Raw genomic sequence first — 57,671 nt, forward strand, 5'->3', positions numbered from 1 at the left:
CCCTTGGCACGTCGGTTCTGGGGCAAAGTACCGTTGCGCTATACGCTGAGCTACCTGAAGTTTCTGCGTCGCGGCCGGGTGCAGCATCTGTTGCACCAACTGAAGTATAAGGGGCAACAGGAAGTTGGCCAAGTATTGGGTCAGTGGTACGGGGCCGAGCTAGCTGCTCAGGGCTTCGCCGCCGAATTTGACCTTATTGTACCCGTGCCTCTGCACCCCCGCAAGCTAGCCCAGCGCGGCTACAACCAAGCCGACAGCTTTGCCGAAGGATTGGCCTCTGCCCTGTCGGCGCCCTGGAGTGCGCATGCATTGCGCCGTACAGCTCACACTAAGTCGCAGACCCAGAAAAACAGAGTAGAGCGCTGGCAAAACGTAGCGAACGTTTTTGAAGTAACTGAATCCTCAGCCATTGCAGGAAAGCGCATTCTGGTAGTGGACGACGTGCTTACCACCGGTGCCACCCTAGAAGCTTGTGCTGCTGTGCTGTTGGCAGCCGGTGCGCAGGAGGTGAGCATTGCGACCATTGCCAGCGCAGAACTAGCTTGACTTTAGTAAATAAGAATAATCTACAAATTATTGATTATCAACAATTTGTAGATTGATATAAGTAAACAAAAAGCCCTTGCAAACTGCAAGGGCTTTTTGTTTGATAGGTTAAAAAGTAAGCTTACTTGTTCGAGCCAGCGTTGATCATAGCGCAACGGAAACCGATGGTAGCGGTAGCCGAATCTTCAGCCATGAAGCGACGTGTGCCAGGCGAGAGCCAGTAAGCTACGTCGCGCCACGAACCGCCTTTGTACACGCGCACGTGGTCGTCGATGAGCGACTGGTAGCCTTTCTTGTCGTACTTCTCAGCAGGGTCGAGGAAGCCGTTCCGACGGAAGGGGTTCAGGTCTTCCACGTCTTCGAACGACAGCGGACGGTAAATGTCCTGTACCCATTCGTTTACGTTGCCAGCCATGTTGTAGAGGCCGTAATCGTTCGGAGGGTAGTTGTAGATGTACTCCGTGATCATGGCGCCGTCGTTCAGGCTACCGGCGATACCGGCGTAGTCACCACGGCCACGCTTGAAGTTGGCCAGGAAGCTACCCATGTTCTTGCCGTATGGGTTACGAACCTGACGACCATCCCAAGGATAGATGCGCTTGTTTTCTTGGTTTTCGTTGCCGGTTTCCTGCGTTCCGATCAAAGCTTGCGCGGCGTATTCCCATTCAGCCTCAGTAGGCAGACGGTAGTTAGGCAGCGTGTTGCCGTTCTCAATCGAAATTTTGGGTTTGCCGTCGCCGGTGTCAGCGCCTTCGGCTGCATCAGCAGTTGCCTTCTTTTTGCGCTTAAACAAGCCGCCGCCACCGCCGCTTGAGCCGCTACCTTCGTCAACACCAGCAAGGTGCTCGTTGACTTTGGCCGTGCGCCACGTGCAGTAGTCGTTGGCCTGCAACCAGCTTACGCCCACCACTGGGAAGTAGCGGAAGCCTGGGTAACGCAGGTAGTAATCCACGTAAGGGTCGTTGAACGACAACTCGCGCGCCCACACTGCCGTGTCGGGCAGCGCCGACTGATAGAATTCCTCCGACGAGTCTTTGCGTACGAAGTGCAGGTATTCGAGCCAGTGAATGTTGGCCACCTCAGCTTCGTCCATATAGAACGAGGCGATGGTCACAGTGCGCTCCACGTTGTCGCGCGTCATGGCCACATCTTCCTCGGCTGAACCCAGCACGGTACGACCGCCTTCAATAAATACCAATCCGGGTCCTTCAGGGATGCCCTTATAATCGGCCACCTTCATGCCCTCTTCGGTGTTGTACTCGATGCCCGTTGTCGAGCTGTACTTACCGGGTTTCGTAGCGGTAGGCGGACCACCCTTACAAGAAGCCAGTGCACAGGCTCCAACAATGGTGTAACGCAGGTACTTGGAGAAATTCATGATTGAGTTGAAACTACCTGTGATTAAAGGTTTTAGAGAAGGCAATTTGGATGCAATAATACAAAAAGTTAGAAGGCCGGACAAGGAATCGCCGGGTAATTCCGACGTTTTAATCGGCGCCATGCTGCTTCGAGTGCATCGAACTGCCGGATGGATAGTGAAAGTTCATGCGCTCCTCCCAAATCTGCACTGAATTGACTCAGACTCACATCATAACTGTATCCCAAGCGAAAAGCCCCTACGTTGACCCCGGCAATTGCCGTCAGAATTTGCTGCGGATGCAGCGAACCTGGTAGGGGTACTCCCCGGTACACGGCCCCCAAGGTAATGGGGGTCACAGTACCGTATAATCCAACTTCTGCCCGCTGCGAACCGCCCTGATAAGTATAATTGAGGGTAGGTGTAAGGCTGATTTCGCGAAGCTCTTTGTTAACGGTGGTCTGCGCGAAATAGTATTTGTAGCCCGCATTAATATTCAGACGCAGAGGTAGTTTGCTCTGTGTCATGAAGCCCAAGTCAGGTTGGTTGAGATGATGCGCGGCCACCCCCAACCACGCCTGCTTGGTATACAGGATAACGCCTGTACCAATGCTGAAATAGTTAACCGGCTTATAATCAAGTGGTTCTGCAGAAGGTCCGGTGATTGTTCCGTCGTCGGAAAGCTGGTCGCCGAACACAAGATTGCCGTAGCTGATGCGTTGGTGTCCGTAGCTGGCTTTCACGCCGCCGCTTAGGCTTAGGTCTTCCGTCAGGCGGGTGTGGTAAGCGTAGACGCCACCGATTTCGTAGCGCGTGTAGCCAATGGAGCCCGTGCGGTCGAGGTTCATCAGCAGGCCTACCGCGCTGCGCTGGTCGCGAAACCGGTAATCGGCGGCCAGCTGGCTCGTCTGGAATGTGCCCGCCAACGTTGGGAACTGGTTGCGGTAGCTAAAGGTGATGCTGTAATCATCAAGCAAGCCCGCAAACGCCGGGTTGGTGTGCAGCCGCGTAGCGTAAGGCTGCGCATAATAAAGGTCTTGGGCGTGCACAGCTCCCGGTTGAAAACCCGCCACAGCAACGGCAAACCCAATACCAAACAGCTTTTGACGTTTCTGTGACCTGAAAGTAGACGAAACCAATCGGACCAATCCTGATATGCGCATATGCAACCCCTCTAGCGTTTGTCGGCTCCTACTTTGACGCGCCGTAGCACAAACGTGGGAACTAAAATGCCAATTTCCTTCATCTTTACCAGTAGTGCCGAGGCAATTAGTGGCGTTCGAAATTTGCTATGTCCCTAATGTAAGTGCAAAAGTAGCTACAACGCGGCCTTACTTTTGCCAACTCAGAGTGTGTAGTACACTTTTTGGCGGCCTTCACTCCTGCTGTTCTTATCTCGCTGATCTTCCCTAAGTTTTCCTGCATATGCGCAAGTTGTTTTTAGGAATATTGATTTTTCTAGTGGTGTTGGTGGCTGCTGTCGCCTTGGCCCCTGTCCTGTTTAAAGACAAGCTCAAACAGGCCCTCGACAAGCAATTGGCCCAGCGTGTACGGGCCAAAGTTGAGTACGACCCCGACAAAGTCAGCTTAAGCTTGTTCCGCACGTTTCCGGATCTGGCTCTGAGCATCGACGGCTTGCGCGTGATCGGCCAGGATTCGTTTGCCCGCGATACGCTGGCTTACCTGCCCACGTTCCGGGCCGGCCTGGATTTGATGAGCGTAGTGCGTGGCGATCAAATCAAGATCAAAACCATCGAGCTTGATCAGCCCAATATCAACCTGAAAGTATTGAAGAGCGGGCGCGCCAACTGGGACGTGTTTATTTCCGACTCGGCCGCGGCCAAAGCCGGACAGGATACGACGCAGGTAAACGTAGCCATTAAAGGGTGGGAGATCAACAACGGCAAGCTGCGCTACGAAGACCGCAGCATTCCGTTCGCGATGAGCGCCACCAACGTGAACCACACCGGCTCCGGCGACTTCGAGCGCAACGTGTTCGATATGGTATCAAAAACGACAGCCGACAGCTTCACCATGAACTACGCCGGCGTCGATTACCTGTCGAAAGCCAAGCTCGATGCCGACGTGACGATGGCCATGGACTTGGGCAAGATGCTGTTTATGTTTAAGGATAACAACGTCAAGGTCAACAACTTCCCGGCGAGCTTTGCCGGGACTATTGCCATGCCAGCCAAGGACATTGACTTCGATCTGAAGTTTAAGGCGCTGGAAACCGACTTTAAAAACATCCTGAGCGTGGTACCGGGCATGTTTACGGAGCAGTTCAAAAACATCCAGACCGAGGGCCGCATGGCATTCGATGGCTACCTGAAAGGCACTTACAACGATCTGAAAATGCCCGGCTATGGCGTGAACCTGCAAGTGAAAAACGGCATGTTTAAGTACCCCGATCTGCCGCAAGCCGCCCGCAACATCAACGTGGATATGGCCGTGGATAACCCGTCGGGCTTCACCAACAACGTGAAAGTTAACGTGAAGCAATTTCACCTGGATCTTGGCAAGAACCCCGTCGATGGCAACGTAATCGTGGACGGACTGGAGCCGATGAAAGTCGACGGGCGCGTGAAAGCCAACGTCGATCTGGCCGAAATGATGAAGGTGTACCCGGTGCAGGACCTGATTTTGCGCGGACAGCTTTTCGTGGATGGCACGGCGAAGGGCGTTTACTCTAAAACGCAAATGCCAGTGGTACAAGCCGTTATGCGTATGACCAACGGCTACGTGAAATCGAAGCAGTTTCCGGCGCCAATCGAGAATCTGGCGTTTAACGGTACTGTCGTCAACACTACGGGGCAGCCCAACGACACGCGCATCAACATTCCGCAGTTTCGGATGCTGCTCGACGGCGAACCACTGGAAGGCCGCGTGGCGGCGCAAAACATCGACAAGCCCATTTTCGATGCCGACGTGAAAGGCGTAGTCGACCTGACCAAGCTTACCAAAATCTTCCCGCTGGAAGGCATGACCGTAACGGGCCGCCTCAATGGCAACGTGGCTGCCAAAGGCAAAATGGCTGATATTGAGGCCGGTAGATACCAGAGCGTGGTGGCTTCAGGCACCGTAAATGCGCAAAACATCACCTACAAAAGCACCGATCTGCCGCAGGGTATGCGCGTGACGCGGGCCACGGCCACGTTCAATAATGACCAGATTGTGCTCAAAGACATGACTGGTTTTGTGGGCTCGTCGGATATTGCCGCCAACGGTGTGATTTCCAATTACATGGGCTATCTGTTTACGCCGGGTCAGCCGCTGCGTGGCAATCTGACCGTGAACAGCAACCGCTTCAACGTGAACGAGTGGATGGTGGACGAGGTGAGCTCAACGCCTACCGCTGGGGCCAAAGCTGCCACCAAAGCGCCCGCCACCGCTACTAAAGCCGATGGCGTATTGCAGATCCCGAAATACTTCGACCTGACGCTGAACAGCAACGCAGACCAAGTAGTGTACGACAACCTCAAGCTCTCCGACGTGAAAGGCACAGTAGTAGTACGCGACGAAACAGTTAAGCTTAACGGGCTGACATTTAACACGTTGGGTGGGTCGTTTGCTACAACAGGTAGCTACAGCAGCAAGGATCTGCAACACCCCAAGTTCGACTTTGGCCTGAACGTCAAGAACTTGAACTTCCAGAATGCTTTTAATGCGTTCAATTCCATCAAAACGTTGGTGCCGCTGGCTTCGCAGGTGGAAGGTATCTTCTCGACTAACTTCAACGTGAGCGGCGAAATGGGGCCCGACATGATGCCCAACTACAGCACGCTTACAGGCAAAGGCGTCTTTGATATTGTGCGGGCCGCAGTGCTTAACTCGCCCGTAATGAACAACATAAGCTCGCTGACGCAGTTTGACGAGCTGAAGAAATTTGCGGTGGAAAACAAGGACGTGGCCGCTGAGATCCTCAACGGCAACTTCATCGTGAAGCCGTTTGACGTAAACATTGGTCAAATAAAAATGACGGTGGGCGGCTCGAACAACGTGAACGGCAACCTCGAATATGTGACGGCCCTGAATGTGCCCACCGGCAAGCTTGGCAACCAACTCAACAACCAACTCACGCGCCTGACAGGCGTGCAAAACCTGCAAGGCACCGACCGCGTGACGCTGGGTCTGAACATCGGCGGAACCGTTTCGAACCCGCAAGTGAAGCTCACGACCGGCAGCGTAAAGTCGCAGGCTAAGGACTTGGTTACCAATATTGTGCAATCGAAAGTCAATGATGCTAAGTCGCAGCTTCAGGCCCGCGCCAAAGTAGCCCAAGACAGTTTGCAGAACGATTTGCAGCGCAAGCAGCAGGAACTAGCCTCGAAAGCCCAGCAGGAAATTGAGAAGCGGCGCCTGGAAACCGAAGCCAAGCTGAAGCAGAAGGCAACGCAGGGCCTAAACAACATTCTGTTTGGCAAACCTAAGAAAGCTCCGGCCCAAACGGCACCGGTTGAGGAAACGCCAACAGCAGATAGTACGAAAACTAGATAATAGAATTATTTTTTGTTCGTTCGGGCAGCAGTTGGCTAACTTGTTGCAGGCAACGGAGCAGGTCGTGCCGTATTAGCGGACGATCTGCTCCGTTTTTTTTCATCCCTTCCCACCGTTCATTTCTTATGAAATCAGTACGCTTTATCAGTTCAATGGTCGCAGTTGGTTTGTTGGCGCTCGTTGGATGCAGCAAAGACAACGAATCGTCCGGTAGCATGTCGAAAATGGAGGTGCGCCTCATCGATGGTCCCGGCGATTACAAGGCCGTTAACCTCGATGTGCAGAGCGTGCAGGTGCACGTAAAAGATGGCGACGACGAGAAAGGCTGGGAAAACTTCGCCCTGATTAATCCGCGTTCTTACAACGTGATGGAGTACGTAAACGGCAACTCCGCCCTGCTGGCCAGCGCTGATTTTCCGGCTGGCCGTATCTCCCAGATTCGCTTGGTATTAGGGCCGAATAACACCGTTACGCTCAAAAATGGCCAAGTAAAACCCCTGACTACGCCCAGCGGCCAAACCTCGGGCTTGAAGCTGAAAATCGACGCCGACATCACGCGCGACGTGACTTACCAGCTGGTGCTCGACTTCGACGTGGCCAAGTCCATTGTGGCGCGCGGCAACGGCGAATACAACCTGAAACCCGTAATCCGGACCATTACCACGGCCATTGCGGGGGGCATCAAGGGCAAAGTTTCGCCCGTGTCACAGCCTCAGATTCTGGTGATTCGCAACGCGGCGCCCATCGATACGTTCAGCACGTCGCCCAACGCGGAAGGCGGCTTCCTGGTGCGGGGTTTGGCAGCCGGTTCGTACCGGGTAGAGTTCTGGAACAACAATGCTCTTTATTCCAACTCCACGAAGCAAGCCACGGTCACAAACGACCAAATCGCGGATCTGGGAACTGTTGAATTAAAATAAATATTTGACAATCAGTATCTTATAAACAAGCCCCGCTGCAATGTGCAGCGGGGCTTGTTTATAAAAAGTAGAACTAGCCTGCTATTTTCATAGCCCCCGACTTAGGTTGGCTATGCTTAGGTTAACTTCTGTACAAGCTGCAACAGCTCCTGCTGGGTCGAGCGGGTTTTGTCTTTGCCGTACCAGCCGTGGATTTTTTCGGCGTATTCTTCATGGGTAGCGCCTTCGGCTTTCAGGCTTAGAAACAGTGCCTGTGCTACCGCCGGTCGAGGGCCCCAATGGGTAATTTCTGCAAGGGTATCAGCTTGTAAAACAACGAGTTTGGGGATGGAGCGACTGCCGTTAGTCAGATACTGGTCCATGAGGTCCAGGTTTTCGTCGCGCAGCAAGTAGCGGGACGTCAGCTTGCCTGCCGAAGCCTGCACCACGGCCTCCAACACAGGTACAATTTGGGCCGCATCGCCGCACCAGCCTTCTGTGATTACTAGCCAGACGTAACGACCGGCCAAGTTGGCCACCGCTTCGCGCAGCTCCGGCAACAGCACGAGCGTTTTGTCGATGCGGCTCATGCGCTGCACGTTAAGCTGGGTGTAGTTCGTCAGCGCTTCCGACTGGTTAGGGCCGGTAGTGCGCTGTTGCTCCAGCAACTCGTCGATGAGCTGGCGGTAGGAAGTGTAGGGATAGCCCGCAGCCAAGCGTTCGGGAGTCAGGACGGGAGCCAGAGAAATATTCATGTGAGAATGAATCAGTTAGACAGATCCTTATAACAAACAAAAGCCCTTCTGTTTTAGAAGCAGAAGGGCTTTTTTCGAAATCAAGCGCCGAGTTTACAGGCTCACCGTTTCCTTGCCGGCGGCCGTCAGCTCGCGGCAATACGTGATAAAGTCTGTGTTGATGGGTTCCAGGTCGTGTTCACGCAGGCGCGTAGCCACTTGGCCGCGGTGGTAGTTGGCGTGCACGTGCACATGCGTCAGAATATCAGACACTTGGCTTACATACGAATCGCCAACCGAATTGCTGTACGAAATGGTGCGGTGCAGTTCGGCGTCGTCGGCGGCCTGTGCCATCTGATGCAGGCGCTCAGAGGTTTGCTCGTGCAGCTGGTGCAGTACGTCCAGGGTATGTTCCTGCCACACTTTCACGGGGCTTTGGGTACCGGTAAGGCGGGCAATCCAGATGTGCTGGGCGTTGAGCACGTGGCTGAACAGGCGCAAGCACACCGCCGGAATTTCCTGGCCCGAACGGGCTATTTCGTCGAGGCGGCCGAGCAGCGTATTGTTGGCCCACACGTTGTAGGCCGCCAATTTTTCAATGGTATTGATCATGGGAAAAGAAAAAGAGAAGAGACTACTGCCTTGGATCTTGCCAAACCAGCTTTTCTTCGGTTTTGTTCTTGTTGAAATTGGGGCAGTTGCCATCGCCCTTGCCCGTGATGCCGCCATCGGGCTGGCACATCACTTGGCCTTTGGCGTTGTAAAGCGTAGAAAACTGGTCGCAGCAGGCGGCGCTTTCGTAGTAAACTACTTGGTTGTCATAGCGATACCGAAATATCTGTGTGGGCGGGTTTTGCTTTTTCTGGGCCATCAGCTTCTGAATGCGAGCATTGAGCCATGCGGGCCGGGCTGTGGTGTCGAAGGCCGCTTCGGGGCCTCGGTTCAGATCGACGGTGTTGGTGCTGGTAGGCGCCGGCGTGGTGTTGCCGTTCACGTTACCCGAAGTGGGGGCGTCGGTAGGCGTCGTGACGTTGACGTTGCGCTGGCAGGCGGCGGTCAGCAACACAGAGGCAAAAAGTAAAGACAGGCGCATAACAAAAGGGCTTGAAGGGGCGCGAAGGTACACACTGTGGCCAGTGGTGCAGGTGGGCAGCTTACAAAAAGCAACTCCAGAGGATCAGCGATTTCTTACGCCGAGCTTCCGTAATAGTTTATCTTTCAGAACAGATGGGCTAGGCGCGGGCCAAATATGAGCGCGCCCACTACTACAGCCCCCAATGCCGCTACCAGCACGGCGCCGGCTGCCACGTCTTTGGCCTTGCCGGCCAACGGGTGATACTCCGGTGATACCAAGTCAGTTAGGGCTTCGATAGCCGTATTGGCCAGCTCGGCACTCCAGACGGTGCCCACGGCCAGCGCGACCAAGGCCCACTCGGTGCTGCTGATCGTAAAATAAAATCCCAGCCCGATTACCACCACGGTGGCGGCGGCATGAAACTGCAAATGCACTTCCGAGCGCAGCGCGGCCGTCACCCCGCGAAACGCGTGGCCAAAGCTAGCGGCGCGGCGCCGAAGTAGGCCTTGCCGGGCCGGGTTGGGAGTTGGGTTATCCACGGGCGTCAAATTCACGAAATACCGTTTGCCGCAGGTTTTCCCATTCGGGGCGTAAGATGCTGAAATACACCGAGTCGCGGCGTACGCCGCCCTGCGTAAACATATGGCTGCGCAACGTGCCTTCTTCCGTTGCGCCCATCCGGCGCATGGCCTCCCGCGATTGCCAGTTGCGGGCATCCGTTTTGAGTTCGACACGCTCGCAGCCGAGTTCGCCAAAGGCGTATTTGAGCAGTAAGTGCTTGGCTGCCCGGTTGATACCCGTGCGCTGAAACTCCTTGCCCACCCACGTCCAGCCGATTTCAAGACGCTTTTCTGGGATCGCGAAACTCCCGTAGCTGGTGCTACCCGCCAACCGGCCCGTCTCTAAATCAATGATGGCGAAGGGATACCGAATGTTTCGGGCTCGGTCGCGCAGGGCCTGCGACAAATACGTCACCAATCCTACCGCATCCTTGGGGTTTGGCGTGGTGGTATAGCGCCAGATTTCGTCGTCGAAAATGATGTGCTTAAGCGCTTCAAAATCACCCACTTCGAGTGGTCGAAGGCGGACGCGGGAATTTTCAAGGGTGATACAGCGGGAGCAATCCATGGGGGCGGGGGTTGGGCAGGCAAAGATGCCCCGAAAAAATAAAAGCTGCCACCTTAACCATCACGCATCAAAGCCCAAGCCGCGCAACAGCAGTTGGTAGTCGGCGGCGGGCAAATGTCCCCCGCTGGCCTGCGGATGGCCGTGCGCAAAATTGGCGGGTGGCGTAGCGCCAATGCGGGCGAAGGCCTCGCGTAAAATATTGGGAATGTGTAGGTTACTGCTAGCGGCTCGGCCCGCCACGGCCACTGCCCCGTCGGGCAGGTAGCCCAGGTTGGCACAGAGCACCACCCGGTCGGGCAGGCGCTGAATCCACTGCTGGGCAATGAGGGGGTGAATTTGGCAGGGCGAGTTGATGGTGATCACCGCCACGGGCGAAGCATCGGGGCCTTTTGGTGGAAATTTGGGCGGTAGCTTCCGGGCGACGTTGAGGGCAGCGCTCACTTCGGCGCGGTAGCCGGCAAGCTTTGGGTCTTGGGCAAGGCCCCGCGGATTGTCGTCGTGGAGCAGGTAGTGAAGGGGCAGTGCCAAGTCAAACTCACCGGCGCGGCGGGCGGCGTTGCACATGGCCACGGCTTCTTTCAACCACTTGGCTGTGTACTGCTTTTTGACTTCGGGAAGCAACGCCCAACGCGCGTGATCGCCCAAGTCGGAAATAACGCCAATGGCCGCAACCCATTGTAAATCAGTTGTATCTGTTTCGGCGGCTATTAGCTCGTACGCCAGCCACGCCGAACAAGGCACTGGGTCGAGGCCGTAGCCGGTGAGCACCGTGCTGCCCGCCGGCGGATAGCCTTCCGGAATGTGGTGATCGACGTAGAGCACGGGAATGCCATCGGCTTCGAGCGTGCCGCTTTTGTGGACGCCTAAGTCGGTAACGATCAGTGCATCAGGCTGAAACGCGAGCAGTTTCTCCCGCACACCAGGCGTGAGAAACGCATTCTCCCCTTTGCCCGATGGCACTACTACGACTTCCCAATCGGACCCGATCTTTTGCAGTCCGCGCCCAAATACGGCTCCGGCGCCCAAGCCATCGGCATCGAAATGGCAGTACACCACCACGCGCCCACGGGCCGGAATCTGGTTGAGAAACTGACGAAAAGGCGCGACGAACTGCGGGAAGGCTGGAGCCATACACAAAAGGGCAGCCGGCCTAAGCGCCAACTGCCCTTTTGTTCGTAAAGCACAACGAGAAGGTTATACCGAAAAGCTACTTGATCTCGCCGACCATGTCCTCCGGCTTCAGCCATTCGTTGAACTGCTCCTCGGTCAGGTAGCCGAGTTTCAGTGCGGTTTCTTTCAGCGTACTGCCCTCACGGTGAGCCGTTTGGGCAATTTCGGCGGCTTTGTAGTAGCCGATGTGCGGGTTCAGGGCCGTGACCAGCATCAGCGACGAGTTGACGTGCTTGTCGATGTTGGCTTTGATGGGCTCGATTCCTTCCGCACAGCGGTCGTTGAACGACACGCACACGTCGCCTATCAGGCGAGCCGAGTGCAAAAAGTTATAGATCATCAGGGGCTTGAACACGTTCAGCTCGAAGTGACCCGTAGCGCCGCCAATGTTGATAGCTACGTCATTACCAAGTACTTGCGCGGCCACCATCGTCATGGCTTCGCTCTGCGTGGGGTTCACTTTGCCGGGCATGATCGAAGAGCCGGGCTCGTTGTCGGGGATGTGGATTTCGCCGATGCCCGCCCGCGGACCCGACGACAGCATCCGAATGTCGTTGCCGATTTTCATCAGGCTGACCGCTACCGTTTTCAAAGCGCCGTGGGCTTCCACAATGGCGTCGTGCGCAGCTAGTGCTTCAAACTTGTTTTCGGCAGTTACGAAAGGCAAACCCGTCAGGTCCGCGATGTGCTTGGCTACGTTTTCCGAGTAGTTCGGCGGCGTGTTGATGCCCGTGCCGACGGCCGTTCCGCCCAGCGCCAGCTCCGAAAGGTGGGCCAAGGTATTCTTGATCGCCCGCAGGCCATGGTCAAGCTGCGACACATAGCCCGAGAACTCCTGGCCCAGCGTGAGCGGCGTAGCGTCCATGAAGTGCGTGCGGCCGATCTTAACGATGTGCATGAATTCCTGCGACTTACGCTTCAGCGTATCGCGCAGCTTCTCGATGCCGGGGATGGTCACTTCCACCAGAATCTTGTAGGCGGCAATGTGCATGGCCGTCGGGAAGGTGTCGTTCGACGACTGCGATTTGTTCACGTCGTCGTTGGGGGCCAACACTTTCTTTTCGTCGGTGAGCTGGCCGCCTTGCAGCACGTGACCGCGGTAAGCTACCACCTCGTTCACGTTCATGTTCGACTGCGTGCCCGAGCCCGTTTGCCACACCACCAGCGGAAACGCTTGGTCGAGCTTGCCTTCCAGAATCTCGTCGCATACCCGACCGATGAGCTCGGCTTTTTCGGCCGGCAACACGCCCGCATCGCGGTTGGTGAGGGCCGCCGCCTTCTTCAGATAGGCGAATGCCCGGATGATCTCCTTAGGCATCTTGTTGATATCCTGCGCGATCTGAAAGTTTTCGATCGAGCGTTGGGTTTGGGCGCCCCAGTAGGCGTCGGCGGGCACCTGTACGGGGCCCATGGTGTCTTTCTCGGTGCGGAATGGCATGTAGCTGATTGAGCTAGGGTGATGAATCCGGTGTTGGTAGCGGTAAAAGTACGGAACCCGTGGCGGGGGGCAAAGTTGGCAAAAGTCGTGGGCTGGCAGCCATTCACGGCCGGGCTGCGTACAAACTTGCCCGGCCCAACAAGTCGTGATTCCGCCTCTTTTCCACTTCCAAACCCCTTTCTACGTTATGAGTACGATCAAAAAAGTAATCGAGGTGTTAGCCTCCTCCGATAAAAGCTTTGAAGATGCCTTGCAACGGGCTCTTACCGAGGCCAGTACGACCGTAAAGGGCATTAAGTCAATTTACATCAAAGACCAAAGTTGCCGCGTGCGCGACAACAAAATTGTGGAGTACCGGATCACGGCCAAAATCAGCTTCGAGGTGATGCACAAATGGGACCCCAGCGGCATCAACACCGCTCCCGAAGAGCTACAGCAGCCCACCGCCGACGACGCCCCCGCCGGAAGCATCGACGGTGGCGGCACGCCCGATTACAGCCACGTCGAAGTCAAAACCGAACCTGATCTGCCCCGCGAAGTACAGCCCGGCGGCAGCGCCACCGAACCCGAAAGCGGCGGCGGTTACAGCGGCTAGAAGTTCGTTGGTTGAACATAAGTTATTGACAGTCAATGCATTGTAAATACATCGTTTTTCTGTCACTCCCATCTGTCATCCTGAGCAATGCGAAGGACCTTATCACGTTTGCAGACGCCTGTAGTTCTGGCGTGACAAGGTCCTTCGCGTTGCTCAGGATGACAGATTTTTTATAGCTACTTACAGACCAAAGTGTTAGTCGATCCTGAACGGCACAGTTACTTTCACCGTGCGGGAGGCCCGGCGGCCGTTGGCGGTGCCGGGGAGCCAGGTAGGGCCTTCCTGCACCAGTCGAATGGCTTCTTGGTCGCATTCGGGGCTGAGGCTGTCGAGCACTTTCACGTCTTCGATGGTGCCGGCAGCCGTAACCGTAAACTTCAGCTTGACGCTGCCTTCCAGATGCTGCTCCAAGGCTTTGTCGGGATATTTTAGCTCGCGCTTCAGGTACTCGTGGTAGGCCGTGAAGCCGCCTACCGGCGCGGGCGCAACAGGTGGCGGCGCGGGCATCCGGCTATTGGGTACCGCTGTTACTACTACTTCGTTAAGCGCCTTATTGTCAGCAGATAACGCCAATGCGAAAGTGCTGTCGCGGTTGAGCTTGTGCTCTTGAGTTTCGTAGCCGATGGAGCTAACCGTGAGTTTGTCCTCACCTTTTGGCACAGCAATGGAAAAGGAACCGTCGGCCGCCGTACTGGCCCCAATGGAAGTGCCTTTCACCTGTATTGTGGCACCGGGCAAGCCCGCTCCGTTTTGCTTGTCGATAATGCGACCGCTGATGCGACGCGTATCACCCGTAAAGCCCTGAGAATTAGCAGTTGGACTACTCATCTGAGTCCGGAAAGCCGCGCTGGATTTTGCTTTCATAGGCGCCGCCGCAAGGCCCCCGATGGCAGCTGAGTCGGGGGCAGCGACCGCAACAGGTGCCTCTTTGGCCTCCATAGAGGCGCTGGCCACGGCATCGGCTAACCCCGTGGCTTCTCCGGTTGGAGTAGCTGCATCGGCCGCGTTTTTGCGCCGGCTCAAAGGCCGCGGTGCGCGTATGGGCGAGGACTGAGCAGAGCTTAGTGCTTCAAGATCAGCTTCTTGCGTTGGCTGTGCTGCGGCATATTCCGGCGCTGCTTTTTTGGTTGCCAACGGTGCGCTAGCCTTCGGCACCGCCCGGGGCCGTACGACCGCCGCCGTTTCCGCAGAACGGGAATTCATCGGCTGACGAAGGCCCAGCCACAGCAACGCGCCCGCTACTACCAGTAACGCTACCACTGCTGCCAGGCGTTGCCAAGCCCCTGCGGTGCGTTGGGGCGCTTCCTGCGCCAAACGAGCTTGCAGGCGCGTATGCAGCTGACTGATTGCGTGTTCCGTGGTTTCGGCGTCACTTACCGAAAGTCCTTCCAGTATGTCGGCGCAGCGCTCACAGTCGAGGGTGTGTGCTTCTACGCGGTGTTGCTCGGCAGGAGGCAGCGTGCCCGCCACATACTGCCGCAGCAGCGCCAGCGGCAGGTGGCCGCCGGGCTCAGCCGGGAAGGAGGAAGGGGGTTGCTGATTAGCGGGCCGCATCGGGAGAAGGATCGAGAGAGCGTTTGAGGTTGCGTTTGCCGTTTTGCAGATGGCTTTTTACCAGCCCAAGATCATAGCCGGTGGCGTCGGCGATCTCGCGGTAGCATTTCTTTTCGAGGTAAAACAATTCGAGGCAGCGGCGTTGCGGCTCCGGCAGGCTGGCCAGGGCAAGCTCCAAGGCTTGCAGGCGCTCCTCGTTGGCCACTTCGTCGTCGGAGTTATCTCCTAACAGATGCGCGACCCCCGCAGATTCCACATCGGCGGCATCCGGAAAATGAATCACTACCGGTCCGCTTTCCGGGCCGGCGCGCTGGCGTGCGCGCAACTGCATCAAGCAATGGTTGCGGGCTGTGGTATGCAGCCACGCCGGAAAATTGCTGACCTCGTGCTGCCGTAAGCTGACGACGAGTTTTTCAAATAGCTGCATGACAGCGTCTTGCGCGTCTTCGTCGGGCCGCAGGTAGCGTCTGCAAATGGCAAACACCGTCGGCATGTGCCGCTCATACAGCACTCCCAAGTCGGCTACCTCGCCCGTGCGGCGGTAGCGCGAAAGCAACTCCTCGTCGGAGAGCTCGGTGGGCGGCTGTGGGCGACGCTTAAAAAACATGCAGCCGCAGATTATGCAGATTTTCTCAAAACGACATTATGCAGCCAGTAATCCAGTTCCACTCCCTTTTTCAGATTCCGCGCATCAAGCGTCGAGGGCGCCCACAGAGCGGGGTGGTAACGGCGTTGTTTACAGGGGCAACTAAACAACCTCCGCACGCGGGCCAACCACCCCAGCGGCAGCTTTGCTGCCGCGTCCCCTCCTCGGCTGAGGAGGGGGGCGGAAAATTTCTGTGCTTGCTGTATGGAATTCGGTGCGGTGGTGCATCAGGTTACTGAACCTTCACCTCTAATGCCTGATGCCATGAAAATCCTACTCTTTCTGCTGGCTATTTGCCTCGGTAGTATCATAATGCAACCATCTGTCGCACAGATAGTTATAAACAAGTCCTCAGCGGCCACCGCTGACACCGTTACGGTACGGGGCCGAGTTACCGATGCTCAAACTAAACAAGGGCTTCCGGGCGTAACGGTGCTAGTAAAGGGCACTGCTCTTGGTGTTTCCACTGATACTAATGGCTTCTATAAGTTAGTGGTGCCAAGTATTCGGGCCGTTTTGACGTTCAACTCAGTGGGCTACGTTACGGTCGAACGAAAACTGGATGCAAAAGCGACCGGTGCGCGTGTTGTCAATGTGGCTTTGCACCCAGACACCAAGACGCTACAGGAAGTGGTAGTAACGGGCGTTTCTCCCTCGCAAGCGTTGATGGGCAGTGTGAGCGGAGTACAGAGCCAATCGGGCCACGACCGCAAGCAGAAGCGCGGGGGTGTTTCGGTTCAAATTCAGGGCATAAGCTCGATGCCGCGTGCGCCGTGGTATGGCCGCAGCGAGAGCTACGCCACCATTCAGGAAAACAGCTTCCATACAGCTCGGAAAGAGCCGCTTAGCACCTTTTCCATCGACGTAGATGCGGCCAGCTACTCGAATGTGCGCCGCTTCCTCAACGACGGCCAGCGCCCGCCCCGCGACGCGGTGCGCATCGAGGAAATGATCAACTACTTCACCTACGACTACCCACAACCGGCTGCTAATGAGCCCTTTTCGGTGACAACCGAACTGGCTACCTGCCCTTGGAACCCCAAGCACCAGCTGTTGCAAGTAGGCTTGCAAGGCAAAAAGGTAGAAACCAGCAACTTGCCAGCAGCCAACTTGGTGTTTCTGGTCGATGTGTCGGGCTCGATGAGCGGGCCTGACCGGCTGCCGCTGGTGCAATCGGCGTTGCGGCTGCTGGTGAAAGAGTTGCGGCCCCAAGATCGGGTGTCGCTGGTGGTGTATGCCGGGGCGGCCGGGGTGGTGCTGGAGCCCACGCCCGGCAACCGTCGCGCCGACATTCTCGACGCCATCGACCGCCTGCAAGCCGGTGGCTCCACGGCGGGCGGCGAGGGCTTGCGCCTGGCCTACAGTATAGCCCGCAAGCACTTCAATAAAGAAGGCAACAACCGCGTGATTCTGGCCACCGACGGCGATTTCAACGTGGGCGAGCAAAGCGACGCCGCCATGGAGCGCCTCATCACCGAGGAGCGCGAATCGGGCGTCTTCCTGACGGTGCTGGGCGTAGGCGAGGGCAATCTGCAGGACAAAAAAATGGAGTTGCTGGCCGACAAAGGCAACGGCAACTACGCCTACCTCGACAACCTCGACGAAGCCCGTCGGGTACTGGTGCGGCAGTTTGGCGGTACGCTGTTTACCATCGCCAAGGACGTGAAGCTGCAACTCGAATTCAACCCGGCCCGCGTGCAGCAATACCGCCTCATCGGCTACGAAAACCGCGCCTTGGCCGACGAAGATTTCAACAACGACCGCAAGGACGCCGGCGAGCTTGGAGCGGGCCACACCGTCACGGCGCTCTACGAAATTGTGCCCGTTGGGGCGCCGCCCGTCGTCGATCCGCTTAAGTACCAGGCCAACCCGGCGGTAGCGCCCGCGTCCGCCACGACCGACGTAATGACTGTGAAGCTGCGTTACAAGGAGCCCCAGGGCAGCACAAGTCGCTTGCTGGAACGGGCGCTGCGGGGTACAGCAACGCCCATTGTGCAAGCGTCTGAAAATCTGAGGTTTGCGGCGGCTGTTGCCCAATTCGGTATGCTGCTCCGTCAGTCCGACTACCGCGGGTCGGCAACTTTCGAAACCACCGCTAAGCTTGCCGAAGGTGCCCGCGGCAAAGACGCCGAAGGCTATCGGGCCGAGTTTGGGCGCTTGGTAAAAACAGCCGAAGCCGCCCGGCGGCCCACGGAAGACCCCGAGAGCTACGGCGTCCGCTAAAACAGAAAGGTCCTGCAACGTAAAGCTGCAGGACCTTCTTGGGTGAACGGTGGAGAGAAAGGGCTTAGGACGTAGACAGTAAGCAAAAAGAGTGCCCTACTGAGCATGAGCATGTGAGCGGCGTCAAAACTTTTTTCGTTGCGGCCGCCGGCCTCTAGAACGAGAAGTTCAACGAGGCTTTGACCACGCGGTTTTTGGCGTCGAAGTTGTTGTTTTTGTCGAGCGAGGTAAGGCCGTAATCGTAACCGGCGCTCAGGCCGAAGCCGCTTTCGAACTGATAGCCAATGCCGCCGGTCGCGGAAAAGTCGACGGGGCGGAACTGATTTTTCACGTCGAAATCCTGCTTGAAGGCCGAAAAGCCGAGGGCGCTGGCGTTTACGCGCACCTTGTTGCTGACCAAAAACGAAGCCTGCGGACCGGCGTAGATGTACAGGCCGGGCGTGAGGTATGCTTTTGCTACCAACGGCACGTCGATGTAGGTCATGCGCGAGGTTGCCGTAACCTTAGCATTCAGGAAATCAAACTGTTGGAGCGGAATACGGCCCGAAAGCTCGGTGCCTTTCTCCGAGTACAACACGCCGGGCTCGATGGCAAAATGCGGCCCCAGAGGCAACGTAGCGTACACGCCGGCATGAAAACCGGGTTTGGTCTGCTTCGTGACGGCGCCGTTGGTGTATTCGGTTACGTTCATCACGCTTTGCACGGCGTTGCCCGACCAGTCGGCCACGTTTACGCCGGCCCGAATGCCAAACTGCACGCCGTTAGCAGTGCCTATAGAAGACTGACTAACAGGCCGTTGGTACGTAGCCCGCGATTCGTACTGCGGGCCGTTGTAAGCAGGTACGCGGTGCTTCTGAACCTGAGCCTGCGCGGCGGTAACCGAAACAAAAGACAATAGGGTAGCGGCGGCCAAGCGGCCGAATTTTGAAATCGTGTTCATGGCTATTAGTAAGGGAGGTCGGGAAAGACAGACTTCGCGGGTCGCCGCATTGCGCGTTTGCGGCTGTGACCTAGCGTCGGAAGGGTATATCAAAAAACCGTGCCAAACCTTGATTAAGCCAAGCGAGTAGTATGGTAACTAATTCATAATCAATAAATTATAACAATAACTCTCCGACTATTCTATTTCTTCAATCGCAGAAAAACTCTGAATAATCTTGCTTTAGTGCCGAGCTGCATTCACGGTTTATCGAAGAAAAATAGTTCCCGGAGGGTATTTTCGGTAGTCCGTCTTCGGGGGTAGAACCAGCCAGATATCCACTCTCGTTTTGGGCATTTCAGGGGAGGAACGCACAATATGAACTTGCCCTACGGCTGCTGGAGCAATTCGAAGAACTGCTGCTGTTTGTTGGTCGAGCACATGTCCGTTAAGCGCAAAGGCGAGTGGCCCATGCAAGCCGAGCTGGCGACCCAATTGACGGAACGACTTGCTACGAACATGCTTCGAGGAGGTAATATCGATTACCCCGATGCCCAGGTTTTGCAACTGAGGCGCTGCCTCCTGAGCAGCAGGAGCATCTGAGCCTTTGTACACCGTGACTTTCTTAATCTCTTGGGGATCAAAGTCTGATAAGACCCCATTGATGATAACGGTAGAATTGAGCACGTATACTGGATCCGGAATGGCTACCTGAGGCCGGCTGTAGGAAGCCGTTTCTTGGGCGTAACTCCCGACGGGATAACTGCACACCCCTAGTAGGCATAGCATGCGAAGCCAGCAATAACGCATGGAGTAGGTTTGGGGAGGACGGGTAGTAAAGTGCAAAGGCTAAAACTAGGCACCTGTAGCTGATTTATCCTCACATCTGCTAGATTCCTGCTGAATGCTAAGTTTCACAAACTGCTAACTATGAAGTGCTTCTGCAAAATACCTTTTGTCAGGCCGCTTGCTTTCTGGGAAACAGAGATTGAAGTAATCTCTGTTTCCCAGAAAGCAAGCCAATTTGAAAACGCCGTAAGAACCTGAGGCGGGGTGCACATCCTCCCGCCTAACCCTACTTTCTTATTTAGGAAGTAAGGTTAGGTCAGCGATCTTGTTACCGAGCTCTTTGCCAAATTCTATCGAAATGGTCTGCGTAGTCGGGTAGTGGATGCCTCCGTACACCCTGGAGGTAGCGGCCTGCTCTCTCATTGCCGTAATCGAAGCATACTGACGGGGCGCTAAGCCTCTCCAGGAATATGCGTTGTCGGTTACCGCAATGTCGCCGTATTCTCTTATTAATACTTGCAGCACGGGCCCAACTATTCCGACAAGGCCGGACGGATATTCAGGGTAGGGAGGCGTGGGCAAATACGCCTGCCAGGTTGGGTCAATATGCCGTTGGATGTAAGTAACCGGGCGCAGAAGATTATACTGGTATTTGCCTCTGAATGTGTTGATCGGGCCGTCCTTCATGGCAATACCGGCTTTGGCGTACACCTGAGCTGCCTCACCCAGTTTGGCTTGCTTTTTCTCCAGTACCCCGGTTATAATAGAGAGAATATGATAGGGGGCCGGAACCCCTACGCCCGCGCCGCCCGCATCGGCCCACCAGTCTGCAATGGCTTTTTGCTCTGGGGTTAAGGATTTCCCGATGTCGTACACTGCTTTTGCCTCTTTGTAGAACGGGGAGGTCGGATCTTCCGAATAAGCAATTGGCAACGGGGATATTAGCGTCGTCAGGCTTGATACCAGAAAAGGCCTCGAATCTTTTAGAAATGGCCCTTGCGGCGCAGGAAAAGCAGGTGGCGTGGGCACCCAAGATCCTGGGAATACCGGGAGCACATACCCTTGGCTGCCTAGGTTAAAGTTATCCGTCGTCGACCAGTTGTAGATGGCCGTAGCGACGGCACGCCCATAGGCTTGCGAACGGGCAATCGTAGCATCGGAAGCCCGTAGTTTGAACCGGAGGTTGTAGGCGTTTTCCAGCGAATCAATGCGGACCTTGTCTGCCTCAGTCAGCCCACCTAAAAACTGCTTGTACATACTGGCCAAAGCCGCGTTGGCGCTCGCGCCCCACACATACTCCTGGTTCCGTTCCGGGACAGGCATAGGAGGCATCTGGTACAACTGGGAAGCTAAACTCACGGCCCCTTTCACGCCGGGCCGCACGGCCTCATACAGCCCGACGCCGATGAACCCAAAGTTGCGGTTGTTGAAGAGAACCACCGGTTGCGGAGCGACGCGCAGTTGCGTTTTTGCAATGAGCTTATACCAGTCGTACACGACCGCGGCACTTTCCTGCTGGGGCTGAGGCTGGGTCGACGGTTGGTGAAACAATTGCTCAACTAAGTCGTCGCAGCTGTAGAAGAGCAAACCGGAAAGGAATAACAAGAGCATAGGAACCGCTTTCCGACGCGTGGGCAGAGATAGGTGCTTCATAGTAAAAGAAGGGATTGGTGAAAGAATCGAGAACGAGGGAACGGGTGCAGCCCGTTGGACAAGCTTTTACTAAGGCGCAGCGGCCCGATCCAAACTGAAAAAGCAGCAAAAGGCCGTCAGCCGGCCAAAACCAACACAGCAGAAAAAGGATTGGGATGCCTCGGATGGCAGCAGAAAGACTCCTTGACGGGTCGAAAAAGCGTAATGCTTACACCAGAACCGTCGCCAAGACGGTGCCCACGAACCAACGGCTCCCTACCGGGAAGCGCGCTACCGGATTTGCTTATCGGTATAAATATACTATTAATATATATAAATTAATCTGTATATATCGACCTCCGAGCAGATTGTTAGAGTTGCGCTTGTGAGGGCCTCAATTTATGAAGCGCACCGCCGGCGGAAGATTGCCTTGTAGGATGGAGGCCGGGAGGAAGGAATGGATACAACACCCCTGACTCTGAGCAAGTAGGTAAGTATCAGCAGCTAATCGTACATCGGCAGGCGGCGTAAGCGTGCGAAAAGATTTTGCTTTTGTAAAATCCTTTTCTGACTTTTAGCCCGTCAGCACTGCAAACTCATGCTACCCCAACAGGCCCGCTTCTTTTTTAGCTATTACTTCTACTACGCTCAGGCGTAGCAGCGAGGCCTTTTTGTAGCTAACCCATACAAAAACTTAAAAGCCTCCTGCACCCCAGGGGGCTTTTTTAATGACCCGCCTTTTCAACATATGAACCCCACGGCTCCTTTTTTTTACGGCTATTATTACTTCTTCTTCTGGAAGAAGCGGGGCCTCGTTTGCACATCCTAACCAAGGAAAACCAAAGGGCCCCGCACAGCGGAGGCCCTTTTTTATTTCGTCAGCAGCATACGCTTTATGAACCCTACCATCGCCATTCAAGGCTTCGAAGGCAGCTTCCACCAGATTGCCGCCCAGCACTATTTCGGCCCTGCCCTCACGCTGGCGCCGTGCGCCACGTTCACGGAAGTAGTGCGGCAGGTAACGTGCGGCGAAGCGCATCGGGGCGTAATGGCCATCGAAAACTCCATTGCAGGCAGTATCTTGCCGAATTATAACTTATTGCAACAGAACGAGTTGCAAATAAGTGGCGAAGTGTACCTCACCATCGGACAACACCTGATGGCGTTGCCGGGCCAGTCCTTAGACGATATTCGGGAGGTGCATTCGCACCCGATGGCTCTCCTGCAATGCGCCGATTTTCTGAGCCAGTATCCGCACCTGCGGCTGGTCGAAACCGAAGATACTGCCCTGAGTGCCAAGCGCATCCGCGACAACCAGCTGGCAGGCGTGGCGGCCGTAGCAGGCCGGCTGGCCGCCGACTTGTTCGAGATGGACATCCTGGCTGCCGACATTCAGTCGGCCAAGGAAAACTACACGCGCTTTCTGGTAGTCGAGCGGCCGGAAGACGCCCAATCGGTTGCGAGACCCAATAAAGCGTCGCTGTATTTCCACACCGTCAACACGCCCGGCAGCCTCGTGAAAGTGCTGAGCTGCATTGCCGACCACAATATCAACCTCTCCAAGCTGCAATCCATTCCGCATCCGGGCCGCATCTGGGAGTACTTCATTCTGGCCGATCTGGAATTTGATCGCCCCGAGCAGTTTCAGGACGCCCTGCATGCCGTGGAACAAGTCGCCGAAGGCCTGCGGGTACTGGGCGTGTATCAAAAAGGGATAACGTATTGATTTTATATAATTAATTGATTGTCAAATAATTATTTCTGATCACGTACTTCACTTCTTGCCTCTCATGCCTCTTCACATAAGCACCGCCCAGCGCCTGGCCCACACCGGGGAGTACTACTTCTCCCGGAAGCTCCGCGAAATCGACGCCCTGAACAAAGCCGGCGCCAACGTCATCAACTTAGGCATTGGCAGCCCCGATATGCCGCCGCATCCCTCGGTGATTGCCGAGCTAAACCAACAGGCCCAACTGCCCAACACCCACGCCTACCAGAATTACAAAGGCATTCCGGCGCTCCGCAGCGCCATGGCCGACTGGTACGCCCGCTTCTACGGCGTTTCCCTCGACTCAGAAGGGGAAGTGATGCCGCTGCTGGGCTCGAAGGAAGGCATTATGCACATCTGCATGACCTTTTTGCAAGAAGGTGACGAAGCCCTGATCCCGAACCCCGGGTACCCGACTTACCGCGCCGCCGTGCAGCTCAGCGGCGCCACGCCCGTCGACTACGACCTCACGGCCGACAACCACTGGCTGCCCGACCTGAAGGCGCTCGCCCAACAGGATTTGAGCCGGGCGAAGCTGATGTTTGTCAATTACCCGCACATGCCCACCGGCGCCCGCGCCGACGCGGCTTTTTTCGCGGAGCTGGTGGCATTTGCCCAGGCACACAACATTCTGCTGGTGCACGACAATCCGTATAGCTTTATCCTCAACGATCAGCCTGCCAGCTTGTTAGCCACGCCGGGCGCGCGGGAAGTAGCCTTGGAGCTAAACTCGCTGAGCAAGTCGCACAACATGGCGGGTTGGCGCGTGGGCATGCTGGTTGGCCGAGCCGATCTGTTGCAGGAAGTGCTGCGCTTCAAGAGCAACATGGATTCGGGCATGTTTCTGCCCGTGCAGCGCGCCGCCGTAGTGGCGCTGGGGCTGGGCGAGGAATGGTACGCCGAGCTCAACGCCCATTACCGCGCCCGCCGCGAGCTGGTGTTCGATTTGTTGCGCGCCATTGGTTGTACTTTCGATGCGCAGCAGACCGGCCTGTTTATGTGGGCCGCCATTCCGGCTGGCTTCGCCGACGGTTACGCGCTGAGCGACAGAATATTGGATGCGGCACGGGTGTTTATCACGCCGGGCGGCATTTTTGGCACCAACGGCGACCAGTTCATCCGGGTGAGCCTGTGCCAGCCCGAAGCCGTGCTACGCGCCTCATTGGATCGAATTGTAAGTGCCCTGCACACTAGCCCGGCCAACGCCTAAGAACATGGTTGTCACGATAATAGGAGTGGGGTTGATTGGCGGCTCGCTGGCCTTAAGCCTGAAAGCGCACGGCGTGGCCGGCAGCGTGATCGGGGTCGATCAGAGTGCCGAAAACCTGCGCAAAGCATTGGAGTTGAACCTCATTGATGAAGGCACCACCGACTTGGCCGCGGCCGTACGCCGCTCGAGCTTGGTGGTGGTGGCCGTGCCCATGGACGCCATGCTGACGGTGCTGCCGCAGGTATTGGATGTGGTTGATCAGCAAGTAGTTATTGACGTCGGCTCGACGAAAGAAAAGCTGCTGACCGCCGTTGCCGACCACCCGCACCGCGACCGTTTTGTGGCGGTGCACCCCATGGCCGGTACCGAATATTCAGGGCCGGAAGCGGCGGTGCCTCACCTGTTTGAAGACAAAACGCTCGTAATCTGCGATGCCGAGCATAGTCATCCGGCTGCCGTGGCACTGGTAGAAAAGGTGTTTCAGCAGCTGCAAATGCGCCTCGTGTACCTCGATGCAGCCTCTCACGACGTGCACACGGCCTACGTGTCGCACATTTCCCACATTACTTCTTTCGCGCTGGCGCTCACGGTGTTAGAGAAAGAGAAAGAAGAACAGCGCATCTTTGAGCTGGCCAGCGGCGGCTTCGAATCGACGGTGCGCTTGGCCAAAAGCTCCTCGGCGATGTGGGTGCCCATTTTCCGCCAAAACCGCCTAAATGTGCTCGACGTGCTCGACGAGCACCTGCGCCAGCTTCAGCACATGCGCGATATTTTGCAACAAGAAGACTATCAGGCGTTTACCAACCTGATTGAACAAGCCAACGTCATTCGTAAAATCTTGAAATAATGGATCAGTCATCTCCCCTGGCCGCCCTCGGCAAGCCTTCTATTCACAAAAAGCCGCTCATCATCTCGGGCCCGTGCAGCGCCGAAACCGAGCAGCAGACCATCGAAACCTGCACGCGCCTCGCGGCCACTGGCAAAGTTGATATGCTGCGCGCCGGCATCTGGAAGCCGCGCACTAAGCCCGGCCTGTTCGAAGGCATCGGCACGAAAGGCCTGCCTTGGATGAAAAAGGCCAAAGACCTTACGGGCCTGCCGATTACGGTGGAAGTAGCCACGGCCAAGCACGTGGAGGACTGCCTCGCCTTCGATGTGGACGTGCTCTGGATCGGTGCCCGCACGACCGTAAACCCCTTCTCGGTGCAGGAAGTGGCCGATGCCCTGCGCGGCGTGAACATTCCGGTGCTAATCAAAAACCCAATCAACCCCGACATCGAGTTGTGGACGGGCGCCGTGGAGCGCATTGCGAAAGCCGGTATCAAAGATATCGGGCTGATTCACAGAGGATTCTCTAGCTACGGCAACACCGATTTTCGCAATGCCCCGATGTGGCACCTGCCCATCGAGATGAAGCTGCGCCTGCCCGAATTGCCGCTTATCTGCGACCCAAGCCACATTGGTGGTCGCCGCGATGTGCTGCAAAGCATCGCCCAAAAGGCCATCGACCTCGACTACGACGGCCTGATGATCGAATCGCACATCGACCCCGACAATGCCTGGAGCGACGCCAAGCAGCAAGTGACGCCGGAGCGCCTGGGCGAGCTGATTGATAGCCTCATCTGGCGCGCCGAAACCACCGATAAACAAGAGTTTCTGACCGCGTTGGAGCGCCTGCGCCAGCAGATTAATCACATCGACGACGAGATCATGCAGCTCATCAGCAACCGCATGGCCATTGCCGAGCAAATCGGGGTGTACAAAAAGGAGAACAACATCACCATTCTGCAGCCCAGCCGCTGGGGCGAAATTTTGGAGCGCGGCGTAAAGAAAGGCGCCAAGCTAGGCCTGACGGAGGACTTCATCCATAAGTACCTGGATGCCATCCACATCGAGTCTATCAACCGCCAGAACAACGTGATGAATAAGTAGGAGCGAAGCATTTTCATTTCTCCTAATGCTAAACCCCGCCTGTCATCCTAAGCAAAGGATGACAGGCGGGGTTTTTGTTGGCCAATGGCGTACAACTTATTGATAATTAATAAGTTGTGTAGAGAGTTAATTCGGCTTAGCTTCGGCTGGCTTGGCATCGGCGGGCGTTGCTTCGGCAGATTTTGCCTCAGCCGCCTTCGTTTCTGCGGGTTTCGGCTCCGGCGTCGCGGTGTTCTTGGCGGGCGTCGCTTTAGCGGTTGCGGGCTTTTTTGTTTTGGAGGTCTTCTTGCCAGTCTTTTTTGCGGCCAGCAGCTCCTTTTGGGTTTTGATTCGCTCCTCGATCTTGCTAAGCAGGAAGCTGGCGTCGGACTTGTGGGCCTCGTCAGGAAACTGATCTACAGCCAGTTGCGCTTCGGTGCGGGCTTTCTCGTATTGCTTCAGCTCCAGGTACACAAAAGCGAGGTTGAGGTGGGCCGTGGGGAAGTCCTTTTTCAGTTCGATGGAGTGCAGAAAGTACGGCACGCTCTGCTTAAACTGGCCGAGGCGCTGCTTGGCGTAGCCTACCACAAAATACGATTTGTAGTCGCCGTAAGCGTGTTTGTGGGCTTCCTCATAATGCTTGATCATGAGCGGAAACAGCTCATCCTCAGTCTTTTTCTTCTCGGCGCAGTCGCACTGCTGCACGGCGTAGTAATAGTCGCCGAGGCCGCGGTCGAGCTTGTAGTTGTCGGGGTACTTTTGCTTGAGGGAGTCCAGCACGGCCCGCACCCGGAAGCGGTAGCGCGTACCCGGGGCTTCGTGCTCTTGGTTTTCCTCCAACGACTCCAGCGTACTTAAGTCCTTGAAAGTGAAGCTTCTGTAGTTGCTGCTGGCGATGCTGTAGTTCAGCACGATCTCCTCTTTTTTGAGGGCCACGGCGGGCTGTGCATTTTTGGGGTCGTAGTCGTTGAGGAGCTTAAAGGCCGACTCGTACTTTTTCTCCGCCACCAGGTCATCGGCTTTCCGCAGAACTGCCATGTTGGTTTGGCCCCATACCGTGTTGGCCATCAACAACAAACCCGCACTTAGACTTACAAAACAACGCATACTTGTTGGGCACTAAAAAATAGGTGCGACGGACTTTTTATGGGTCGCGGGTCAAACATACAGCCACTCGCGCGGCCTAAGAACGACGACGCAGCGGCCAGCGTACGCCGCTTCCGGCAGGTACTTAAGATAAGCAAAGCCAGGAAGCCAAAGATTCTCAGCTTCAGCCTTTTCGCTGTGGCGCTTCGGGGCAAAGGATCTCAGGCCAGGCTGAACTAGCCGAAAGATACTGGTTCGGCGGTAGTTGGCAGCAAACCCACGGCCGGTGCGGCGTGCTGCTTTGGCCGTTTGCAAAGTTCGAGCGTACTTGGTGGCATGCTCTTTTATACCGTTATGAAGCCCTTGGTGCAGGTGGCGCTGCGGGTATTTTTTCGCCGGCTCGAAATCCGGCACCCCGAGCGACTACAGGAGCCCGGTCCGTTGTTAATCGTTGGTAATCACCCCAATACGCTCATGGATCCGTTGGTGATAGCCGTCAACCGCCGCGACCCGATTGCGTTTCTGGCCAAGAGCACCTTCTTTCAAAACCCCATTCTGCGCCGGATCATGGAGTCGGGTAATTCTATTCCGATTTATCGGCGGCAGGATGCTGAAACCGGCGTTGGGGGGGCTTCGCCCGAAGAACTGGCGGCCCGCAACGAAGCCGCCTTCAGCCGCTGCTACGACTACCTCGATCGGCGCGGCACCATCATGATCTTTCCGGAGGGCACCAGCATTTCGGAGCGCCGCCTGCGGCCCCTCAAAACGGGCGCGGCCCGCATTGCGCTGGGAGCCGAAGCGCGCCACAACTTCCAACTGGGGCTGCGGGTGTTGCCCTTGGGTATCAACTACTTCGATCCCACGCGGTTTCTGTCGGATGTGTTTGTCAACGTTGGCCAGCCCATCCGGGTAGCCGACTACGCCGACCGCTACCGCCAAGACCCCGAAGGCGCTGCCGATGCGCTCACCGAAGAAATTAGGGTGCGACTGGAGGGCCGCCTCGTGATTACCCGCGACGCCGCCGACGACGAGTTGGTGATGCAGGTGGAACGCACGTTTACCGATCATTTTATCGACGACAAAGAAACCCTCTACGACAACTACCTCCTGAGTCGCAACCTGTTAGAAGGCATTGCTTATTTCGAACGGCACGATCCGGTGCGCCTCAACGAAGTGCGTGAACGCCTGAAAACGTACCTGCAAGACCTGCGTCGGGTGCACCTCACCGACGAGTCGCTGGAATCGTCGCGGGGGCAAGGCAAGCGCTGGAGCCGCGGGGCCGTGGCCGGCGTGAAACTGCTGCTGGGGTTTCCGGTGTACCTATACGGAGTTGTCAACAACTACGTGCCCTACATTCTGCCCTCGGTGGTGGCACGCCGGGCAACCAAAGACGTAGAGTTTGTGGCCCCCATAATGCTGGTTGTGGGCATGATCACGTTTACGCTCTGTTATATTTCGCAAATTGCTCTGGTAGAGCACTTTGTACAGGATTGGCGCCTCACGACTGCCTATGCCCTGAGCCTGCCGCTGACGGGTTTTTATGCCCTGAGCTATTGGAATAGCCTGGCGGCCCGCCTGCGCCGTTTGCGGGCAGTGCGGCTGTTTCGGGAGCACCGCCCGGTCATTGAAGGATTGTTGCGGCAACGGGCCGGCATTTTGCGCCTGCTCAGCGAAGCGCGAGATGCCTACTTGGCGGGGGCCCGAATCCGCTAAGCATTTCAGCGCCGATGCGCTACGTGCACCACGACCCGCCCAGGCGGGTCGTGGTTTTTAATATGCTATTGTTAAGGGTCTGTTTACTAAGTAGTTATATAGGATTTTCTTTTTTAACTCATGCATAGGAAGTCGTGCAAAAGTTGCTGCACTGCTCGGATGCGGGGCCTGTTTATAGGCAGTATATAGCAGCAATGAAGATTTTCTGCGTTTATTCTGGCTACTCTACAACGATCCTCAAAAAACACAATGTTAGATTTTAAAAATATTTTATGGTATAATTATCACATCTTTTCATCGAAAGTATCTCAATCAATTCCACCCATGAAACACCTCAAATTACTAACAGCGTCTGCGGTTCTTTCATTTTCCTTGCTGACCAGCTGTCAAAAGGAGAATGATGCCTTGGTAAATGCTCCCTCCACTGCCAACTCAACTCAGTCTGCTACGTTGCCAGCCGGCACGGACGGGGATCTTAAAGCAAACTCGGGGCTACTGGCCAAAGCCGACCCGCAGTACCGGGATATGGTACGCCGCGCGACGGCCATTCAGCCGACGCCCTGCGATAGCAATACTCCCCTGAACCTGTGGCTGGATCAGCAGTTGGCAGACTGGACATCTTTGTCTTTTGCGAAGGTGAACAACACGGCCATGCTGGATTTGCCTACCTACGATGCCCTGCTTTTTGAGAACAGCTCAGCAAACCAGTATTTCGGACAGAAAGGCGAGTACACGCAACGGCTGACCAAGACTTTCAAGGACTTGCAGCGTTTCTGGAACATTCAGTCGCAGGACATTGTGCTGGCCGCCATGCACGGCAACATGCTGCAAGACCGCACCAAACTGATCCGGACCTACAAAGCCGCCTTCGGCTTGTCCGATGCCAGCGCCGCATTCTATGCTGACCGGGTATTAACCTTTTTGAAGACCTCGCCGGAGATGAGAAATGGTACCCACCCCATCTTCACGTTCAACGCGTTTGCTCAGGAAGGCTTCGACTTGCCTCCGTATGGCACCATCCCCTCTAAGATCATTATGGGCGACGGCATCATGGAAGCGTACACTGCCCTTGGCTACGATGATGTAGCGCCGCAAGCCATTCTGGCTCACGAGTTTGGCCACCAAGTACAGTTCCAACTGGGCTTGTTCACGAATGAGAATACGCCAGAAGCTACTCGCCGCACGGAACTCATGGCGGATGCCTATTCGGCTTACTACCTCTCGCACGCCCGCGGCGCTTCAATGCAGTGGAAACGCGTAAGACAGTTCTTGCAAGTGTTTTTCAACATCGGCGACTGCCAATTCTCTAGCACGGGCCACCACGGTACGCCCACCCAACGCATTGCCGCTGCCGAATTTGGCTACAATACGGCAAACGATGCCCAAAAGCAAGGCCATATCCTGACTGCTCAGGAGTTTACCAAGCTATTTGAAGCGCAACTGCCTGCTATTGTTAAGTTGTAGGCAACGCATTCGATAAGGAAAAAGGGGAGCAGCAATGTTCCCCTTTTTTTATGGCTACGCTTCTCGTTTAGGCCTTACCAACCGTTTTTCACCCCCAACCCTAAGGTCAGGATTTCGGGAATGCGGAGCGTTTTGTTGGTCAGGGCGCTTACCAGGTGCAAGTCGTTGGTACTCAGTTCGGAGTAAAAAGAAGTGCGGCGGGGCCAACCGTGCAGGTTGGGCTCGGTGGAATGATGCGTGAGGCGCAGCCCGGCAAAAGCCCCAAGGCGCACCGCCGACGACCACCAATAATAGCCTTCGGGGTAGCGACCGGCCGAGTTGTTGGTCAGGAAGAATTGTTTGCCGGTGGTGTAGTTCAGGAAGCCGCCCACCGATACGGGGTTGAGGCGCCAGTCGCCGCGCCCGCCGAGCTTGGGCTCGAAAGGCGTGTACGTCGTTTTGAAAGTGAAAACGGCCATGCGGCTGCCGCCAATGGAGCGCGGCACGTAGCCCACGAGCACCTCCGGCTCCAGCCGCCGGTCGGCCAGCCAGTAGCCACCGCCCACCGCCACCACGCCCTGCCCGCCCGCTACCTGCACCGTCAGGAAGAACGGCCCCGACCGGCGTATATCGGCCTCGGCTTGCGCGTGCGCGAAGCAGGGGATAAAGCTAAGTATCAGTGTAGCAAGTGGTTGTATTTCAGTTCTGCGACGCATACTGAACGGTCTCAAGGCGAAACTGGCGCCGGCCCCATACCGACACAATATGGTAGCGGCCCTTCTCGAAGTTGTACGTGGTTAGGTAGGTGATGCCGTCGCGGAAGGGCTGGCCGGCCGTGTAGCGGTGGGTGTGCCCGGCCAAGTGCAACACCAGCTGCGGACTGCTGCGCACGGTGCGGGCATACGGCTGCACCAGTTGCGGATCGAAGTCGGCGTCGGTGGGCGGCACGTGGCACACCACAACGGAGCGTTGCGCGCCGGCCGTGTCGGCGAGCTGCTGCGTGAGCCAGCTCACATCGGGCACCCGGCCCTGAAAGCCGTATTCACGGCCGTTGGTATCGACACAGATAAACTTCGTGCCGCCGCGCACAAACGAGTAATTCAGAGGCCCGAACACCGTTTGGTAGGCGTTGCGGCCGTTGCCCACTTGGTCGTGGTTGCCGATGACGGTGAGGTAAGGCACGCGCAGACGTTGCAGGCGGCGGTGCATCCAGCGCATTTCCCGCACCAGGCCAAAGTCGGAAATGTCGCCCGCAAGCATCACGAAATCAATGTCTTGCTGCTCATTGACGCTAGCCACAAAGTCGTCGGCCTCGTCGTAAAATCGCTGCGAGTCGCCGATAAACACGAAGCGCAGCGTGTCGGTAGGCGAAAGCGGCTGTTGTTGGAGCCGGCGCAGATTCTGAGCCGTAAGGTGGCGTTCGGCGGCGGGTACGTAAGCCTGATTGGGGCTGTATTCCAATAGATTACAGCCACTCGCCGCTAGCACCACTGCCATAGAAAGCAAAAATAGGCGTGTAGAGAAAAGACGCATAAAAACACTGGCATAAACCGGAGAATAGTTCTCCTTAATGGTGTAGTAACAGGCTGATAACTAGATGGTTGCTGTAAGCATCAAAAACAAAATGTTGGCTTCAGCTGCTGGCGGCGCTTATAGCCCGCTACAGGCTGGAACAACACATAAGCAGGCCTTTGAGTTATTGCCGAATTGTCGAAATGAGGGAGCGGTCCGAAGGCGCACTTCTATGGGTTGCGGGCGCTGTTAGGGCTTTTTACTTCTATATTAACGGCTTGTCAGAAGAAGTTGGTTTTCTTGGGAAAATGCTGGCTTTCAGGCAACACTAGCGTCCTTGTTATATGCTTATGAATAAAGTCTTTACCACGTTTGCGGCCCTAGTTTTTCTACTGTGCGCGGGTGCTGTCAAGGGGCAAATTTCTGAGCCCGTAGAGTTGGTAAACCCACTGATGGGTACCGACTCGAAGCCTAGTCTTTCGAACGGAAATACCTATCCGGCCATCGCGTTGCCGTGGGGCATGAACTTCTGGATGCCGCAAACCGGCAAAATGGGCAGCGGCTGGGCCTACCAATACAGCGCCGACAAGATCCGCGGGTTCAAACAAACGCACCAGCCTTCGCCCTGGATGAACGACTACGGGCAGTTTGCCCTGATGCCCATCACGGGCAAACTGCGCTTCGAGGAAGACGACCGCGCCAGCTGGTTTTCGCACAAAGCCGAAGTCGCCAAGCCGTATTATTACCAAGTGTATCTGGCTGACCATGATGTGGTTACGGAAATTGCGCCCACTGAGCGTGCGGCGCGTTTTCGGTTCACCTTTCCCCGCACCGACAGCGCCTACGTCGTGCTCGATGCCCTCGATAAAGGCTCGTACGTGAAGCTGCTGCCGCAGGAAAACAAGATTGTGGGCTACACCACCCGCAACAGCGGCGGCGTGCCTGAGAACTTCAGGAATTACTTCGTGCTGCAATTCGATAAGCCGTTTGCCAGCACGAACATATATAAGGATAAAGAACTAGTTACTAACGTATTAGAATTTCAGGGAAATCACGCGGGTGCGGTCGTGGGCTTCAAGACGCGCAAGGGCGAGCAGGTAAACGTGCGGGTGGCCTCGTCGTTCATCAGCCCGGAGCAGGCTGAATTGAACCTGAAAGAGATCGGCACCGACGACTTCGAGGCGGTGAAGCAAAAGGCCAAAACGGCCTGGAACAAAGAACTCAGCCGTATTCAAATTGAGGGCGGCACCCCCGATCAGCAGCGGACGTTTTACTCGTGTCTGTACCGCTCGCTGCTATTTCCGCGCAAGTTTTATGAGCTGGATGCCGCCGGCAACGTGGTGCATTACAGCCCCTACAACGGCCAAGTGCTGCCCGGCTACCTCTACACCGACACGGGGTTCTGGGACACGTTTCGCTCGTTGTTTCCCTTCCTGAATTTGATGTATCCGAGCGTTAACGCCCAAATGCAGGCGGGGTTGGTAAATGCTTATAAGGAAGGCGGTTGGCTACCGGAATGGGCCAGCCCCGGCTACCGCAACGTGATGGTGGGCAACAACTCGGCCTCCGTGGTGGCCGATGCTTACCTGAAGGGCGGACGCGGCTACGACATCAATACCCTTTACGAAGCACTAGTGCACGGGGCCAACAACGCTGGCCCGCTGGAAGCCGTGGGCCGCGCGGGCGTGCAGTATTACAACAAACTGGGCTACGTGCCCTACGACGTAAAGCTCAACGAGAACGCCGCCCGCACCCTCGAATACGCCTACGACGACTTTGCTATCTATCAGTTAGCCAAAGCGTTACATAAGCCCGCCAAGGAAGTGAATCTCTACGCCAAGCGCAGCCAGAACTACCGCAACCTCTTCGACAAACAAACCGGCCTGATGCGCGGCAAAAACCAGGATGGCAAGTTTCAGGCGCCTTTCAACCCCTTTAAGTGGGGCGATGCCTTCACCGAGGGCAACAGTTGGCACTACACGTGGTCGGTGTTTCACGACGTGCAGGGCCTGATGAACCTGATGGGCGGTCCCAAGCCGTTTGTGGCGGCGCTGGACACGGTGTTTACCCTCGCGCCGGTGTTCGACGCCTCGTACTACGGTTCCGTGATCCACGAGATCCGGGAGATGCAGATTGCCCACATGGGCAACTATGCCCACGGCAACCAACCCATTCAGCACATGATTTACCTCTACAACTACGCCGGCCAGCCCTGGAAAACGCAGTATTGGGTGCGCGAAACGATGAACCGCCTCTACCTGCCCACCCCCGACGGCTACTGCGGCGACGAAGACAACGGCCAGACGTCGGCGTGGTACGTGTTTTCGGCCCTGGGCTTTTACCCCGTCTGCCCCGCCACCGACCAGTATGTACTGGGAGCGCCGCTATTTAAGAAAGCCACGTTGCGGCTGGAAAACGGCAAAGAGATCGTATTCAACGCCCCGGCTAATAGCGACGCCAATCGCTATATCCGTGACGTGGCGGTCAACGGCCAGCCGTACGCTCATAATTGGCTTAGTAACAATGAATTGCAAAAAGGTGCAACGGTAGATTTTGATATGGCTGCCACGCCCAATACGAGCCGCGGTACGAAGGTAGAAGATGCGCCGTACTCGTTTTCGAAGGCGAAAAAGTGAGCGATACCATAACCTAGAAGTATTGCAACGCTTTATCTAGGCGACCTCTGTGATAAGCAAGGCAATGCATAAGCAAGGCAATGCAAAAACACGTTCTTAGTATCCTACCTTGCCAGCTTCAACCTCCTCCCGAAGCTGATGAAACTCCTGCCCCTTGCTGCGGTGCTCCTTGCGGCACTGCCGGCCTTCGCCCGGAAGCCCAAGCCCACCGAAAACCTCGTCCAGTATGCCCATCCCATCGTGGGCACACAGAAGATGGGGCACACGTTTCCGGGTGCGACGGTGCCTTTCGGGATGGTGCAGCTCTCGCCCGATACCGACACGCTTAGCTACGAGCAGAACGGGAAGTACAACCCCGACGTGTACAAGTATTGTGCTGGCTATCAATACGATGACAAAACCATCGTGGGCTTCAGCCACACGCACTTTAGCGGCACCGGTCATTCCGATCTGGGTGATTTCCTGGTGATGCCCACCACCGGGCCGTTGCAGCTCAACCCCGGCACCGCCGACAAACCCCAGAGCGGTTACCGCTCGGCGTATTCCCACCAAAATGAAGTAGCCGAGCCCGCTTACTACCGGGTAAAGCTCGACGACCACAACATCCTGGCCGAGCTGACCGCCACCAACCGCGTCGGGTTTCACCAGTACACGTTCCCGAAAGCCGACGATGCCCACATCATTCTGGATTTGATGGCGGGCATTTACAACTATCCTGATAAGAACGTCTGGACGTTTGTGCGGGTCGAAAACGACTCACTGGTAACCGGTTACCGGCAGACTAACGGCTGGGGGCGTACTCGCACGGTGTACTTTGCCATGCAGTTTTCGAAGCCGTTCCGGGAATACGGCAGCCGCAATTACTCCAAAAAGGAGGTGTACCGCGGCTTCTGGGGTCGCTTCAATCAAACGAAGAACTTCCCCGACTTAGCTGGCCAGCAGTTGCGCTTGTACTTCGACTTCAAGACTGCCGCCAACGAGAAGATTAAGCTCAAGTTTGCGCTCTCGCCGGTGAGCACAGCGGGGGCACTCCAGAATCTGCGGACCGAAGCGCCGGGCTGGGATTTCGACCAGATCAAGCGCCAAGGCCAGCAGCAGTGGCAGCAGGAACTGAGCAAAGTGGTAATTCAGGCGGCTAAGCGTGAGGACAAGGATAACTTCTACACGGCCATGTACCACGCCTTCCTCAGCCCGACTACCTATATGGACGCCGATGGACAGTACAAGGGCCTCGACCAAAATGTGCACCGCGCCGATGGGTTTACCAATTACACAACGTTCTCATTATGGGATACTTATCGCGCCCTGCATCCGCTCTTTAACCTGCTCCAGCCCAAGCGCAACGCCGACATGGTGCAGTCGATGCTGGCGCACTACAGCCAGAGCGTGGAGCACATGTTGCCGGTGTGGTCGCACTACGCCAATGAGAACTGGTGCATGATCGGCTACCACAGCGTGCCCGTCATTGCCGACGCTATTGTAAAAGGTAACGTGACCTTCGACGCCAACAAAGCCCTGGATGCCTGCGTGACCACGGCCCGCCAGCAGTGGTACGACGGCATCGGGCTGTACCTGCAACTGGGCTACGTGCCAGAAGACAAAAGTGGCTCGTCGGTGTCCAAAACGCTCGAATACGCCTACGACGACTGGTGCATCGCGCAGGCCGCCCAAAAGCTGGGCCGCCAGGATATTTACCAAGAGTTCAGCAAGCGCGCCGGCAACTGGCAGAACGTGTACGATGCCCGCATCGGCTTCATGCGGCCCAAGCTCAGCGACGGCACGTTTCGCAAAGAGTTTGATGTGTTAAGCACCAATAACCAAGGTTTTATTGAAGGAAATGCCTGGAACTACAGTCTCTATGTGCCCCAAGACCCTGCCGCGCTCATCAAGCTGATGGGCGGCAACCAGCGTTTCGTGCCGCACCTCGATTCGCTGTTCACGATGAACTTGCCCGACAAGTTCTTCGCCGAAACCGAGGACATCACCCGCGACGGCATCATCGGCAACTATGTGCACGGCAACGAGCCCGCCCACCACGCCGCTTACCTCTACAACTGGACCAACCAACCCTACAAAACCCAGGAGCGCGTGCGCATGATTTTGAAGCGCATGTACCACCCCACACCCGACGGCCTCGGCGGCAACGACGACTGCGGCCAGATGAGCGCCTGGTACATCTTCAGCGCCTTAGGCTTCTATCCCGTCGCGCCCGGCTCGAATGAATATGCCCTCGGCAGTCCCGCCGTAAATGGCGCCACGCTGCACCTAGAAAATGGTAAAACCTTCACTATCAACGTGAAAAACCAGAGCGATAAGAACGTGTACGTAAAAGAAGCGCGGCTAAATGGCCAAAAGCTGACGCGGCCGTTTCTGGCGCATCAGGATATTATAAATGGGGGAGAGCTGACGTTTGTGATGGCAGCGCGGCCGTGAATGGTCAGATTATAAGTAATTTATCTTCGGGTATACTCTGGAAAGCTGTACAACTACTATGGATACTAAAGGCTCAACAACGCTGGACGTAGCAGATGATATTGATTTATTGTTAAAGCTCGATTCTGATGGATGGAGTGATTGTTTTATTCATGTAAGAAATAAATGTTATAAACTTGTTATCACTCATATTTTTGGTGATCCTTATTACGACTTTATGCACTCGCTTATGAGTTTGATAAATGGCCAGCAAAGCACGACTTTCTTTTGGTATAATGAACCGGGCGGAGAAAAGATCGAAATAACGAAGCTTAAATCTGATCAAAATATAGTAATAGTAAATATTCAAAGTTTTAGAGAACAGTTTGGAAGAGAAATAAAAGAACTCGAAGAAAATATATGTTTTAATGTCAAGCTTAATTCATTATTAATAGTGTCGTACATGCAATTAAGGAAAACATTTCTGCTACTGAAGGACAGGGATTTTGCGCAGCACAGAAATAATATTTTCTCGTTTCAAAAGTTTATTGAATTTGAAAACGCTGTTAAGTCCTTTTTAAAATTGTAGTGTTCTACAATAATAATATGGAACTCCGCCCTGCGTCTATTTTTCGCCGGCCTCCGGTCAGAGTCAATACATTAATTATCAAATACTTATATAAAAATTCGTTACGTATCCCAACCCAGCAATCAGCCACAAAAAAGCCCCACCCCGAGCCGTAAGTAAAAGGCTAGAGGTGGGGCTTTTGCGCGCCGGGCGGGTAGCCTAGCGGTTAGGATCGAAGGTGGGGGCGCTAGCGTTTCTGTTTTTGGAGCGGTTGTACAGGTAAGCAGCGCCGGCAGCCAGCAAGGCTCCGCTTACCAGTTTGCGGCCTATGCCACTTGAATTTCTAGTGGCGCTATCTACGCTGCCAGAGGCAACGTTGCCAGCAGACCTACCCCCAAACAGGCCCGAAAGCAGGCCTCCCATTGTACCGCTATGGCGGTCAGAACCAAATATGCTCATGATTGACAAGGGAAATGGTGTGGCTAATCTAACGTATGCAAGGCCTGATTGGTTGACCTAAGCTATCCCCTGAACTGACGCGAGTTTAGCGCGGCGTAACTCGCGCTGGCTAAAGCTTATATATTCAATGCCTTGTTAATTAAGTAGTTACTCATCAAGATATTGGTGCACGAACTTAATGGCCATAGAGCCTTCGCCCACGGCAGAAGCAACGCGCGCCATCGCACCCGCACGGCTATCGCCGGCGGCGAAAATGCCGGGCACGCAGGTTTCGAGTAGGTAGGGCTCACGCTCGCGTTTCCACAGGGTGCCGTAGCGCGAATCGGTGACGAGATCACGGCCGGTGAGCAGAAAGCCTTTGCTGTCGCAAGCTACTGTCTCACAGACCCATTCGGTGCTGGGTTTGGCCCCGATGAACACGAATAACGCTTGGGCGGGCCGCTCTTCCAACTGGCCGTTATTGTTGAGCACGACTTGTTCGAGGTGATCGTCGCCGCGCACTTCCACGACCTGCGCAAAAGGCAAAATCTGAATGTTGGGCGTGCGGCCGATCTGCTCGATCAGGTATGCCGACATGGACGCCGCCAGCGATTCGCCCCGAATTACGATGTGCACTTTGCGGGCGTACGTGGCCAAGTACATGGCCGCTTGCCCCGCCGAGTTGCCGCCGCCTACGATGTACACGTCGCGTTGGTCGCAGGAGCGGGCTTCGGTGCGGGCCGCACCGTAATACACACCGGCGCCGGTAAGTTTGTCAATGCCAGGTACTTCCAGGGTGCGATAGCTGACGCCGGTAGTCAGGACGACGGCCCGCGTACTGATCTCGCTGCCGTCGCTCAGGGTCAAGACTTTGTAGCCATCCTGCACGCATAACCCCGTGACTTCCTGGGCTAGAAACTCGGCTCCTAGCCGTACCGCCTGCGACCATGCCCGGTGCGCCAGCTCGGCGCCGCTCAGGCCGGTCGGGAAGCCCAGGTAATTTTCGATGCGGGAGCTGGTGCCCGCCTGCCCGCCTGGCGACTGGCGCTCCACGATCAGCGTCTTCAAGCCTTCCGATGCCCCGTAAACGGCTGCTGCTAAGCCCGATGGCCCGGCCCCGATCACGACCACATCGTATAGCTGCGACGATGCTTTCAGCGCCAACCCGATTTTGCTGGCAATGGCTGTGCGGTCGGGGCGCGACTCGGCGGTACCGTCTTCGAATACGACGACGGGCAAATCGGCGGCGGTGAGGCCAGTGGTGTCGAGCAGTTCCTTGGCCTCCGGATTGGTTTCAAAATCCAGCCATTGGAAGGCTACCATGTAGCCGGCCAGAAAATCCTTGAGTTCGTGCGAGAGCGGCGACCACTGAAACCCGATCAAGCGAAGTCCCTGAAAACGAGGCTTGTACTTGGCCTGCCACGCCGTAAGCAGATCGTGCAGGGTGGGGTAGAGGAGCTCCTGGGGCGGATTCCAGGGCTTCATCAAATAGTAGTCGAGGTGGGCGTTGTTGATGGCCCGGATGGCGGCTTCCGTGTCGGCGTAGGCCGTGAGCAGCACACGCTTGGCATCGGGAAACAGCACGCGGGTTTTCTCCAGCAATTCCACACCTTCCATCTGGGGCATGCGCTGGTCGGCCAGCACGAGGGCCAGCGGCTCGGCGCGGGCTTTGAGCTCCTGCAACGTAGTGAGGGCCTCCTCGCCGGAGGCAGCGCGCAGAATTCGGTAGTCTTTGCGGAATTCGCTGCGCAAGTCCCGGTCTATGGCATTCAACACCTGCGGATCATCGTCCACGGCCAATACGATCGGTTTTTTCATGACAAGGCGTTGTTTAGTAATATATTGATTGTCAAATATTTACATAAATCCTGTCAGCCTGAGCGCCAGCGAAGGACAAAGAAGTAACGGGCATGTGCCAGCGAAATACCTTACTCCACCGGCAGCCACGCGCAAAACTCAGTGTGGCCGGGCTTTGATTGCACCTCCAGCCGTCCGCCGTGGTTGCGAATGATGCGCTGGGCGATATCAAGGCCCAGGCCTGTGCCCTCGCCCGCCTGTTTGGTGGTGTAAAAGGGCTCGAAGATGTGCGGCAGCACGTCCGGCGCAATACCGGGGCCGTTATCGAGGATGAACACGCGAACGAAGTCGCCGCCAAAGGTGGTGCGCAAGGTGATTTGGCCCCCCGGCGGCAAGGCATCGATTGCGTTGTCGAGCAGGTTGGTCCAGACTTGGTTGAGGCTGCTGACCTGACCGCGCACAGCAGGCAAGCCGTCGGCGTAGTCGCGAATGACGCGGATGTTTTTCTGCCGCAGCGGGTAGCCCAGAATATTTAGGGTGCTTTCGAGGCCGGCCTGCACATCAAGGGGCGCGTAGTCGGCCGAGCGATCCATGTGCGAATACGTTTTCACGTTGTTCACCAAGGTGCTGATGCGCGCGCTGGCCTCCTGCAAGTCCCGGATCAGGCGGAGGGTCGTCAACTGGCCTTCCAGCCACGTAAACGCCGCTGCCCGCGCTGTTTCCGGCAATTTTTCCGAAACCGGAGCCAGCTCCTCTACGCCAATGCCTGCTTCCAACAACCCCGACGCCAGCCGATAGCCATCGGACACGCCTTGCTCTTCCAGCCAGTCGGAGACTTCATCCTCGCGGTCAGCGCATTCGAGAGCCGTGAATTTCGGCGCCTGCGTCACGTCTTTGGTGGCTAGAGCCGTGAGGGCCGCAAGCGCTTCGGGGGTGGGGCAGGAGGCCACCAGCGCCCGCAGTTGAGCGGGTTTGGCCGCCACGAGCTGCGTCAGGGCTTCTGCGGCGCGGGCGATGGCCGCGGCTGGGTTGTTGAGCTCGTGCGCCAGGCCCGCCGATAGTTTGCCTAAGGCCCGCAGCTTCTCGTCGCGCTCTTGTCCGCGCGCTTCTTCGCGGGCGCGGTCGCTCATCAGGGCCACAAGCCGCTGCACCAGCTCCGGGCTGGCTTGCTCCAGCTCCGGAAACTTGTCGCGGTGCAGCGCATAAATGACGGTCGGCCCGACCGCTAGGGCCAAGCCTTTAAAAGTCCGCAGTCGCGAATACGGCAATACCCCGCTTACCTGGCCAGCCTCAATGCGGAAGATTGGCTCCCGGTTGCCGTTGTTGACCGCGAAGAATTGCAGGCCGCCGGAAAGAATCGCGGTCATGAATTCGGCCGCTTCACCGGGCTGTACTATGGTATCGCCGCTGGCGTATTCGCGGCGTTCGCCGTGCTCCACCAGCCACGTAAGCGTTTCGGGTGGTAAGTCGGCGAAGGTCGGCACAACAGTCAACTCAGCCGGAGTCAGGGCAGTAGGCATTGGCGACAAAATTAGGGAGAGTGAATATACCTAATATAAAACCTGCTAGAGTAGGCCCGAGTTTGACCCAGCCCAAAACTCAGCTCTAAGCAGGGCCAAACCAGCCGGAAAAGCCGTTCTTGCCAAACTTTTTCGGGCTGGTAAGCATTATATCTTTTTTCCCTACGACCATCAAATGGCCAAACTTAAGACTCTCTATTTCTGTCAAAACTGCGGGGCACAATCGGCCAAATGGATCGGCCGCTGCCCTTCCTGCGGCGAGTGGAATACCTACGTGGAGGAAGTAGTACAGAAGGAAAATACGCAGGCCACGGGCTCTTGGAAGCCGCCTACCTCTTCGCCCGGCACCAAAACAGTGGCCAAGCCCCGGGCCATCGGCGAAATCCATTTTGAAGAAGAAGCCCGCATCAATACCCAGGATGCCGAGCTCAACCGCGTGTTGGGCGGAGGCTTAGTGCTTGGCTCTCTGGTGCTTATCGGCGGCGAACCCGGCATAGGCAAAAGCACGCTCATGCTCCAGATTGCCATGAACCTGCGCCAACTGAAGGTGCTATATGTATCGGGTGAGGAAAGCGAGCAGCAGATCAAGATGCGCGCCGAACGCCTGGGTCCGCAACACCCTGATTGTTATATACTTACCGAAACCAACACCCAGAACATCTTCAAGCAGATCGATCAGCTTCAGCCCAACGTAGTCGTGATCGACTCGATCCAGACGCTGCATTCGGGGTTGGTAGAGTCGGGGGCGGGCTCGGTGTCGCAAGTGCGCGAATGCACCGCTGAGCTGCTTAAGTATGCCAAGGAAACGGGCGTGCCAGTGCTCATCATCGGCCACATCACGAAGGATGGCTCCATTGCTGGCCCCAAAATCCTGGAGCACATGGTTGATACGGTGTTGCAGTTCGAGGGCGACCGCCACTTGAGTTACCGCATCCTGCGCACCACCAAAAACCGCTTTGGCTCGACCTCCGAGCTGGGCATCTACGAAATGCAAGGCACGGGCCTGCGGCAAGTATCCAACCCATCGGAAATTCTGCTTTCGCAACGCACTGACAATCTGAGTGGTATGGCGATCGGCGCTACGCTCGAAGGCAACCGCCCGCTGCTCGTGGAGGTACAGGCCCTCGTGACGCCTGCCACCTATGGCACGCCCCAGCGCAGCAGCACGGGCTTCGACGCCAAACGTCTGAACATGCTGCTGGCGGTGCTCGAAAAGCGTTCCGGATTACGCTTGGGCCAGCACGACGTGTTCCTGAACATTGCCGGCGGCCTGCGCCTCGACGACCCGGCGCTCGACGTAGCCGTGTGCGCTGCGGTGGTGTCGTCGCTTAATGATATCCCAATTCCGGGCGAAGTCTGTCTGGCTTCGGAAGTGGGGTTGAGCGGAGAAATTCGGGCGGTGAGCCGCCTGGACCAGCGGTTGTCGGAAGCCGAAAAACTGGGGTTTCAAGAGATGTACATTTCCCAGTTCAACGCCAAAGGATTGGACTTGGGCCGGTACGGCATTCGGGTGCACCCAGTGGGCCGATTGGACGAAGTCTTGAGTGGCTTATTTGGCTAAAACCAACAAAACTTTGGCGTTAGGCGAACGTTACGAAAAAAGTAACGTTAGGGATTGGACTTTGTTAATTGTAATGCACTATCTTCGGGTAATAAATTGTCTTTTACCGTGAAAATACTGTTTGTGTAGTTATTCTGAGTGTTATGGACAATAGATATTTTCAAGCTTAGAGACCGAACATTTTTCTGATGGCATTTTCTATCCGACTTTTCGCTGGGCTCTTGTTCGCTTCGCTTTGCACCGCTTCTATTACCTCGGTGCACGCCCAAGGAACGGTGGTCATAACGGGTAAGGTCAATGGTAAAACAGCGGACACGGTAGCCGTATCGGTGCGTGAAAATCCGCTGGATCCGAAAGAGCAGATTACCTACGCTCGCCTCGACGACAAAGGCGAGTTTCGCATGGCGATCAAGATCTCCGGCCCGTCGCGTGCCGATCTGGTATATGCCGACGACGTCACGGACCTCTTTTTAGAGCCAGGCAACGCCCTGGAAGTCCGCTTCAAAGGCAATAGCTTGTCGACATCGGTGCGCTACAAGGGCAAGGGCGCCGAGGCCAATACCTACTTGGCTGAGGTAGACGAGCATTTTGTGGAAAACGATGGCTTTCAGGTACTTCCGGAAAACATCATGCTCTACGAACCGGGCTTTTTGTCGTTTCTGGATTACCGCCGCAAGGAGGAACGCAAGTTTTTCGAAAACTACGCCCAGGACAATCAGCTTTCGCCTGCTTTCAAGCAGTACGCGCAGGCCGAAATCGACTATAGCTACGCCAACGACCGCCTTACGTTCCAGGATTTGCGCGAGCAGGTAGTAGCCACCGAAGGCCGTCTGAAGATGACGCCCACGTACTACGACTTCCTCAACGACAAGAGCCTGTTCAGCAACGCCACGGCCGTGCAGAGCGAGATGTACCAAGAGTTCCTGCTCAACTACATCCACTACCTCGCCACCAACGACAAGCACCTGCGCTCCGACCCCGATTTTTACCAGGTGTGCTACGAGCTGGCCAAGAGCCAATTGTCGGGCGACGTGCGGCCCATCATCATGGGGCGGGTGTTGCAGGAGTCGTTTCGGTTTGGCCACGTAAAGCAATCGGAAACGATGCTCGCCGATTTCCGGAGCTCCGACCCCAAGAACATGTATTACCCGCTGTTGCAGAGCGACTTCGAAACGCACAAAGCGTTTGCTATTGGCTCGCCGGCCCCTAATTTCCGGTTGATTTCGGTGAAGGGCGACACGGTATCGCTGAGCAGCTTTGCCGGCAAGGTAGTATACCTCAACTTTTGGCGCACGACCAGCGGCCTGGCGCTGCGCGATTTGCCTTACGCACAGGACTTAGCGCGCAAGTTTGAAGGCAAAAACATCGTGTTCGTCAACATTGCCCTCGATGAAAACGAGCCGGCCTGGAAACAGCTGGTAACCAGCAAGAAGCTTCCGGGCGTACAGCTCCGTGCTGCGGGCGGCATGCGTTCGGGAGTGGCCCGCGCCTATGCGTTGCAAGACGTGCCCGCTTACTTCCTGCTGGCCGAAGACGGTACCTTTCTCAATACCAAGCCCAAGCGCCTGAGTAGCCGCGCCGCCGTCGACGAGATCAAGGAAGCATTTGGTAAAGCCTCAACCTATACCAGTGCCTTGCCTATTACTCCTAAGTAACTGATTGCACATCAATTGGTTGTGTAAAAGGCCGTCTGTGAGTAACAGGCGGCCTTTTGTTTTTGAGTTCGGCAAGCACCATTTGCGCGGGGAGCTTTAACTTGGCGGCGAAAACAATCTTTGTGCGCCCGGTGGGCAATCTATCGTTGGCCCGTTTCTAATGCTATCCTCCTCCGCAGCCCTTCCGCGCTGGCTCCACCGGGCTGGGTTACTCTTGTTGCTGGCTGCGATCCTCTTTCCCCTGGTGTTCGACGTCTTCCGGGCCCCCATTCAGACGTGGGACGAGTCGCGGCTGGCCGCGAACGCCATCGAGATGTATTGGTCGCACAACTGGCTGGTAACCACTTATCAGCACCAGCCCGATCTGTGGAATACCAAGCCGCCGCTCTTGATTTGGCTACAGGTACTCCTGTTGGATTTGGGGTTGCGCGGGGAGGTTGCCATGCGGCTGCCTACGGTGCTGGCCTGCGTAGCGACGGTGCTGGCGCTCTACCGCTTTGCGTCTCGCACACTACGCAACACGGGTGCAGGCCTGTTGGCGGGTTTCATCCTGGTAACGAGCCCTGGCTACGTGCGCGAGCACGTCAGCCGGACCGGCGACTACGATGCGCTGCTCATCCTGTGGATTACGCTGGAGTTACTGGCCTTTTACCTCTATCTCGAAACCAACCGCCGTCGGTATCTGGTGCTTTGGGCTATCGCCTTGAGTGCGAGCATACTAACGAAAGGCGTGGCGGGACTGTTGGGCAGCCCGGCATTGGTTCTGTACGCCCTGAACCAGCGTAAACTTCTGCCTTTGTTACGTCAGCCGGCTGTATGGCTGGCACTGATTAGCGCCTTTGCCGTGCCGGCGCTGTATTATCTGGCACGCGAACGGGCGCTGCCAGGCTATTGGCACGCGGTGCAACTCAATGAGCTGGGCGGCCGCTTCCAAAATGCACTCGAAAGCCACGATGGGCCCTGGTATTACTACTTTCGCAACGCGGCAACGCGCTTTTTCGTGAGCTGGCTGCCGCTACTGCCCCCGTCGCTGCTGATTCTGGCCTTCGAGCGCGACGCGGCTACGCGCCGCCTGATTTGGCTGCTGGCCTTGTTTGTTGGCTGTTGGCTGCTGGTCATCAGCACTGCCGCCACCAAGCTGGAGTGGTACGAAGCGCCGCTCTACCCAATCCTGGCCCTGCTGATCGCTTTGGCCCTGACAACGCTATTTCAGCGGTGGCAGCAAAGCTCGGCAATGAGCCCACGTTGGCAAGTGATAACGGGCACGCTCGCGTTGCTGGCGCTGGTGTGGCTGCCCTACAAACAGATTATTGATCTGATTATCACCAATCGCCAAAACGACATAACCTGGGGCCCGGAAGTGCGCTACGGCTATTATCTGGGCCGCTATGTGCGCCAACATCCGGAAGATAAGACCATTGACGTATACCATCCCGGCACGCTTTACGGAAGCAGCTTCTGGTTTTACCGGCAGGCCTTGGCCCGCGAAAGTGTAAAAGTGCAGCCTCATTCGAGTCGGGAACAGCTGAACTTGGTAACGGGCGCGCATGTAATCGTCTGTACGCCTGAGGAGCAGCAAGTCCTCGCCGATCGCTACCAAGTGACCAAGCTTGAGGAGGAAGGGCCTTGTGCCACTTTTGAAGTGTGGGCTAAGAAATGATATAACACATTGATTAGTAAATATTTATCATTTGTTGAGATAAGTTGTTTGTTATCGGAAAGTTGAATCACCTTTTCCAGTGCTTTGTATGTTTTGGCTTCTTGTTGTACTGATCCTTTTAGTAGGCAGCGTGCTTTTCTTTCTGCGGCAGCCGCCTTTCGGGGCAGCTCCGAGCGGCGCACGGCTGGCGCGCATTGCCCAGTCGCCCAACTACCGAAATGGTAAGTTTCAGAATCTCTCCCCCACTCCCGACCTAGCCGAAGGGGTGAGTTACGCGAGGGTGATGCGGCAGTTTTTCTTCGAAAAAAGCGCTCGCAGCGCCCCCGCCGCCTTGTTGCCTTCGCGCAAAACCGATTTGCGTCAGCTTTCCTCCGCGGAAAACGTGATTGTGTGGCTGGGGCATTCTTCCTATTTCCTACAGCTCGACGGCAAGCGCATCCTGGTCGATCCGGTGCTGAGCGGCAGTGCTTCCCCGCTGCCCTTTGGCACCCGCAGCTTCGCGGGCAGCGATGTGTACACCGTCGCCGACCTGCCCCCAATCGACTACCTCTTTATCTCCCACGACCATTGGGATCACCTGGATTACACGACCGGCAAGCAGTTGCAACCGTCTGTCGAACATGTGGTTACGGGTCTAGGCACGGGCGCGCACCTAGAGCGCTGGGGCTACAATCCGAAGCAGGTAGTGGAGTTGGACTGGTACGAAACCCATGTGCTCACCGCCGGCTTTGTGGTGCGCGCCACCCCGGCCCGCCACTTTTCCGGCCGTAGCCTGAGTCGCAACCGGGCGCTCTGGATTTCTTTTGTGCTGCAAACCCCAAGCCAGCGAATCTACTTGGGTGGCGACTCTGGCTATGATACTCATTTTAAGGCTATTGGCGACGCATACGGCCCGTTCGATCTGGCCATTCTGGAGTGCGGGCAATACAACCAGAGTTGGAAATACATCCATATGATGCCCGAAGAAGTGGTGCAGGCCGCCTTCGACCTCCGGGCGCGCGTCCTGCTGCCGGTGCACTGGGCCAAGTTTACGCTCGCCCTACACGCCTGGGACGAGCCTATCCAGCGCGTGACCGCCGAAGCCACCCGCCTCCACCTCCCCGTGCTGCACCCGCTGATTGGCGAAGCAGTAAAGCTGCAAGAAGCAGCACCACCCATCGCGTGGTGGAATGGGCTGTAAATGCTTGTATATTAAGAAATTATAGGGGCGTTGCTAGAGCTAAAAACTAGCTCCCCTCCTTTTTTAAGGAGGGGTTGGGGTGGTAAACCACGTTTAATAACAACTAGCTCTAATTTCTAACTCTAGCTGAACCACCCCCAGCCCCTCCTTAAAAAAAGGAGGGGAGCTAGCTGTTTAGCTCTAAGTTCTCGCCTTGATTTTTTCAAAACTTCTCGGGGCTGGTTGGTTTGTAGGTGCGCTTCAACGCGTATTCCCGACCTTTACCCTTACATGGCATCACTTCTCACCGACGGCTTAAACTTCATTTCCAAGCTCACGCCGCGCCGGGCGCTGAATGCGGCGCAGGTAGTCGGGAGCTACGCCCTGAGCAAAGCCACCGGCAAAGCGCGGCATTGGGGCTTGCCGCTGGCCTTGTCGTTTGAGCCGACTACGAGCTGCAATCTGCGGTGCCCAGAGTGCCCCAGCGGCCTGCGCTCCTTCACGCGCCCGACGGGAATGCTGCCCGATGATCTGTTCAAAAAGACCATCGACGAAGTGCATAAACGGCTGTGGTACTTGATCTTCTACTTCCAGGGGGAGCCTTACCTGCACCCCAATTTTCTGGACTTGGTGAAGTATGCCGCCGACAAAGGCATTTATACCGCCACCAGCACCAACGCCCATTACCTCAACGACAAAAACGCCCGGCGGACCGTCGAATCCGGCCTCGATCGGCTTATCATTTCCCTCGACGGCACTACGCAGGAGGTGTATCAGCAGTACCGTGTGGGTGGCAAGCTCGACAAGGTGCTGGAAGGCACGCGCAACGTCATTCGGTGGCGTAAAGAATTGAAATCCAGCACGCCGCGGGTGGTGTTTCAGTTTTTGGTGGTGCGGCCCAACGAGCACCAGATCGAAGACGCCAAGCGTATGGCCAAGGAAATGGGCGTGGACGATGTGTGGTTCAAAACCGCCCAGATCTACGATTACCAGCACGGCTCACCCCTCATCCCGACCATCGACTATTACTCGCGCTACGAGAACAACAACGGCACGTGGAGCATCAAAAACCGATTGCTCAACCACTGTTGGAAGATGTGGCACTCTTGCGTCATCACCTGGGACGGCCTCGTGGTGCCCTGCTGTTTCGACAAAGACGCCGAATATCGCCTCGGCGACTTGCAGCAACAGAGCTTTCGTGCGTTGTGGCAAGGGGTTAAATACCAGAAGTTTAGAGAATCCTTGTTGAAAGGTCGCGACCAGATCGAAATGTGTCGCAACTGCACCGAAGGCACCAAAGTCTGGGGGTAAGCAAAGCCGCTATTTCCCCGGCTAGCTGCTGGCGCAGTAAGAACGACCAACTCCCCTCCTCAGCTGAGAAGGGGACGCGGCAGCGAAGCTGCCGCTGGGGTGGTTGGCTCGTTGCTGATGTTGTTTGGTTGTTGAGTAAGCCGTGATGTTAAGTAGGGCGTCATCCCGGTGCAGGAAGGATCTCGCGGGCTTCGGTAATCAAAAGAAGTTACTGGAGCACACGAGATGCTTCGCTGCGCTAAGTATGACCGCCTTTTAAGGTGGTTCTGGGCTAACAATTAAACAACGAGTCAACCACCCCCGTTGCGCCGCAGGCGCAACATCCCCTCCTCGGCTGAGGAGGGGAGTTGGGGCAATAGCTCCCGTTCCTTAAAACTCTTCGCTGCCGATGGGTGGGCCGGCGGGCATGGGCAGGGCCGGCGCGGGCTGAAACTTGTCGGGGTTGGCCTCGAACTGCTTGATCGTGTTTAGGCCAGCCAGCAAGGTGCCTTTCTGCTCGTCGCGCTTGGCCGATTTTGCCTGTTTGCTCATCCAGTCTTTCAGTTCCTCGATCTTCAGGGTAGCAAGGGCTTTCACGTTGGCCGGAGATTGCGAAGAGGCAGCTAAGCCAAGCAAGCTATTCAGGGTCAAGGTCTTGACCCGATTCTGGATTTCGCCGCGGTAGCCATCTTCTGGCTTGCTTTTCCAGGTTTGATCGAGCAGCTTATCGACTATTTGCCCCAAGCCGGGCTGTTGGTTGTCGCGGGCATGGTACTCAACCAAGCGGGCGGCCCGCTGCGGATTGAGCAGAAAATCGAGGGTGGTAGCCGCCGCCGATTCGGCCGCGCCGGTAGGGTCGAAGGTAAGGCCGGTGCGCGAGGTAAACGTTTCGCGGCTAGACGGATAGCCGACCGGGCGCGGCGGAATTTTCTGCAACAACTGCTCCGATAACGCCAGCTCGGCGGGCGAAATGGTGCGAATCAACGCCGCAAAGGCCTTCCATTGGTCTTCGGGGGCCACAAATTTCGTGGTGGTCTGGCCGTCGCCTTTTACGGCGTACGTGTAGTACAGCCCGCCAATGGCCTTAGAAGCCGCCTCTACCTGGTAGCGCTGCAACAGATAAATCGGGACCAAGGCTTCTTCTATCGTGGCCATGGGCCGTCCGTCGGCAATGGCTTTTTCCGAAAAATTGGCCAAGATTTTCTGCCGGACGTCCATGAGGCGGTTGAGCTCATCGGCGGCGTTTTGGCCGTCGTCCCAGAGATGCGCATAAGGGTGCGCGCTGCCGACTGGCCGCGAGTCTTCATCGGCTATGAAAACGTACCCATCTTTAAGGGTCTGATTGATAATACTTTGTAGCTCTTGTTCTTCCTGTTTGCCTTTCGGAAAATCTTGGTAGCCATATAGAATAGCCCGCTTGTCCCAGCCGCCAATGCCGACGGCGTAGGCTTGGCTAAGGTCGACGGTGCCATCGGGGCGGAGCAGAATGCGCGGCATCGGGTAGTCCATCACCGAGGAGCGGTCGAGGGTGCTAGCCGCGTAGTTGTGGTACAGCCCCAGGGTGTGCCCCACTTCGTGTGCGGCCAACTGTCGGAGCCGCGACACGGCCATTTTCATCATTTCCGGGTTGGTCGGTTTACCGGTTTCATGCGGCTGCAACAAGCCCTCCGCAATCAAATAGTCTTGGCGCACGCGCAACGAACCCAGCGACACCTGCCCTTTGATGATCTCGCCGGTGCGCGGATCGGTGATGGAAGCACCGTAGGACCAACCGCGCGTAGAACGGTGTATCCACTGAATGAGGTTGTAGCGAACGTCCATGGGGTCAGCCCCTTCCGGCAGCAACTGCACCTGAAAAGCGTTCTTGTAACCCGCTGCCTCAAACGCCTGGTTCCACCACGAAGCGCCCTCGAGCAAGGCCGAGCGAACCGGTTCGGGCGCCCCGCGATCGAGATAATACACGATGGGCTCAACGGCCTCGCTCACTGCCGCCGTAGGGTCTTTCTTTTGCAGCCGGTGCCGATTGATCAGGCGCTTGACAATCGGCTGATCGATGGGCGTGGCGTAATCCATGTAATCGGTGCCGAAGAAACCCGCCCGCGGATCGAACCGACGGGGCTGGTAATTGGCATCGGGCAGCTCGATGAACGAGTGGTGCATGTGCACCGTCAGCGCGTCCGGGTCGGGCGTTACCGATCTGATTTCCTGGCCTTTGGCATCGCCGGTGAGCGTAATGATGGCCTCAAACTCCGAGTTCTTAGGAAAATTGCGCGTGTTAGGCAGAAACATCGCCGAGCGGCTTTCGTCGGCCTTGTACGCGCCTTGGTTCATGGCCGCCAGCCGCTTGGCCAGCTGGTGGCTATCGCGCAGCAGAAAAGGCGTGAGGTCGAGCAGCACGCGGCTACCTTCTTGGGCTTCTACCTTGAAGCCCCAGATCACGGACTGCGCAAACGCCTGCTCCACCGACTTGCGTTCGTCGGCGTTGTCGCTGACGGCGCGGAAGTCGTAGTTGGGCTGGAGCAACAGCACTTTCGGGCCGCTCCGGATAAATTTTACAATGCGGGTTTGCCCAATCTGGCCGCGGTCGAAGCCCAGGTCGTTGGAGCCCACGCCGTTTGGCAACGAGCTGACATACAGCACTTCCTGATCGAGCCTCGAAACCTCCAGCAAGACGGTGCCGGTTTTTTCGTCCCAATAAAACGGAAAGAACCCATCAAATTTTTGATAGCCTTTAGTGCGGGCCGCGATGGTTTTGGCGCTCTCCGTGGCAGGTGCTGGCTTGCTGGTTTTGGCGGTCGCAGGGGCCTGCGCATGGGCCGCGAACTGACCCGACAACACGAAGCCAAGCGCAAAGTAGAGGTAAGGGTTTCTCATGCAGGAAAGGGTTTGCTGGGCATAATGTACGCCCGCATTCCGTTTCGGCCCGATATTGCCCAGTAATAATTTGGGCTTTCTCTTTCGCTATCTCAGCTTGTGCACATCTGCTTTTCTGCTAGTGCTCCTAATAGTGTTTTAGGTAAATAATTGATAATTAATTAGTTATACCAAAAAGCTATTCCGTCCATGGGTACAAGTCCGGGGGCATGTGTTCGTCGGCGTGAGTAGGCAAGGGATGAAGCGCGCGAGTTTTGTCGATGAACATAAACGCATCGTAACGCTCGGGCATGACAGACGGCACGTAATTGCCAAAGCGCTCAAATTCAGGCCGATATACTACCCCAATGGCCCGATGACCTACTGGTTGCTGCAAATCGGGGTGTTGGCGCAACTCGTTGGAAAACAGCAGACCATTTTCGCCCTGAAGCTGGCTATGCAGCATCTCTTCCCAAGTGCCGCGCGGTGCCTGCGGCACGGGCATTACCTCGTAAGGAGCGCCCCATTTCTTTCCGGCAATCACGGAGCCCTCGTACGAGCCAAAGCCGACGGCGAACACGTTGTCGGGGCCATACGCCTCGCGGGCCAGCTGCCCGACATTTATCATGCCTTCGCGGGCCATATCGGTGTAGCGCGCGTCGCCGATGTGGGTGTTGTGCTCCCACACAAGGGCCTTACTATCAGGGCCGTGCAAATCAAGAAGGCGCGTGAGGGTTTCCATCATGTGGCGGTCGCGCACGTTCCAGGAGGCCGAGCCACCCCGGATCATGGCGCGGTAATAGCGCTCGGCGTTCACGGCTACCAAGGCGTTTTGCTCCGCCGCGAACTCGGCTTCGCGGCTCAGCAGGCCGTCGGCGTGGCTGCTTGCTACTTGTTGCCGTAAGGCGCGCAGCATATCGGTTACTTCGTCCTCGCAATCCTTTGATACAAAGGCTACTGCTTCGGCGTATTCCTGCGGGTCGTTGCTGTACGGCTCGAAACAGCGAAAGGCACGGTGCGCGGCCTTCACGGCGCCATCGCCCTGCTTTTCTACATAGTGCAAGATCTCTTGCAACGACTCCCAGAGGCTGTACACGTCCAGCCCGTAAAAGCCAGCGCGGTGCTCGGGCGCCTGCTGGCGGTTGTGCAGATGCAGCCATTCTATTAGGGCCGCAATTTCCCAGTTGCCCCACATCCAGGTGGGCCAGCGGTTGAACGTCTGGAGCAGACGCGAAGGGGAGTCGTAGTTTTTGTGGTCCTGCTTGATGGCGGCATTTACCTCAAAGCAATCGGGCCAGTCTCCTTCCACAGCGATAAACTGGAAGCCCTTTTCCTGAATCAAGCGCCGGGACAAGGCCGTGCGCCAAGTGTAGTACTCGGAAGTGCCGTGCGAAGCCTCGCCCAGCAGCACCACCCGGGCGTCGCCGATGGCAGCCAGTACCGGATCGAGGTCGGCGGCCGTGCGCAGCGGATGGGTAGGAAGCAGCATGGTCACGGTTGAGTTAGGGTGGTGCCCAAACAGAGAAGTGCGTTGCAACTAGGTCGCAACGCACTTCTAATCAAGGTGGTAAAGCCTATTTGTGGCCTTTTACCAGATTTTTGCCGAGGTCTTCTACTTTCTTCAGAAACTCGTCGGTTTCTGTATCAGCATATACGCCGTAAGCGGTTGATATAGTGCCTTTTACGCCGTCCGATGCTTCAATGGCGTACAGAATAGACATGTCATCGGGATCGCTTTCGCCTTCGAAGCGGTAAAAATCGACAATGGTCACGTCTTCGGGGCCGTAGGTTGTGGTGTTGGCGTCGTCGCCAATGGTGTGCAAACGACCGTCTACGACGTTGAAATCTGCGGTAAAGCCGTCTTTCGTGAGCTTATTTTCGACGTTCACGAGGGAGCGTTCTTCTTCTTTGTCTTGCATCGTAGTAGGGTTTTGTCGGTTGGTGAGAAGGGGCGGAAGGGCGCAAAAAAACAAGCCCCCGCCCAGCTATACGCAGCCGGGACGGGGGTAGGTTGTCTGAATTCAAAAGCCGCGACGCGGCCGGTTATTTTGCGTTGGCCTGAACAGCCGCCTTTTCAATGGTGCGTTGCAGCCGATCGACGTCGATGGCCCCGCAGGCGCCGCCACAGCCTTTTGGACAGGCGCCCTCGCTCTTGCCAAAAAACGACCGCCAGAAGATGCGACCGACGTAAAACGCCGCGGCCGTAAATAGCACAGCGATAATGAAATACTGAATTTCGGCGGAGGTGAGGGTCAGTAGCATAACAAGAGCAAAACTACGGCGAGCCGGGAAAAGTTTAAGCCTACCAGTACTTCCGAATCGTGTCCTGCAACTGGTTGTGTAGCAGGGTGTTACTAGCCACTACTTCGCGGCCGAAAATCGGGTCGCCGTCCTCGGTAAACTGCGTAACGCGGCCCCCGGCTTCCAGCACCAGCAGCACGCCGGCGGCTACGTCATAGGAGTTGATGTTGAACTCGAAATAGGCGTCGAAGCGGCCCGCAGCCACATAGGCCAGGTCGAGCGCGGCCGAACCCACCCGGCGAATGCCTTGCGTGTTCTGCATGAAAGAACTCAGAATCTGTAGGTAGCCGTCGAGCTTATCGAATTTGTAGTACGGGAAACCCGTGGCAATCAGCGAGTCATGCAAATCGTCGGTGGCCGAAACCCGGATGGGCTTCTCGTTGCAGAACGCACCCGCGCCGCGTGCCGCCCGGAAGCATTCGTCTTGGTTGATTTCGTACACCACCCCGATCACCAGCGCCTGCTGCTGCATCAGCGCCACGCTCACGCAGTACGCCGGCTGGCCGTGGATGAAATTGGTGGTGCCGTCGAGCGGGTCGATGATCCAGTTGAGGTCTTCGGCGCGCACGGCGCCTTCGGTGCCTTCTTCGGTGATGAAGCCTGCTTCGGGCAGCAACTGCCGCAGCGCATCAACCAGCATTTTCTCGCTTTGCTTGTCGACGTACGAAACCATGTCGTGCAAGCCTTTCGACTGCACGCGGCTGAGGTCAAAATTGGCCGCCTCCTGGCGAATAAACTGACCCGCCTGGCGGGCGATATCGGCTACCTGAAAACTGAGTTGGTTGAAATCCATGAAGTTATGTTAGAGTGCGCGTCCTTCGGCTGCGCTTAGCAGCACAGGCTTGAATTAAGTTTGTGTGTTTTAGGCAACCTTAACAAACCGGCGCACGAGCGTAAACGCCAGCAGCAACACGGCCAGCACTTGCATTGCGGGGCCGATCAGCTCGCCGTGGCGGGCGTAAAAGGTGAGTTCGGTGTTGAGGTGTACCGGGTAGCGGCGGGCCGTCTGAATCCACCAGCCGGTCTGGGTGATGATGTGGCCGGTTTGATCGATGAAGCCCGAAATGCCGGTGTTGGCCGAGCGGGCAATGTCGCGGCGGGTTTCGATGGCGCGCAAGGTGGCGTATTGCAAGTGCTGCAAATGCCCCGGCGAATCGCTCCACCAGCCGTCGTTGGTGATGATGCCGATAAGCGTGGCACCGTTGCGCACGTATTCGGCCACAAAATCAGAATACACTGACTCGTAGCAGATTACGGGAGCCACGCGCAAGTCCGGAGTCTTGGTATTGAACACCGTACGCTCCGCCTGGCTGCCATAGCTGCCAACTGTGCCGCCCAAGTCGATGTTGGCAATGAGCTTGGTCAGGGCGACGGGTACCTTTTCGACGCCCGGCACCAGCCGCGATTTGTGGTAGAAAACCGGCGGTCCTACCGGGCCCGGCAGGAAGGCCGCCGTATTGAACACGTCATAATATCCCAAGTCGTCGCGGAAGCGAGCCGTGGGCGACGCGGTTTCTTTGCTAGGATAGCTTTGCAAACTCGTAACCCCAGTAATAAGCTCTAAGCCAGCGTGTTGCTGCAAGAAATTGCGAACGCGCTGCACCTTGGAGTTGCTGTCGAAGATGTTCTCCCAATAAGGTTCGTCGAGAGCCGTTTCGGGCCACATGACGAGCTTGGTCTGGGGCGTGAGGTTTTTCTCAGTGATCTGAATCAGACGCGAAAGCTGCTCGTCGTAGGGAATGAAGTTGGCTTTGCCCTCAAACTTCTCTTGGTACGGGTCAATATTCGGCTGAATGACAAGCACTTCAGCCGTTTTACCCTTCTCCTGATAGTTTGCCCCGATGCTTTTGGAAAGCATAACCGGCAACAGAATCGCTAAGAAGGGCAGCCACCTCAGGCGCATTATCTGCACCCGGCTTAGCTCTGGCGCGGAAGGCTGCTTGGCGGCCAGGTATTTTGTCAAAGAATTGAAAACCAGCAAATTAACTATCCAGATCCAGAGCGAGCCGCCCAGAAAGCCGGTGTATTCGTACCACTGCACCCATTGGTTGGCTTGGGCAAAACCGTTGCCGAGCGTGAGCCAGGGCCAGGTAAGGTCCCAGTGCAGGTGAAGCTGCTCAAATGCGATCCAGTACACCGGCAACGACAGGTAGCCGATCGTGGGCCCGGCCAAGCGTTTGGTGTGGTAGAAGGCCATTGTGGGCAGGCACATCAGCAGGGCGTTGAGCACCACGGCGGCGATGCCGCCGCCTACCGTGCTGTAGCTTACCCACCACGTCGTGAAGGCATTCCAGAGCACGAGCATGAGGTAGGTGTAGCGAAACACCTTCCAGCCACTAGCGCCGCGACTGACAAGTAGCTGTTCCATACGCAGATACGGTACGAAAGCAACCAGCAGGAGTAAGGCAAATAAGGCCGGGTGTACGGGCCAGCCCAGCCAGAGCAACCCCGCGCTCAGGAGCGCGAGCAGGCTGGGCGTCCAGTAGGCGAGGCGGGAAGCGGGGGCGATGGGGGGCGCGTCGACAACGACGGCGCTACTCCTGGTTTCCTTGAACGACGACAACGATTTCTCCTTTAATAGACGTACGGGCCGCAAACTGCGCCGCCAACTCGGCCAGCGTGCCGTTCACGGTTTCTTCGAATAATTTAGTTAGCTCCCGGCTCACCGATGCCAACCGGTCGGGGCCCAGGGCCTCGGCCAACTGCTCCAGCGTCTTGACGATGCGGTGCGGGGATTCGTAAAAGATTAACGTGCGGGTTTCGGTTGCAAGTTCGCGCAAGCGGGTTTGGCGGCCTTTTTTTACGGGCAGAAAACCCTCAAACACAAACCGTTCGGCCCCGAACCCCGACTTCAGCAAGGCCGGCACAAAAGCCGTCGCGCCCGGCAGACATTCTACGCCCAAGCCGCGGCCGAGGCATTCGCGCACCAGCAAAAAGCCCGGATCGGAAATGCCCGGCGTGCCCGCATCCGATACCAGCGCCATGCGTTCGCCTTTTTCGAGGCGGTCGAGGACGCGGGCTACGGTTTGGTGCTCATTGTGAAGGTGATAGCTCAGCATCGGCTTCTTGAGGCCGAGGTGTTGCATCAGCCGGCCGCTGGTGCGGGTGTCCTCGGCCAGCACCGTATCGACCTCGCCCAGAATGCGAATGGCCCGTAAGGTGATATCCTCCAGGTTGCCGATGGGCGTAGGCACGAGGTACAGTACAGTATCAGGCATAGAGCAAAGGTAGCGGGCGCCGCCCGGACTTACAGCCGCTATCCAGCGTGGTGTAGGGCCGCTACGCGGTCGATGGCTTCGGCGAGGCGATGATCGCGCTTGGTTACGGTATTGCCGGCATCATGGGTGCGCAGGCGGAACTCGACAAAGCCGTATTCGTTGGCCCACTACGGATGATGATCGAGGCGCTCGGCCTCTGCGGCCACGTCGGTCATGAAGGCAAAAGCCGTTTTGAAATCCGGAAAGCGGAAGCTGCGGGTGAGCGCATTGTCTTGTTCGGTCCACATGGGAGATTGAGCATCAAATTGTTATGAAAGTTAGAATAAAATGCAGACGTTGAGATCGCCTCGCGGCGCTCTTAGTGAGGAGTCTAGGGCGAGGTTGCTGCGGTAGAACAACCCAAATCCCCAAACCACAGTACACTTCTATACGACCCACCTAACTCCTTCTAAACGAGTCTTTCTAATGGCTATCGATCCTAATAACCGCCCTGTTCGCGTCATCAACGACGATACGACGAGCGAAGAATTTCAAGCCGGGCACATCATTCCCGGCGCTAGTCCGCCCACTAACGAAGACGCCCGCGGTGGCTTCGGCAACCGCGACGGCAAGCAAGGCTACGGCACCGACAGCAGCGACGGCATCTCGGCCGTATCGGTGAACGAAGACGCCGACAAATCCGAACACCCGGCCGACAACATGCGCACCGCCGACGAAGGCGCCGACCAGCGCCCCAATCAGGACTTGCCCGCCGACGA

46 protein-coding genes and 1 pseudogene (2 of these 47 only partly in view) are annotated in these 57,671 nt (G+C 56.5%); 20 read left to right on the forward strand and 27 right to left on the reverse strand.

Annotated elements, in window-relative coordinates; genetic code table 11:
* Positions 1 to 546 carry the 3' portion of a ComF family protein gene (locus H9I52_RS18945; protein WP_316248055.1) on the forward strand. Its footprint begins 162 nt before the window's first position, so 546 of the gene's 708 nt are visible here — the last part of the coding sequence; its start codon lies off the left edge, out of view; the stop codon is at positions 544 to 546.
* A gap of 121 nt (positions 547 to 667) precedes the next feature.
* Here the strand turns inward: H9I52_RS18945 and H9I52_RS18950 are convergent, their stop codons facing one another.
* Both H9I52_RS18950 and H9I52_RS18955 read right to left on the reverse strand, forming a co-directional pair.
* Positions 668 to 1,924 (reverse strand): SUMF1/EgtB/PvdO family nonheme iron enzyme, encoded by a 1,257-nt coding sequence (locus tag H9I52_RS18950; RefSeq protein WP_174805793.1) that lies wholly within the window; start codon positions 1,922 to 1,924, stop codon positions 668 to 670.
* 68 nt (positions 1,925 to 1,992) lie between these two features.
* Positions 1,993 to 2,952 carry a PorP/SprF family type IX secretion system membrane protein gene (locus tag H9I52_RS18955; protein WP_187455148.1) on the reverse strand — a complete coding sequence of 320 codons (960 nt, stop codon included), beginning with the start codon at positions 2,950 to 2,952 and terminating at the stop codon, positions 1,993 to 1,995.
* A 376-nt stretch (positions 2,953 to 3,328) separates the two neighbouring features.
* Between H9I52_RS18955 and H9I52_RS18960 the strand changes: the two genes are divergently transcribed.
* Positions 3,329 to 6,400: an AsmA-like C-terminal region-containing protein gene (locus H9I52_RS18960; RefSeq protein ID WP_187455149.1), complete on the forward strand. Its 3,072-nt coding sequence runs from the start codon at positions 3,329 to 3,331 to the stop codon at positions 6,398 to 6,400.
* Positions 6,401 to 6,525: 125 nt separating this feature from the next.
* Positions 6,526 to 7,320 carry a DUF4382 domain-containing protein gene (locus H9I52_RS18965; protein ID WP_262386129.1) on the forward strand — a complete coding sequence of 265 codons (795 nt, stop codon included), beginning with the start codon at positions 6,526 to 6,528 and terminating at the stop codon, positions 7,318 to 7,320.
* 116 nt (positions 7,321 to 7,436) lie between these two features.
* Here H9I52_RS18965 and H9I52_RS18970 read toward each other — a convergent pair whose 3' ends face one another.
* From H9I52_RS18970 to fumC, 7 genes are all read right to left on the reverse strand, one after another.
* Positions 7,437 to 8,054 (reverse strand): thioredoxin family protein, encoded by a 618-nt coding sequence (locus H9I52_RS18970; RefSeq protein ID WP_187455150.1) that lies wholly within the window; start codon positions 8,052 to 8,054, stop codon positions 7,437 to 7,439.
* A 93-nt stretch (positions 8,055 to 8,147) separates the two neighbouring features.
* On the reverse strand, positions 8,148 to 8,645 hold the full coding sequence (locus H9I52_RS18975; RefSeq protein ID WP_187455151.1) for a DinB family protein: 498 nt from the start codon (positions 8,643 to 8,645) through the stop codon (positions 8,148 to 8,150).
* A 22-nt stretch (positions 8,646 to 8,667) separates the two neighbouring features.
* Positions 8,668 to 9,126: a DUF6970 domain-containing protein gene (locus H9I52_RS18980; RefSeq protein WP_139515278.1), complete on the reverse strand. Its 459-nt coding sequence runs from the start codon at positions 9,124 to 9,126 to the stop codon at positions 8,668 to 8,670.
* A gap of 125 nt (positions 9,127 to 9,251) precedes the next feature.
* Positions 9,252 to 9,662 (reverse strand): diacylglycerol kinase family protein, encoded by a 411-nt coding sequence (locus H9I52_RS18985; protein ID WP_316248056.1) that lies wholly within the window; start codon positions 9,660 to 9,662, stop codon positions 9,252 to 9,254.
* Entirely contained in the window at positions 9,640 to 10,236 is a 597-nt protein-coding gene (locus H9I52_RS18990) for a GNAT family N-acetyltransferase (RefSeq protein ID WP_139515279.1), read from the reverse strand. Before H9I52_RS18990 ends, H9I52_RS18985 begins: the two co-directional genes overlap by 23 nt.
* 60 nt (positions 10,237 to 10,296) lie before the next feature.
* Positions 10,297 to 11,367: a DHH family phosphoesterase gene (locus H9I52_RS18995; protein WP_187455152.1), complete on the reverse strand. Its 1,071-nt coding sequence runs from the start codon at positions 11,365 to 11,367 to the stop codon at positions 10,297 to 10,299.
* A gap of 76 nt (positions 11,368 to 11,443) precedes the next feature.
* On the reverse strand, positions 11,444 to 12,844 hold the full coding sequence (gene fumC / locus H9I52_RS19000; RefSeq protein ID WP_139515281.1) for a class II fumarate hydratase: 1,401 nt from the start codon (positions 12,842 to 12,844) through the stop codon (positions 11,444 to 11,446).
* A 187-nt stretch (positions 12,845 to 13,031) separates the two neighbouring features.
* Between fumC and H9I52_RS19005 the strand changes: the two genes are divergently transcribed.
* On the forward strand, positions 13,032 to 13,439 hold the full coding sequence (locus H9I52_RS19005) for a dodecin family protein (RefSeq protein WP_187455153.1): 408 nt from the start codon (positions 13,032 to 13,034) through the stop codon (positions 13,437 to 13,439).
* Between the two features lie 195 nt (positions 13,440 to 13,634).
* Here H9I52_RS19005 and H9I52_RS19010 read toward each other — a convergent pair whose 3' ends face one another.
* Together H9I52_RS19010 and H9I52_RS19015 are read right to left on the reverse strand one after the other, a co-directional pair.
* On the reverse strand, positions 13,635 to 14,993 hold the full coding sequence (locus tag H9I52_RS19010; protein WP_187455154.1) for a TonB family protein: 1,359 nt from the start codon (positions 14,991 to 14,993) through the stop codon (positions 13,635 to 13,637).
* On the reverse strand, positions 14,980 to 15,600 hold the full coding sequence (locus tag H9I52_RS19015; RefSeq protein WP_187455155.1) for an RNA polymerase sigma factor: 621 nt from the start codon (positions 15,598 to 15,600) through the stop codon (positions 14,980 to 14,982). Before H9I52_RS19015 ends, H9I52_RS19010 begins: the two co-directional genes overlap by 14 nt.
* 351 nt (positions 15,601 to 15,951) lie before the next feature.
* On the opposite strand from H9I52_RS19015, the gene H9I52_RS19020 reads away from it, so the two are divergent.
* Positions 15,952 to 17,862: a YfbK domain-containing protein gene (locus H9I52_RS19020; protein ID WP_187455156.1), complete on the forward strand. Its 1,911-nt coding sequence runs from the start codon at positions 15,952 to 15,954 to the stop codon at positions 17,860 to 17,862.
* 154 nt (positions 17,863 to 18,016) lie between these two features.
* On the opposite strand, the gene H9I52_RS19025 is transcribed toward H9I52_RS19020, so the two are convergent.
* The 3 genes from H9I52_RS19025 to H9I52_RS19035 all read right to left on the reverse strand — a co-directional run bounded on the left by H9I52_RS19025 (position 18,017) and on the right by H9I52_RS19035 (position 21,223).
* The gene (locus H9I52_RS19025) at positions 18,017 to 18,802 is read right to left on the reverse strand and encodes a porin family protein (protein ID WP_187455157.1); all 786 of its coding nucleotides are present in this window, start codon (positions 18,800 to 18,802) and stop codon (positions 18,017 to 18,019) included.
* Positions 18,803 to 19,048: 246 nt separating this feature from the next.
* The gene (locus H9I52_RS19030) at positions 19,049 to 19,468 is read right to left on the reverse strand and encodes a hypothetical protein (RefSeq protein WP_187455158.1); all 420 of its coding nucleotides are present in this window, start codon (positions 19,466 to 19,468) and stop codon (positions 19,049 to 19,051) included.
* 396 nt (positions 19,469 to 19,864) lie between these two features.
* Positions 19,865 to 21,223 carry a vanadium-dependent haloperoxidase gene (locus H9I52_RS19035; RefSeq protein ID WP_187455159.1) on the reverse strand — a complete coding sequence of 453 codons (1,359 nt, stop codon included), beginning with the start codon at positions 21,221 to 21,223 and terminating at the stop codon, positions 19,865 to 19,867.
* Between the two features lie 874 nt (positions 21,224 to 22,097).
* On the opposite strand from H9I52_RS19035, the gene H9I52_RS19040 reads away from it, so the two are divergent.
* From H9I52_RS19040 to H9I52_RS19055, 4 genes are all read left to right on the forward strand, one after another.
* Positions 22,098 to 22,928: a prephenate dehydratase gene (locus H9I52_RS19040; RefSeq protein ID WP_187455160.1), complete on the forward strand. Its 831-nt coding sequence runs from the start codon at positions 22,098 to 22,100 to the stop codon at positions 22,926 to 22,928.
* A gap of 64 nt (positions 22,929 to 22,992) precedes the next feature.
* Positions 22,993 to 24,180, forward strand: a complete 1,188-nt coding sequence (locus H9I52_RS19045; RefSeq protein WP_187455161.1) for a pyridoxal phosphate-dependent aminotransferase — start codon at positions 22,993 to 22,995, stop codon at positions 24,178 to 24,180.
* A gap of 4 nt (positions 24,181 to 24,184) precedes the next feature.
* Positions 24,185 to 25,027, forward strand: coding sequence for a prephenate dehydrogenase (locus H9I52_RS19050; protein WP_139515292.1), 843 nt, complete (start codon positions 24,185 to 24,187; stop codon positions 25,025 to 25,027).
* The gene (locus H9I52_RS19055) at positions 25,027 to 26,112 is read left to right on the forward strand and encodes a chorismate mutase (RefSeq protein ID WP_139515293.1); all 1,086 of its coding nucleotides are present in this window, start codon (positions 25,027 to 25,029) and stop codon (positions 26,110 to 26,112) included. Before H9I52_RS19050 ends, H9I52_RS19055 begins: the two co-directional genes overlap by 1 nt.
* A 126-nt stretch (positions 26,113 to 26,238) precedes the next feature.
* On the opposite strand, the gene H9I52_RS19060 is transcribed toward H9I52_RS19055, so the two are convergent.
* Positions 26,239 to 27,198: a tetratricopeptide repeat protein gene (locus H9I52_RS19060; protein WP_187455162.1), complete on the reverse strand. Its 960-nt coding sequence runs from the start codon at positions 27,196 to 27,198 to the stop codon at positions 26,239 to 26,241.
* Between the two features lie 315 nt (positions 27,199 to 27,513).
* Here H9I52_RS19060 and H9I52_RS19065 point away from each other — a divergent pair, with 315 nt between their 5' ends.
* Both H9I52_RS19065 and H9I52_RS19070 read left to right on the forward strand, forming a co-directional pair.
* The gene (locus H9I52_RS19065; protein WP_187455163.1) at positions 27,514 to 28,890 is read left to right on the forward strand and encodes a lysophospholipid acyltransferase family protein; all 1,377 of its coding nucleotides are present in this window, start codon (positions 27,514 to 27,516) and stop codon (positions 28,888 to 28,890) included.
* 324 nt (positions 28,891 to 29,214) lie between these two features.
* A complete protein-coding gene (locus H9I52_RS19070; RefSeq protein WP_187455164.1) occupies positions 29,215 to 30,354 on the forward strand; it encodes a hypothetical protein in 1,140 nt (379 codons plus the stop codon).
* Between the two features lie 74 nt (positions 30,355 to 30,428).
* On the opposite strand, the gene H9I52_RS19075 is transcribed toward H9I52_RS19070, so the two are convergent.
* Positions 30,429 to 31,049 carry a hypothetical protein gene (locus tag H9I52_RS19075; RefSeq protein ID WP_187455165.1) on the reverse strand — a complete coding sequence of 207 codons (621 nt, stop codon included), beginning with the start codon at positions 31,047 to 31,049 and terminating at the stop codon, positions 30,429 to 30,431.
* Positions 31,033 to 31,830, reverse strand: coding sequence for a metallophosphoesterase family protein (locus H9I52_RS19080; RefSeq protein WP_262386130.1), 798 nt, complete (start codon positions 31,828 to 31,830; stop codon positions 31,033 to 31,035). Before H9I52_RS19080 ends, H9I52_RS19075 begins: the two co-directional genes overlap by 17 nt.
* A 365-nt stretch (positions 31,831 to 32,195) precedes the next feature.
* Here H9I52_RS19080 and H9I52_RS19085 point away from each other — a divergent pair, with 365 nt between their 5' ends.
* From H9I52_RS19085 to H9I52_RS19095, 3 genes are all read left to right on the forward strand, one after another.
* Positions 32,196 to 34,481: a GH92 family glycosyl hydrolase gene (locus H9I52_RS19085; protein ID WP_187455167.1), complete on the forward strand. Its 2,286-nt coding sequence runs from the start codon at positions 32,196 to 32,198 to the stop codon at positions 34,479 to 34,481.
* Positions 34,482 to 34,619: 138 nt separating this feature from the next.
* Positions 34,620 to 36,914 (forward strand): GH92 family glycosyl hydrolase, encoded by a 2,295-nt coding sequence (locus H9I52_RS19090; RefSeq protein ID WP_187455168.1) that lies wholly within the window; start codon positions 34,620 to 34,622, stop codon positions 36,912 to 36,914.
* A gap of 58 nt (positions 36,915 to 36,972) precedes the next feature.
* Positions 36,973 to 37,482 (forward strand): hypothetical protein, encoded by a 510-nt coding sequence (locus H9I52_RS19095; protein WP_187455169.1) that lies wholly within the window; start codon positions 36,973 to 36,975, stop codon positions 37,480 to 37,482.
* 585 nt (positions 37,483 to 38,067) lie between these two features.
* Here the strand turns inward: H9I52_RS19095 and H9I52_RS19100 are convergent.
* Positions 38,068 to 39,717, reverse strand: a complete 1,650-nt coding sequence (locus H9I52_RS19100; RefSeq protein ID WP_187455170.1) for an FAD-dependent oxidoreductase — start codon at positions 39,715 to 39,717, stop codon at positions 38,068 to 38,070.
* Between the two features lie 110 nt (positions 39,718 to 39,827).
* Positions 39,828 to 41,216 (reverse strand): sensor histidine kinase, encoded by a 1,389-nt coding sequence (locus H9I52_RS19105; RefSeq protein ID WP_187455171.1) that lies wholly within the window; start codon positions 41,214 to 41,216, stop codon positions 39,828 to 39,830.
* Positions 41,217 to 41,391: 175 nt separating this feature from the next.
* Between H9I52_RS19105 and radA the strand changes: the two genes are divergently transcribed.
* The 5 genes from radA (at position 41,392) to H9I52_RS19130 (ending at position 48,562) form a co-directional block, all read left to right on the forward strand.
* A complete protein-coding gene (gene radA, locus H9I52_RS19110; protein WP_139515305.1) occupies positions 41,392 to 42,777 on the forward strand; it encodes a DNA repair protein RadA in 1,386 nt (461 codons plus the stop codon).
* Between the two features lie 221 nt (positions 42,778 to 42,998).
* Entirely contained in the window at positions 42,999 to 44,432 is a 1,434-nt protein-coding gene (locus H9I52_RS19115) for a TlpA family protein disulfide reductase (protein WP_165699343.1), read from the forward strand.
* A 160-nt stretch (positions 44,433 to 44,592) separates the two neighbouring features.
* Positions 44,593 to 46,092, forward strand: coding sequence for an ArnT family glycosyltransferase (locus tag H9I52_RS19120; protein ID WP_187455172.1), 1,500 nt, complete (start codon positions 44,593 to 44,595; stop codon positions 46,090 to 46,092).
* An 88-nt stretch (positions 46,093 to 46,180) separates the two neighbouring features.
* Positions 46,181 to 47,272, forward strand: coding sequence for an MBL fold metallo-hydrolase (locus H9I52_RS19125; protein WP_187455173.1), 1,092 nt, complete (start codon positions 46,181 to 46,183; stop codon positions 47,270 to 47,272).
* Between the two features lie 270 nt (positions 47,273 to 47,542).
* Positions 47,543 to 48,562, forward strand: coding sequence for an SPASM domain-containing protein (locus tag H9I52_RS19130; protein WP_187455174.1), 1,020 nt, complete (start codon positions 47,543 to 47,545; stop codon positions 48,560 to 48,562).
* A 369-nt stretch (positions 48,563 to 48,931) separates the two neighbouring features.
* On the opposite strand, the gene H9I52_RS19135 is transcribed toward H9I52_RS19130, so the two are convergent.
* From H9I52_RS19135 to H9I52_RS19170, 8 genes and pseudogenes are all read right to left on the reverse strand, one after another.
* Positions 48,932 to 51,415, reverse strand: a complete 2,484-nt coding sequence (locus H9I52_RS19135) for a zinc-dependent metalloprotease (RefSeq protein ID WP_187455175.1) — start codon at positions 51,413 to 51,415, stop codon at positions 48,932 to 48,934.
* A 178-nt stretch (positions 51,416 to 51,593) separates the two neighbouring features.
* On the reverse strand, positions 51,594 to 52,883 hold the full coding sequence (locus H9I52_RS19140; protein ID WP_187455176.1) for an erythromycin esterase family protein: 1,290 nt from the start codon (positions 52,881 to 52,883) through the stop codon (positions 51,594 to 51,596).
* 85 nt (positions 52,884 to 52,968) lie between these two features.
* Entirely contained in the window at positions 52,969 to 53,313 is a 345-nt protein-coding gene (locus tag H9I52_RS19145) for a hypothetical protein (RefSeq protein ID WP_139515312.1), read from the reverse strand.
* Between the two features lie 124 nt (positions 53,314 to 53,437).
* Positions 53,438 to 53,656 (reverse strand): FeoB-associated Cys-rich membrane protein, encoded by a 219-nt coding sequence (locus H9I52_RS19150; protein ID WP_139515313.1) that lies wholly within the window; start codon positions 53,654 to 53,656, stop codon positions 53,438 to 53,440.
* 40 nt (positions 53,657 to 53,696) lie between these two features.
* Positions 53,697 to 54,488: an inositol monophosphatase family protein gene (locus tag H9I52_RS19155; protein ID WP_187455177.1), complete on the reverse strand. Its 792-nt coding sequence runs from the start codon at positions 54,486 to 54,488 to the stop codon at positions 53,697 to 53,699.
* 69 nt (positions 54,489 to 54,557) lie between these two features.
* Positions 54,558 to 56,291: an apolipoprotein N-acyltransferase gene (gene lnt / locus H9I52_RS19160; RefSeq protein ID WP_262386131.1), complete on the reverse strand. Its 1,734-nt coding sequence runs from the start codon at positions 56,289 to 56,291 to the stop codon at positions 54,558 to 54,560.
* Positions 56,230 to 56,913, reverse strand: a complete 684-nt coding sequence (gene rsmI, locus H9I52_RS19165; protein WP_139515315.1) for a 16S rRNA (cytidine(1402)-2'-O)-methyltransferase — start codon at positions 56,911 to 56,913, stop codon at positions 56,230 to 56,232. The genes lnt and rsmI overlap by 62 nt, the downstream gene beginning before the upstream one ends.
* A gap of 38 nt (positions 56,914 to 56,951) precedes the next feature.
* Positions 56,952 to 57,200, reverse strand: a pseudogene (locus tag H9I52_RS19170) (4a-hydroxytetrahydrobiopterin dehydratase).
* Positions 57,201 to 57,378: 178 nt separating this feature from the next.
* On the opposite strand from H9I52_RS19170, the gene H9I52_RS19175 reads away from it, so the two are divergent.
* Positions 57,379 to 57,671 carry the 5' portion of a hypothetical protein gene (locus tag H9I52_RS19175; protein WP_187455178.1) on the forward strand. Its footprint extends 211 nt past the window's final position, so 293 of the gene's 504 nt are visible here — the first part of the coding sequence; the start codon lies at positions 57,379 to 57,381; the stop codon falls past the right edge of the window.

The sequence above is a fragment of the Hymenobacter sp. BT491 genome (genome assembly GCF_014349165.1).
Taxonomy (GTDB): domain Bacteria; phylum Bacteroidota; class Bacteroidia; order Cytophagales; family Hymenobacteraceae; genus Hymenobacter; species Hymenobacter jejuensis.

Bases quoted from the DNA above. Each gene is read 5' to 3' on its own strand.
- H9I52_RS19140 (WP_187455176.1), bottom strand. From the start codon at position 52,883: ATGCTGCTTCCTACCCATCCGCTGCGCACGGCCGCCGACCTCGATCCG.
- H9I52_RS18975 (WP_187455151.1), bottom strand. From the start codon at position 8,645: ATGATCAATACCATTGAAAAATTGGCGGCCTACAACGTGTGGGCCAAC.
- H9I52_RS18990 (WP_139515279.1), bottom strand. From the start codon at position 10,236: ATGGATTGCTCCCGCTGTATCACCCTTGAAAATTCCCGCGTCCGCCTT.
- H9I52_RS19100 (WP_187455170.1), bottom strand. From the start codon at position 39,717: ATGAAAAAACCGATCGTATTGGCCGTGGACGATGATCCGCAGGTGTTG.
- rsmI (WP_139515315.1), bottom strand. From the start codon at position 56,913: ATGCCTGATACTGTACTGTACCTCGTGCCTACGCCCATCGGCAACCTG.
- H9I52_RS19075 (WP_187455165.1), bottom strand. From the start codon at position 31,049: ATGCGTCGCAGAACTGAAATACAACCACTTGCTACACTGATACTTAGC.
- H9I52_RS19125 (WP_187455173.1), top strand. From the start codon at position 46,181: ATGTTTTGGCTTCTTGTTGTACTGATCCTTTTAGTAGGCAGCGTGCTT.
- H9I52_RS19135 (WP_187455175.1), bottom strand. From the start codon at position 51,415: ATGAGAAACCCTTACCTCTACTTTGCGCTTGGCTTCGTGTTGTCGGGT.
- H9I52_RS19025 (WP_187455157.1), bottom strand. From the start codon at position 18,802: ATGAACACGATTTCAAAATTCGGCCGCTTGGCCGCCGCTACCCTATTG.
- H9I52_RS19145 (WP_139515312.1), bottom strand. From the start codon at position 53,313: ATGCAAGACAAAGAAGAAGAACGCTCCCTCGTGAACGTCGAAAATAAG.
- H9I52_RS18970 (WP_187455150.1), bottom strand. From the start codon at position 8,054: ATGAATATTTCTCTGGCTCCCGTCCTGACTCCCGAACGCTTGGCTGCG.
- H9I52_RS19155 (WP_187455177.1), bottom strand. From the start codon at position 54,488: ATGGATTTCAACCAACTCAGTTTTCAGGTAGCCGATATCGCCCGCCAG.
- H9I52_RS19040 (WP_187455160.1), top strand. From the start codon at position 22,098: ATGAACCCTACCATCGCCATTCAAGGCTTCGAAGGCAGCTTCCACCAG.
- H9I52_RS18960 (WP_187455149.1), top strand. From the start codon at position 3,329: ATGCGCAAGTTGTTTTTAGGAATATTGATTTTTCTAGTGGTGTTGGTG.
- H9I52_RS18995 (WP_187455152.1), bottom strand. From the start codon at position 11,367: ATGGCTCCAGCCTTCCCGCAGTTCGTCGCGCCTTTTCGTCAGTTTCTC.
- H9I52_RS19070 (WP_187455164.1), top strand. From the start codon at position 29,215: ATGAAACACCTCAAATTACTAACAGCGTCTGCGGTTCTTTCATTTTCC.
- H9I52_RS19010 (WP_187455154.1), bottom strand. From the start codon at position 14,993: ATGCGGCCCGCTAATCAGCAACCCCCTTCCTCCTTCCCGGCTGAGCCC.
- H9I52_RS19060 (WP_187455162.1), bottom strand. From the start codon at position 27,198: ATGCGTTGTTTTGTAAGTCTAAGTGCGGGTTTGTTGTTGATGGCCAAC.
- H9I52_RS19130 (WP_187455174.1), top strand. From the start codon at position 47,543: ATGGCATCACTTCTCACCGACGGCTTAAACTTCATTTCCAAGCTCACG.
- H9I52_RS19080 (WP_262386130.1), bottom strand. From the start codon at position 31,830: ATGGCAGTGGTGCTAGCGGCGAGTGGCTGTAATCTATTGGAATACAGC.
- H9I52_RS19085 (WP_187455167.1), top strand. From the start codon at position 32,196: ATGAATAAAGTCTTTACCACGTTTGCGGCCCTAGTTTTTCTACTGTGC.
- H9I52_RS19095 (WP_187455169.1), top strand. From the start codon at position 36,973: ATGGATACTAAAGGCTCAACAACGCTGGACGTAGCAGATGATATTGAT.
- H9I52_RS19005 (WP_187455153.1), top strand. From the start codon at position 13,032: ATGAGTACGATCAAAAAAGTAATCGAGGTGTTAGCCTCCTCCGATAAA.
- H9I52_RS19105 (WP_187455171.1), bottom strand. From the start codon at position 41,216: ATGCCTACTGCCCTGACTCCGGCTGAGTTGACTGTTGTGCCGACCTTC.
- H9I52_RS19045 (WP_187455161.1), top strand. From the start codon at position 22,993: ATGCCTCTTCACATAAGCACCGCCCAGCGCCTGGCCCACACCGGGGAG.
- H9I52_RS18950 (WP_174805793.1), bottom strand. From the start codon at position 1,924: ATGAATTTCTCCAAGTACCTGCGTTACACCATTGTTGGAGCCTGTGCA.
- radA (WP_139515305.1), top strand. From the start codon at position 41,392: ATGGCCAAACTTAAGACTCTCTATTTCTGTCAAAACTGCGGGGCACAA.
- H9I52_RS18965 (WP_262386129.1), top strand. From the start codon at position 6,526: ATGAAATCAGTACGCTTTATCAGTTCAATGGTCGCAGTTGGTTTGTTG.
- H9I52_RS19015 (WP_187455155.1), bottom strand. From the start codon at position 15,600: ATGTTTTTTAAGCGTCGCCCACAGCCGCCCACCGAGCTCTCCGACGAG.
- H9I52_RS19150 (WP_139515313.1), bottom strand. From the start codon at position 53,656: ATGCTACTGACCCTCACCTCCGCCGAAATTCAGTATTTCATTATCGCT.
- fumC (WP_139515281.1), bottom strand. From the start codon at position 12,844: ATGCCATTCCGCACCGAGAAAGACACCATGGGCCCCGTACAGGTGCCC.
- H9I52_RS19020 (WP_187455156.1), top strand. From the start codon at position 15,952: ATGCAACCATCTGTCGCACAGATAGTTATAAACAAGTCCTCAGCGGCC.
- H9I52_RS19090 (WP_187455168.1), top strand. From the start codon at position 34,620: ATGAAACTCCTGCCCCTTGCTGCGGTGCTCCTTGCGGCACTGCCGGCC.
- H9I52_RS18980 (WP_139515278.1), bottom strand. From the start codon at position 9,126: ATGCGCCTGTCTTTACTTTTTGCCTCTGTGTTGCTGACCGCCGCCTGC.
- H9I52_RS19055 (WP_139515293.1), top strand. From the start codon at position 25,027: ATGGATCAGTCATCTCCCCTGGCCGCCCTCGGCAAGCCTTCTATTCAC.
- H9I52_RS19050 (WP_139515292.1), top strand. From the start codon at position 24,185: ATGGTTGTCACGATAATAGGAGTGGGGTTGATTGGCGGCTCGCTGGCC.
- H9I52_RS19065 (WP_187455163.1), top strand. From the start codon at position 27,514: ATGCTCTTTTATACCGTTATGAAGCCCTTGGTGCAGGTGGCGCTGCGG.
- H9I52_RS19120 (WP_187455172.1), top strand. From the start codon at position 44,593: ATGCTATCCTCCTCCGCAGCCCTTCCGCGCTGGCTCCACCGGGCTGGG.
- H9I52_RS19035 (WP_187455159.1), bottom strand. From the start codon at position 21,223: ATGAAGCACCTATCTCTGCCCACGCGTCGGAAAGCGGTTCCTATGCTC.